The organism is Paenisporosarcina sp. P4_B8 (genome assembly GCF_056402175.1).
Window position 1 is genome coordinate 1 of record NZ_JBFUHX010000016.1, and the last position, 56948, is coordinate 56948.

The 56948-nt window shown below is 36.8% G+C and carries 69 protein-coding genes and 2 pseudogenes (1 of these 71 running past the window's edge); 16 read left to right on the forward strand and 55 right to left on the reverse strand.

Features of this window, described 5'->3' with window-relative positions; genetic code table 11:
• The 5 genes from AC1DSK_RS13835 to AC1DSK_RS13855 all read right to left on the reverse strand — a co-directional run.
• Positions 1-250 (reverse strand): hypothetical protein (locus AC1DSK_RS13835; protein WP_477598299.1); only part of this gene is annotated, 250 nt, incomplete at its 3' end.
• Between the two features lie 108 nt (positions 251-358).
• Positions 359-835 carry a hypothetical protein gene (locus AC1DSK_RS13840; protein ID WP_477598301.1) on the reverse strand — a complete coding sequence of 159 codons (477 nt, stop codon included), beginning with the start codon at positions 833-835 and terminating at the stop codon, positions 359-361.
• 208 nt (positions 836-1043) lie between these two features.
• Positions 1044-1232 (reverse strand): hypothetical protein, encoded by a 189-nt coding sequence (locus AC1DSK_RS13845; RefSeq protein ID WP_477548123.1) that lies wholly within the window; start codon positions 1230-1232, stop codon positions 1044-1046.
• A gap of 337 nt (positions 1233-1569) precedes the next feature.
• Positions 1570-2034, reverse strand: a complete 465-nt coding sequence (locus AC1DSK_RS13850) for a phage tail protein (RefSeq protein ID WP_477548124.1) — start codon at positions 2032-2034, stop codon at positions 1570-1572.
• Between the two features lie 22 nt (positions 2035-2056).
• A complete protein-coding gene (locus AC1DSK_RS13855) occupies positions 2057-2536 on the reverse strand; it encodes a GyrI-like domain-containing protein (protein ID WP_477538657.1) in 480 nt (159 codons plus the stop codon).
• Positions 2537-2646: 110 nt separating this feature from the next.
• Here AC1DSK_RS13855 and AC1DSK_RS13860 point away from each other — a divergent pair, with 110 nt between their 5' ends.
• From AC1DSK_RS13860 to AC1DSK_RS13870, 3 genes are all read left to right on the forward strand, one after another.
• Complete coding sequence (locus tag AC1DSK_RS13860; protein WP_477548125.1) at positions 2647-3609, forward strand: helix-turn-helix transcriptional regulator; 963 nt, start codon at positions 2647-2649, stop codon at positions 3607-3609.
• Between the two features lie 310 nt (positions 3610-3919).
• On the forward strand, positions 3920-4741 hold the full coding sequence (locus AC1DSK_RS13865; protein ID WP_477548126.1) for a protein-glutamine gamma-glutamyltransferase: 822 nt from the start codon (positions 3920-3922) through the stop codon (positions 4739-4741).
• A gap of 52 nt (positions 4742-4793) precedes the next feature.
• Positions 4794-5048, forward strand: a complete 255-nt coding sequence (locus AC1DSK_RS13870) for a Fic family protein (protein WP_477548185.1) — start codon at positions 4794-4796, stop codon at positions 5046-5048.
• A gap of 507 nt (positions 5049-5555) precedes the next feature.
• Here the strand turns inward: AC1DSK_RS13870 and AC1DSK_RS13875 are convergent.
• The 7 genes from AC1DSK_RS13875 to AC1DSK_RS13905 all read right to left on the reverse strand — a co-directional run bounded on the left by AC1DSK_RS13875 (position 5556) and on the right by AC1DSK_RS13905 (position 10439).
• Positions 5556-6293 carry a type II toxin-antitoxin system HicB family antitoxin gene (locus AC1DSK_RS13875; RefSeq protein ID WP_477548127.1) on the reverse strand — a complete coding sequence of 246 codons (738 nt, stop codon included), beginning with the start codon at positions 6291-6293 and terminating at the stop codon, positions 5556-5558.
• Positions 6294-6371: 78 nt separating this feature from the next.
• Positions 6372-6770, reverse strand: a complete 399-nt coding sequence (locus AC1DSK_RS13880) for a DUF5071 domain-containing protein (RefSeq protein ID WP_477548128.1) — start codon at positions 6768-6770, stop codon at positions 6372-6374.
• A 189-nt stretch (positions 6771-6959) separates the two neighbouring features.
• Positions 6960-7223, reverse strand: coding sequence for a hypothetical protein (locus tag AC1DSK_RS13885; RefSeq protein WP_477548129.1), 264 nt, complete (start codon positions 7221-7223; stop codon positions 6960-6962).
• 560 nt (positions 7224-7783) lie between these two features.
• Complete coding sequence (locus AC1DSK_RS13890) at positions 7784-8527, reverse strand: hypothetical protein (protein WP_477548130.1); 744 nt, start codon at positions 8525-8527, stop codon at positions 7784-7786.
• A gap of 81 nt (positions 8528-8608) precedes the next feature.
• Positions 8609-9310, reverse strand: a complete 702-nt coding sequence (locus AC1DSK_RS13895) for a DUF2711 family protein (protein ID WP_477548131.1) — start codon at positions 9308-9310, stop codon at positions 8609-8611.
• A gap of 595 nt (positions 9311-9905) precedes the next feature.
• On the reverse strand, positions 9906-10115 hold the full coding sequence (locus AC1DSK_RS13900) for a hypothetical protein (protein ID WP_477548132.1): 210 nt from the start codon (positions 10113-10115) through the stop codon (positions 9906-9908).
• Complete coding sequence (locus AC1DSK_RS13905; RefSeq protein WP_477548133.1) at positions 10116-10439, reverse strand: PadR family transcriptional regulator; 324 nt, start codon at positions 10437-10439, stop codon at positions 10116-10118.
• A gap of 323 nt (positions 10440-10762) precedes the next feature.
• Between AC1DSK_RS13905 and AC1DSK_RS13910 the strand changes: the two genes are divergently transcribed.
• Complete coding sequence (locus AC1DSK_RS13910) at positions 10763-11188, forward strand: ferritin-like domain-containing protein (RefSeq protein WP_477548134.1); 426 nt, start codon at positions 10763-10765, stop codon at positions 11186-11188.
• Positions 11189-11447: 259 nt separating this feature from the next.
• On the opposite strand, the gene AC1DSK_RS13915 is transcribed toward AC1DSK_RS13910, so the two are convergent.
• From AC1DSK_RS13915 to AC1DSK_RS13975, 13 genes and pseudogenes are all read right to left on the reverse strand, one after another.
• Complete coding sequence (locus tag AC1DSK_RS13915) at positions 11448-12116, reverse strand: phosphatase PAP2 family protein (RefSeq protein ID WP_477548135.1); 669 nt, start codon at positions 12114-12116, stop codon at positions 11448-11450.
• Between the two features lie 108 nt (positions 12117-12224).
• Positions 12225-13511: a sensor histidine kinase gene (locus AC1DSK_RS13920; RefSeq protein ID WP_477548136.1), complete on the reverse strand. Its 1287-nt coding sequence runs from the start codon at positions 13509-13511 to the stop codon at positions 12225-12227.
• 104 nt (positions 13512-13615) lie between these two features.
• On the reverse strand, positions 13616-14287 hold the full coding sequence (locus tag AC1DSK_RS13925; protein ID WP_108587981.1) for a response regulator transcription factor: 672 nt from the start codon (positions 14285-14287) through the stop codon (positions 13616-13618).
• A gap of 124 nt (positions 14288-14411) precedes the next feature.
• Complete coding sequence (locus AC1DSK_RS13930) at positions 14412-14552, reverse strand: hypothetical protein (RefSeq protein ID WP_477548137.1); 141 nt, start codon at positions 14550-14552, stop codon at positions 14412-14414.
• 128 nt (positions 14553-14680) lie between these two features.
• Positions 14681-15586 carry a PepSY domain-containing protein gene (locus AC1DSK_RS13935; protein ID WP_477548138.1) on the reverse strand — a complete coding sequence of 302 codons (906 nt, stop codon included), beginning with the start codon at positions 15584-15586 and terminating at the stop codon, positions 14681-14683.
• Between the two features lie 198 nt (positions 15587-15784).
• Positions 15785-16097, reverse strand: a pseudogene (locus tag AC1DSK_RS13940) (COG4705 family protein); the annotation flags it as partial.
• Positions 16098-16258: 161 nt separating this feature from the next.
• Complete coding sequence (locus AC1DSK_RS13945; RefSeq protein ID WP_477548139.1) at positions 16259-16447, reverse strand: hypothetical protein; 189 nt, start codon at positions 16445-16447, stop codon at positions 16259-16261.
• A gap of 352 nt (positions 16448-16799) precedes the next feature.
• Positions 16800-19415, reverse strand: a complete 2616-nt coding sequence (gene ppsA / locus AC1DSK_RS13950; protein ID WP_477548140.1) for a phosphoenolpyruvate synthase — start codon at positions 19413-19415, stop codon at positions 16800-16802.
• Positions 19416-19529: 114 nt separating this feature from the next.
• Positions 19530-20312, reverse strand: a complete 783-nt coding sequence (locus AC1DSK_RS13955; RefSeq protein WP_477548141.1) for a putative protein N(5)-glutamine methyltransferase — start codon at positions 20310-20312, stop codon at positions 19530-19532.
• A gap of 296 nt (positions 20313-20608) precedes the next feature.
• On the reverse strand, positions 20609-20950 hold the full coding sequence (locus tag AC1DSK_RS13960; protein WP_477548142.1) for a hypothetical protein: 342 nt from the start codon (positions 20948-20950) through the stop codon (positions 20609-20611).
• Between the two features lie 62 nt (positions 20951-21012).
• Complete coding sequence (locus tag AC1DSK_RS13965) at positions 21013-21165, reverse strand: DUF3953 domain-containing protein (RefSeq protein ID WP_477548186.1); 153 nt, start codon at positions 21163-21165, stop codon at positions 21013-21015.
• Between the two features lie 199 nt (positions 21166-21364).
• On the reverse strand, positions 21365-21790 hold the full coding sequence (locus tag AC1DSK_RS13970) for a hypothetical protein (RefSeq protein WP_477548143.1): 426 nt from the start codon (positions 21788-21790) through the stop codon (positions 21365-21367).
• A 257-nt stretch (positions 21791-22047) separates the two neighbouring features.
• Entirely contained in the window at positions 22048-22260 is a 213-nt protein-coding gene (locus AC1DSK_RS13975) for a hypothetical protein (protein WP_016427977.1), read from the reverse strand.
• Between the two features lie 1077 nt (positions 22261-23337).
• On the opposite strand from AC1DSK_RS13975, the gene AC1DSK_RS13980 reads away from it, so the two are divergent.
• On the forward strand, positions 23338-24216 hold the full coding sequence (locus AC1DSK_RS13980; protein WP_477548144.1) for a DMT family transporter: 879 nt from the start codon (positions 23338-23340) through the stop codon (positions 24214-24216).
• Positions 24217-24425: 209 nt separating this feature from the next.
• Here AC1DSK_RS13980 and AC1DSK_RS13985 read toward each other — a convergent pair whose 3' ends face one another.
• From AC1DSK_RS13985 to AC1DSK_RS14005, 5 genes are all read right to left on the reverse strand, one after another.
• Positions 24426-25130, reverse strand: a complete 705-nt coding sequence (locus tag AC1DSK_RS13985) for an MraY family glycosyltransferase (protein ID WP_477548145.1) — start codon at positions 25128-25130, stop codon at positions 24426-24428.
• A gap of 688 nt (positions 25131-25818) precedes the next feature.
• Entirely contained in the window at positions 25819-26304 is a 486-nt protein-coding gene (locus AC1DSK_RS13990; RefSeq protein WP_477548146.1) for a hypothetical protein, read from the reverse strand.
• A 163-nt stretch (positions 26305-26467) separates the two neighbouring features.
• The gene (locus AC1DSK_RS13995) at positions 26468-26632 is read right to left on the reverse strand and encodes a hypothetical protein (RefSeq protein ID WP_477548147.1); all 165 of its coding nucleotides are present in this window, start codon (positions 26630-26632) and stop codon (positions 26468-26470) included.
• A gap of 549 nt (positions 26633-27181) precedes the next feature.
• Positions 27182-28387, reverse strand: coding sequence for an MFS transporter (locus AC1DSK_RS14000; protein WP_477548148.1), 1206 nt, complete (start codon positions 28385-28387; stop codon positions 27182-27184).
• A gap of 26 nt (positions 28388-28413) precedes the next feature.
• Positions 28414-28995, reverse strand: a complete 582-nt coding sequence (locus tag AC1DSK_RS14005; protein WP_477548149.1) for a TetR/AcrR family transcriptional regulator — start codon at positions 28993-28995, stop codon at positions 28414-28416.
• Positions 28996-29472: 477 nt separating this feature from the next.
• Between AC1DSK_RS14005 and AC1DSK_RS14010 the strand changes: the two genes are divergently transcribed.
• The 3 genes from AC1DSK_RS14010 (at position 29473) to AC1DSK_RS14020 (ending at position 31443) form a co-directional block, all read left to right on the forward strand.
• The gene (locus AC1DSK_RS14010) at positions 29473-29790 is read left to right on the forward strand and encodes a diguanylate cyclase domain-containing protein (protein WP_477548150.1); all 318 of its coding nucleotides are present in this window, start codon (positions 29473-29475) and stop codon (positions 29788-29790) included.
• 39 nt (positions 29791-29829) lie between these two features.
• The gene (locus AC1DSK_RS14015; RefSeq protein WP_477548151.1) at positions 29830-30498 is read left to right on the forward strand and encodes a lysoplasmalogenase; all 669 of its coding nucleotides are present in this window, start codon (positions 29830-29832) and stop codon (positions 30496-30498) included.
• A 708-nt stretch (positions 30499-31206) separates the two neighbouring features.
• Positions 31207-31443 carry a YkuS family protein gene (locus AC1DSK_RS14020; protein WP_477531645.1) on the forward strand — a complete coding sequence of 79 codons (237 nt, stop codon included), beginning with the start codon at positions 31207-31209 and terminating at the stop codon, positions 31441-31443.
• 104 nt (positions 31444-31547) lie between these two features.
• Here AC1DSK_RS14020 and AC1DSK_RS14025 read toward each other — a convergent pair whose 3' ends face one another.
• The 3 genes from AC1DSK_RS14025 to AC1DSK_RS14035 form a co-directional block, all read right to left on the reverse strand.
• Positions 31548-31757 (reverse strand): WGxxGxxG family protein, encoded by a 210-nt coding sequence (locus tag AC1DSK_RS14025; RefSeq protein WP_477548152.1) that lies wholly within the window; start codon positions 31755-31757, stop codon positions 31548-31550.
• 225 nt (positions 31758-31982) lie between these two features.
• On the reverse strand, positions 31983-32105 hold the full coding sequence (locus tag AC1DSK_RS14030) for a hypothetical protein (RefSeq protein WP_016427985.1): 123 nt from the start codon (positions 32103-32105) through the stop codon (positions 31983-31985).
• Positions 32106-32308: 203 nt separating this feature from the next.
• Complete coding sequence (locus AC1DSK_RS14035; protein ID WP_016427986.1) at positions 32309-32893, reverse strand: phosphatidylglycerophosphatase A family protein; 585 nt, start codon at positions 32891-32893, stop codon at positions 32309-32311.
• A gap of 107 nt (positions 32894-33000) precedes the next feature.
• Here AC1DSK_RS14035 and AC1DSK_RS14040 point away from each other — a divergent pair, with 107 nt between their 5' ends.
• From AC1DSK_RS14040 to AC1DSK_RS14050, 3 genes are all read left to right on the forward strand, one after another.
• A complete protein-coding gene (locus AC1DSK_RS14040; RefSeq protein WP_477548153.1) occupies positions 33001-33723 on the forward strand; it encodes an alpha/beta hydrolase in 723 nt (240 codons plus the stop codon).
• 77 nt (positions 33724-33800) lie between these two features.
• Positions 33801-34319: a YjcG family protein gene (locus AC1DSK_RS14045; RefSeq protein WP_477548154.1), complete on the forward strand. Its 519-nt coding sequence runs from the start codon at positions 33801-33803 to the stop codon at positions 34317-34319.
• A 1-nt stretch (position 34320) separates the two neighbouring features.
• The gene (locus tag AC1DSK_RS14050; protein ID WP_477548155.1) at positions 34321-34749 is read left to right on the forward strand and encodes a GNAT family N-acetyltransferase; all 429 of its coding nucleotides are present in this window, start codon (positions 34321-34323) and stop codon (positions 34747-34749) included.
• A gap of 36 nt (positions 34750-34785) precedes the next feature.
• Here AC1DSK_RS14050 and AC1DSK_RS14055 read toward each other — a convergent pair whose 3' ends face one another.
• From AC1DSK_RS14055 to AC1DSK_RS14080, 6 genes are all read right to left on the reverse strand, one after another.
• Entirely contained in the window at positions 34786-35046 is a 261-nt protein-coding gene (locus AC1DSK_RS14055; RefSeq protein ID WP_477598304.1) for a stage VI sporulation protein F, read from the reverse strand.
• Positions 35047-35057: 11 nt separating this feature from the next.
• Positions 35058-35195: a YjcZ family sporulation protein gene (locus AC1DSK_RS14060; protein WP_477598306.1), complete on the reverse strand. Its 138-nt coding sequence runs from the start codon at positions 35193-35195 to the stop codon at positions 35058-35060.
• A gap of 66 nt (positions 35196-35261) precedes the next feature.
• Complete coding sequence (spoVAE, locus tag AC1DSK_RS14065) at positions 35262-35627, reverse strand: stage V sporulation protein AE (protein ID WP_477548156.1); 366 nt, start codon at positions 35625-35627, stop codon at positions 35262-35264.
• A gap of 9 nt (positions 35628-35636) precedes the next feature.
• Positions 35637-36641: a stage V sporulation protein AD gene (locus AC1DSK_RS14070; RefSeq protein ID WP_477548157.1), complete on the reverse strand. Its 1005-nt coding sequence runs from the start codon at positions 36639-36641 to the stop codon at positions 35637-35639.
• Complete coding sequence (spoVAC, locus tag AC1DSK_RS14075) at positions 36635-37090, reverse strand: stage V sporulation protein AC (RefSeq protein WP_016427994.1); 456 nt, start codon at positions 37088-37090, stop codon at positions 36635-36637. Before spoVAC ends, AC1DSK_RS14070 begins: the two co-directional genes overlap by 7 nt.
• Positions 37090-37497 (reverse strand): YhcN/YlaJ family sporulation lipoprotein, encoded by a 408-nt coding sequence (locus AC1DSK_RS14080; RefSeq protein ID WP_477548158.1) that lies wholly within the window; start codon positions 37495-37497, stop codon positions 37090-37092. The genes spoVAC and AC1DSK_RS14080 overlap by 1 nt, the downstream gene beginning before the upstream one ends.
• 131 nt (positions 37498-37628) lie before the next feature.
• Here AC1DSK_RS14080 and AC1DSK_RS14085 point away from each other — a divergent pair, with 131 nt between their 5' ends.
• A complete protein-coding gene (locus tag AC1DSK_RS14085; protein WP_477548159.1) occupies positions 37629-38183 on the forward strand; it encodes a CotY/CotZ family spore coat protein in 555 nt (184 codons plus the stop codon).
• A 176-nt stretch (positions 38184-38359) separates the two neighbouring features.
• On the opposite strand, the gene AC1DSK_RS14090 is transcribed toward AC1DSK_RS14085, so the two are convergent.
• The 3 genes from AC1DSK_RS14090 to mgtE form a co-directional block, all read right to left on the reverse strand.
• On the reverse strand, positions 38360-38764 hold the full coding sequence (locus tag AC1DSK_RS14090; protein WP_477548160.1) for a hypothetical protein: 405 nt from the start codon (positions 38762-38764) through the stop codon (positions 38360-38362).
• Between the two features lie 42 nt (positions 38765-38806).
• Complete coding sequence (fabI, locus tag AC1DSK_RS14095; RefSeq protein WP_016427998.1) at positions 38807-39577, reverse strand: enoyl-ACP reductase FabI; 771 nt, start codon at positions 39575-39577, stop codon at positions 38807-38809.
• Positions 39578-39759: 182 nt separating this feature from the next.
• The gene (mgtE, locus tag AC1DSK_RS14100; protein WP_477548161.1) at positions 39760-41127 is read right to left on the reverse strand and encodes a magnesium transporter; all 1368 of its coding nucleotides are present in this window, start codon (positions 41125-41127) and stop codon (positions 39760-39762) included.
• 100 nt (positions 41128-41227) lie between these two features.
• Here mgtE and prpE point away from each other — a divergent pair.
• Positions 41228-41970 (forward strand): annotated as a pseudogene (prpE, locus tag AC1DSK_RS14105) (bis(5'-nucleosyl)-tetraphosphatase PrpE).
• On the opposite strand, the gene AC1DSK_RS14110 reads toward prpE, so the two are convergent.
• Genes AC1DSK_RS14110 through AC1DSK_RS14125 form a run of 4 tightly spaced genes read right to left on the reverse strand, consistent with a single transcriptional unit; the run spans position 41967 to position 44742 of the window.
• Complete coding sequence (locus tag AC1DSK_RS14110; protein ID WP_477548162.1) at positions 41967-42839, reverse strand: RluA family pseudouridine synthase; 873 nt, start codon at positions 42837-42839, stop codon at positions 41967-41969. The pseudogene prpE and the gene AC1DSK_RS14110 sit on opposite strands and share 4 nt — an antisense overlap.
• Positions 42832-43632, reverse strand: a complete 801-nt coding sequence (locus AC1DSK_RS14115; RefSeq protein ID WP_016428002.1) for an NAD kinase — start codon at positions 43630-43632, stop codon at positions 42832-42834. Before AC1DSK_RS14115 ends, AC1DSK_RS14110 begins: the two co-directional genes overlap by 8 nt.
• Entirely contained in the window at positions 43629-44309 is a 681-nt protein-coding gene (gene yjbM, locus AC1DSK_RS14120) for a GTP diphosphokinase (RefSeq protein ID WP_477548163.1), read from the reverse strand. Before yjbM ends, AC1DSK_RS14115 begins: the two co-directional genes overlap by 4 nt.
• A gap of 46 nt (positions 44310-44355) precedes the next feature.
• The gene (locus AC1DSK_RS14125) at positions 44356-44742 is read right to left on the reverse strand and encodes a UPF0738 family protein (protein WP_477548164.1); all 387 of its coding nucleotides are present in this window, start codon (positions 44740-44742) and stop codon (positions 44356-44358) included.
• Positions 44743-44850: 108 nt separating this feature from the next.
• On the opposite strand from AC1DSK_RS14125, the gene AC1DSK_RS14130 reads away from it, so the two are divergent.
• The 3 genes from AC1DSK_RS14130 (at position 44851) to AC1DSK_RS14140 (ending at position 46787) form a co-directional block, all read left to right on the forward strand.
• Positions 44851-45423 carry a CYTH domain-containing protein gene (locus AC1DSK_RS14130; RefSeq protein ID WP_477548165.1) on the forward strand — a complete coding sequence of 191 codons (573 nt, stop codon included), beginning with the start codon at positions 44851-44853 and terminating at the stop codon, positions 45421-45423.
• Between the two features lie 156 nt (positions 45424-45579).
• On the forward strand, positions 45580-45978 hold the full coding sequence (locus AC1DSK_RS14135; RefSeq protein ID WP_477548166.1) for a globin domain-containing protein: 399 nt from the start codon (positions 45580-45582) through the stop codon (positions 45976-45978).
• Positions 45975-46787, forward strand: a complete 813-nt coding sequence (locus tag AC1DSK_RS14140) for a ClpXP adapter SpxH family protein (protein ID WP_477548167.1) — start codon at positions 45975-45977, stop codon at positions 46785-46787. The genes AC1DSK_RS14135 and AC1DSK_RS14140 overlap by 4 nt, the downstream gene beginning before the upstream one ends.
• Before the next feature lie 476 nt (positions 46788-47263).
• On the opposite strand, the gene pepF is transcribed toward AC1DSK_RS14140, so the two are convergent.
• The 9 genes from pepF to opp3C form a co-directional block, all read right to left on the reverse strand.
• The gene (pepF, locus tag AC1DSK_RS14145; RefSeq protein WP_477548168.1) at positions 47264-49081 is read right to left on the reverse strand and encodes an oligoendopeptidase F; all 1818 of its coding nucleotides are present in this window, start codon (positions 49079-49081) and stop codon (positions 47264-47266) included.
• A 64-nt stretch (positions 49082-49145) separates the two neighbouring features.
• On the reverse strand, positions 49146-50246 hold the full coding sequence (locus tag AC1DSK_RS14150; RefSeq protein ID WP_477548169.1) for a competence protein CoiA: 1101 nt from the start codon (positions 50244-50246) through the stop codon (positions 49146-49148).
• 205 nt (positions 50247-50451) lie between these two features.
• Positions 50452-51120, reverse strand: coding sequence for an adaptor protein MecA (mecA, locus tag AC1DSK_RS14155; RefSeq protein ID WP_477548170.1), 669 nt, complete (start codon positions 51118-51120; stop codon positions 50452-50454).
• A 261-nt stretch (positions 51121-51381) separates the two neighbouring features.
• Positions 51382-51777, reverse strand: a complete 396-nt coding sequence (gene spxA, locus AC1DSK_RS14160; protein WP_162920212.1) for a transcriptional regulator SpxA — start codon at positions 51775-51777, stop codon at positions 51382-51384.
• Positions 51778-52189: 412 nt separating this feature from the next.
• Entirely contained in the window at positions 52190-53395 is a 1206-nt protein-coding gene (locus tag AC1DSK_RS14165) for a putative glycoside hydrolase (RefSeq protein WP_477548171.1), read from the reverse strand.
• 234 nt (positions 53396-53629) lie between these two features.
• Positions 53630-53857, reverse strand: coding sequence for a YczI family protein (locus AC1DSK_RS14170; protein WP_477548187.1), 228 nt, complete (start codon positions 53855-53857; stop codon positions 53630-53632).
• Between the two features lie 473 nt (positions 53858-54330).
• The gene (locus AC1DSK_RS14175) at positions 54331-55272 is read right to left on the reverse strand and encodes an ABC transporter ATP-binding protein (RefSeq protein WP_016428014.1); all 942 of its coding nucleotides are present in this window, start codon (positions 55270-55272) and stop codon (positions 54331-54333) included.
• A complete protein-coding gene (locus AC1DSK_RS14180) occupies positions 55272-56327 on the reverse strand; it encodes an ABC transporter ATP-binding protein (protein ID WP_016428015.1) in 1056 nt (351 codons plus the stop codon). The genes AC1DSK_RS14175 and AC1DSK_RS14180 overlap by 1 nt, the downstream gene beginning before the upstream one ends.
• Positions 56328-56344: 17 nt before the next feature.
• Positions 56345-56948: the 3' portion of an oligopeptide ABC transporter permease gene (gene opp3C, locus AC1DSK_RS14185; protein WP_477548172.1), read on the reverse strand. The gene runs 416 nt beyond the window's last position; the window shows 604 of its 1020 coding nt (coding positions 417-1020); its start codon lies off the right edge, out of view — the gene reads right to left on this strand; its stop codon occupies positions 56345-56347.

Consider the following 56948-nt stretch of genomic DNA (forward strand, 5'->3'; position numbering starts at 1 on the left):
CCTTATAGTCCTCTCGCTTTTCCATTTCATAATTGACATTCTTTTCGTGGTTCGCTCTGTTTAATAACTTTGTAAAAGTCTTTATCGTAGAACTATCTTTAATAACTTTTCCTTCATTAAAATCATTTGTGCCTCTATCGAACTTTTGCACTTTAATGCCCTCAATATTTGAAAACCCATTAGAAAGTATTGCATAGCCACTACTGATTACGATCACTATTCCTATTAAAAGTAAAACCCATTTCTTCACCAAATCACCCCTTATAGTTTTTCTATGGTCACCGTTCTTGAACTATCCTGCTCCGTTAGTAGAATAAGAAAAAGACAGTTTAAGCAGCTCAGTGATCTTCAACTAGAGTCAAATCTCTTTTATCCTCAACAATCCTAAATAAATTGATAAAATCCCCAATAATAAAAGTGGTGAAATTATAGGTTGAGTTAAATTCCCAATAGGTAATGGTGTAATCAAAGTTAAAGCATAACTCAAAAGAAGGATTGCTAAAAATAAGCCAATATGAATTAGTAAAAAACGCTTAAACATGTTCTTATCTTTCCGATAGAAAACTAATACAATGCTAGCTACTATAATAAATAAAGCTAAGAACATTACTTCCGTAACCGATGTCCAAGTCCCTAAAAGGCTAATACTTTGAATATTTTCTTGGGTTAGGTTGATTTTCGATATCCAATAATCCGATTTATTTTGCCTATTACTTTCGAGCAAGATATAACACATATAAAATAAAAGCATTAGTGCAAGATAAAGATAAGTTATTAACTTATACTTCTTATGTAATACTTTGCCAACCTTCTGTCTCCAGCTGTGTTCCAACATACAGCCCTCTCTTCAATTACTGAACTTTTCAACATAAAAGAACTATTTCTATAAACTTCCATAAAATACCTCCTTATTAGGCTAACCTGCTCCGTTAGTTGAATAAGAAAAAGGCTTTACCCCTTATTGAAGTAAAGCCTCCGTTTGTTTAAGTACATTTCTTCACAAAAATGAACTACCTCCCTCTAAAACAATTGCCAAAAACTTACTAAATTTCACTAAACCACCACCCAATAAGAATGAGACTCGCTACCCCCCAAACTGTGGTTCCCACTATCCACCAAACTATGGATTGGGTAGTTTCACTTTTCTTACTTTCCATATTTCTTTTTATAAAAGCGAGAGCAACAAATCCGATTATAATTAAACCAACAGTTATCCAAAGTAATAAATCCACTTTCTATCCCCCTTTTTTGTGAATTACTTTCCTAAACTGCTAGGTAACTTAAGTACTTCCCTTCGCAATTTCTACTATATTTTAAACATAAATATCCAATTATCTTCGGAGAAAGTCTTCTCGTTGCTTTGGAATAAAGTTTGATTAAAAAGTAACGCGAAAACCCATATTTCACGATAAATTAAAAGAATCCACTTTAAAAAAAGATTGATCAAAATGGATTCTTTATCAGAAGATTTAAGTTTGGTTTTATAAAAAAGTTTGATCATTTTCTGTCTTTGTTGTTCCACAATCGCGCCCTTTAATAGAATAACAAGGACTTGCGCTTTTGCTTACTTTAATATTCTCCTTTAATTACAAAAAACGAGCCCCGAATTGTTCCAGCTAGTTTAGACTTCTGCCTAGCAAACTTAAACTTCTCTTCTAACTCCTTTGGTACCTCCATCCCCTCAGAAAGCTTAAAACCAACGGCCCGCTTCTTAGGGCCATCAACCGTATACATGACGTTGACCACAAGACCATCCTCATAAATGACGTAGGCAAATTTGATATTTTCCAGTTGAAAACGCGACGTTTCTAAAGGTTTTGCCGCAAACTCAATATCACGATCTTCTTTCAAAATTCGGTTCACATAATCAAGGGTCTCCTGGCTTTCGCTAGCTGGTACAACCGTAAATTCATGCTTGTATTTGTTCATAAAGTAACGGGCATCATTAGCACGTAAACCAGCAAGCGCCTCTACTACAGGTGAAGATTCTAAACCAACCGTAGACACATTTTTAAAATCAACGATATAGGACATTTCCATCTCTCCTTTTATCTTTTTATTTCCTAACAACAGGAATCCACATTTCACCAAAAACTAAGCCGTTTCGCTGCCCCATCTCAACCGTTGCATTTGGCCCACCAACATAGGCAAAATTCTTTGCTTCTGGCAAGACTTGACCGAAGGCAAGGCCAGCAAGCTTATTATTCAATTCATCAGCCGTCTTACCTTCCCCATTAACAACTAGGTATTCCCCTTTAGGAAATTGGATTACTCTGGCTTCTTCTGGTGCCGATGCCTCTGTCATTACGCCAGCATAATGCATCATCTTGTTATTCACCGCTTCGTTCACGGCAAAAACGTAGTCATTTGTGGCTATGGCTTTTAAAGTGTCAAGCCTTCCATCTTGGCTGAAGGCCTGCCAAAAGTCTGACTTTTCCTTGTTTATGCCAGCAAAGTCTGTGTAATCGCTCTTAAGCTCAGTTCCAAAACCTAAAACGGTAAAGCTGTCTTTTTCTTCTAGGGTATAATCTGCCATATTCAAAACCTTCCTCTTCTTTAAATTAATCAAATGAATTATCTTCATCATTTGATAGGTTTATGATAACCTTAAATCATGTCAAAAAATGGTACTGTTTAGGAGTCCCGATGAAAAAAGTTGAACGGATTAATATCATCATGCGGTATATCAACAACCGCGCCCACTTTACAATTTCTGAAATCATGCGAGAATTTAACATCTCTCGTTCGACAGCTATTAGAGATATCAGAGAAATTGAGGCCATGGGGATGCCACTTGTCGCTGAAGTTGGAAGGGATGGGGGTTATTTTGTCATGCACAACTCTGTCCTGCCCGCTGTTCGCTTTACCGATAATGAGGTCAGAGCTCTTTTTATTGCCTTTATGGCCACAAGAAATCAACAACTCCCCTATCTAAAGAGTCGTCAGTCTTTAGCTGAAAAATTACTAGGCCTCATCTCAGAAAACCAACAAAATGACCTTGTTCTTTTAAATCAAATCTTGCTTTTTGAAGGGACCAACCCCAATAATCCCGACCTACTTGATCTTTCAGACCTCCCACATCCCATGTTAGAAAGACTCATCCAAATCCTTCTTTTGGATAACTATTTATTGATTACCATTAAAGAAGAGAAGGTAACAAAGTCTTATCCAATTTATCTCTTGCACCTTTATCATGAAAACAGCCTTTGGCTGATTGAAGGCTTTGACTTAAAGGAAGAAAAGAAGCAGATTTTTCCTGTCGAGCATCTCACCAATATCAAACCCTACCCAACGAAAAAAAGATTAAGTAAGAAAAAGATTTTAGAAAAACTAAGTAAGCAGGAAGAAGTAATCAACCTTGTCCTTGAACTTGGTCCAAAAGCGATTGCCCAGTTCAAAAAATACCATCCTTTAAAAGTTTCAATTTCCTATACGAATCCTTACCAAACCACAGCCATTCTAAAGACTTTTATCAATGTTAATAAGCCCGAAGAATTGACCGAAATAACAAATTGGCTACTTTTCCTAGGTGGGGATATCAAGGTCAGGGAAGTGCCAGAAGAAGTCTTAGAAGTTTTACAAGAGAGATTATGCTTATACTGCCCATAAGATGTATCAATTAAGGAAACAGCGTTATTGAATGGTGAGTTTTTTGACATCGAAGCAAAGAGACGATTGTTGGAAAACCTTACTATTGTCTTTAGTTGAATAAGTAGTAAATCAATTTAGTTTTTTCACCAGTTCGGATATGAACTCCACCATTCTTCCGCTTCTTCTAAAGAATTATAAATACGAGTCCTATTAATAGGCGAACTTCCACCTATTTTTGTTTTGTTTGTGATAACTACACATTAAAACGATTCTTGAATATGCTAGGTAAGAATGTAAATTAATACTCGAACTTGGAAAGAGGTATATTATGATTCAACTATCGGGGATGCCCTTTCAACAAAGTGACATGTGGTCGTCTGGTAGTATTGAAAGTATGATCATTCAACGGATGATTAAAGATACAGTCGTTTACTCGTATCAATTCATAGGTGAATTATCGTTTGAGCTTAAGTTACGAAAAAATATCATATTAAGTGCAAGAGCCATGAATCAAAGCAATGTGCAGTTTGAAACACTTGAAAATTCCCGTTGTAATCCTCAATACTGGCATTTGACGCGTACCGGCGGATTCCTGCTGCGGCATGGAGTAAAACCATCAGACGCGATTCAAGATATCTACATGAACAGTTCACAATATGCTTTTGAATGTGCTACGGCAATGGTCATTATCTATTACCATGCGGTCCTAAACTCTATGGGAGAATCCTTATTTAATCAATTATTTCAAAACAACATCTATTTATACAGCTGGCAATATGATTCTGAACTCCAAATAAAACCGTATTTTACAGGCCATTTTTTGCCTGGAGATGTCGTATATTTTGAAAATCCGGACTTCGACCCGAAAACCCCTTACTGGAGAGGGGAGAATGCCGTTGTTTTAGGAGATGGTACGTATTTTGGTCATGGGTTAGGAATAATGACAGCTGAACAAATGATTCATGCTCTGAATCAAACCAGAATGCCAGGGGCAAATCAATCAGCCTATCTGACAAATGTAGTTGCAAGACCATCTTTTAACCATTTGGCGAAACTTTCGATGTCGCAACCAGGTTATTTGATTCATAAATACCAACATATCGTCCATCATAACGAAAGTTCGATTCCAATTGATCGATACATGTTCTAATCGTAATCGCATCGTTCCCTGAGCCATATCATGAATAAAAAATACAATAACAATTGTCACATTTCAAAAAAGTTATCTTCATGCCGAGTTTGTGAAAATCCATCCGTTCGTTGACCGAAACGGACGCACTTCCAGGTTGCTTATGAACTATGAATTGATGAAAGCTGGCTTCCCACCGGCTGTCATCAAAGCATCTGAACGTGCTCGTTATTATGATGCCTTGGATCATGCACATACGACTGGTGACGGTGAATCATTTATTCAACTGGTCAGTGATTCGGTAAGTGAAAGTTTAGTTCTTTGGTAAAGTGTTATTTAATAAAGAGACGGAAAAGGTGAGATCTTTTTCCGTCTCTTTTAATGATATTTAATAAGGACCTAATGAAAGGTCCTTTTGTTGTGTTCATATTCAAGCGTTCATCTAAAACCAACTCAACACTGTAGCAGTTAAACCACTAATTACCATAACAACTGCTAACAAAATATACCTCGAGAAATTCTTCTCCCATTTTTGTACAAAGTTCTCTTGCTTATTTTTTGCTTTATCAAATTCTTTCTTGAACTTAAATAGTTGTATTAGTAAATAAATACCTAAACAAATTGCGATTAGACCAAAAAACACTCTTAACAATCCCATAACCTTTTTTCACCATCATTTCCGCGATGAGTCCATCATATGTACAATTAATTTAAAAAAGTTGCATTTAGCATTGGCAAATTATCCTTTGTTCTCTTTTTAACTATGTTTAATTAGAATACTTAACAGAATTCCGGAAAATCTACGGTTACACTACTCAATTAAAGGTAACTGGAATTAGTTATCTACATTAGAGGTGATTTCATTTTTCATTAAAGCAGCTTCATTTTCAATAATCTCTCCATTTTTTAATTTTTTATCAATTAAGTCAATAAGAGCTTTATTAAAATTCGCTTCAGATTCTAATCGATCTTTTTCCCTCTCCAACCACTCAATAGAAGTACGACGTTTTAAAATTACATTTTCAACAAAGTGATTAAATTTCTCCTGTGCTTCGGAATGTAAATGAACAGAAAATAGGATTATATTATATGGCCACTCGTGATTTTTTTTATAAGAGGAATCAAAAAAAAGGGTTTTCTCGTCCTCTGAATAATCATCGAAGTATATATCCCACTCTCCCTGGTCATTTTTATACCCAATTGCCTCTATAACCTCATCTTCATTGTCTTCAAGGTAATAGCTAATATGCCAATGGCGCCCTTTCAAATGCTCCTTTATTTCTTCAGAATCAAGACTAGTAGCGGTTTCTATATCAATTATTTCCATCCCTTCTAGTAGGTCTTTGCTTTGAATAGGTAATGGCTTAGGAAGGTCTTCATTGTCATATAAGATTCCAGCTAAAGAAAAGGCAAGTTGCTTTTGGGCTTCTTTTATCGCTTCGAGTCTGGTTGTTCCCACTGCTAATGGATATTCCCAACCATCTTCAGGAAATAGATTTGGAAAATATATACCAAAATCCCCTTCTTCGTGTTGTTTAATACATGCTTGATAGACTAGTTTTTTGTATCCCATTCTTACAATGTCCCCTTCTCCATAAGTATTTTTCGAGTTTTAATACAATTTCTATGTGAAAATAATATATTAGTAGATTCAGATTGTATCTAAAATCTCTTTAGCGATTTCATTAAGTTCTTCGTACAGTTCACTTTCTGTAGGTGCCTCGGCAACTCTGGTTAGATACTCTTTAAATTGCATTCTAGACTCTAAAGGCAAGTAGTTGACTAAATGAATTAATATAAAATACTTCCAACTATCATCATCTGATGATGTTAATACATCTTGCACATGGGGAACAATTTCTTTTGGAAAGGTCAATAGTAGTTCCAATACGCCTCGTGCCACTGGCCAATTCATATCTTGGATCCATTCGAGAAGACCAGGCAACAAAGGTAATACTTGAGCTCTATCCATTTTTTTAATCATTTCAACTCTTTCATCATCAGTTTTATGTCGTGGCAGAATATCTTTAAAGCTTCCCAGATGTATCACTCCATTTCAATTGTCAGCATGACGCTAATATCTGTTGAGTCAACCATTATTCCAGAGCTTAATCACTGATTATATCTGCTTGAATTCTTATAGCTAAATAGTCCACCCTCTTCATAATCATTGTCCGAAGATGAGCATGCAAAGTAAAAGTAAAATGAGTTTAGTAGCTTGTTAGCCCCAGTATGAATATTAGAACTGTAAGACAATAAACAGAACGCCTATTCCAAAGCTTGAAAGATAGACCCAACTTTTTTCTTTATGCAAATAAGTTTCTAATCCTTCGATAATGAAACTCACTCCTACTAAAATGAATGATAGACGAACATAAAAGCTTTCAAAATTATTGATGATCCCCATTAACAGAACAAATCCGATTAGCATTACCATCAGGACATTAATGAATATAAAAGGTTTTGTGCTTTTATATTTTCTTTTCTCAAAAAACAATCCCATTTAAAAATACATCCTTAAAATTTTTTCAATCTATATCTCCAAGCTATCCCTTTGATAGATTAGAGATAGTATTAAACTCAATATTATCAGAATGGACCATTGCCATCTCTGGTAATAATATTCAGGTGTTAACCAAGGCTATTGTTTTAGCTAAAACAATACCCGAAGAGTAAAATGACGAATAATGTTCACTCCCCTTCCTAGGGTCATTTTCCATAAGTGAAGAAACAGGCAAGAGGTTCAAAGTTGAACCGAAATGTATATTTGCTTTGAGAGTAAAGGAAATTCAATAGGTTTTTGTCGAAACATTTTGGTTTAGATAGTGGTCAACAAGTCTTCGCAAACCCATATTTCACGACAGACAAAAAGAAGCAATTTTGAAAAAAGATTGATCAAAATGGCTTCTTAATTTGTTATTAGTTATTTCGTTTTTTATAAAAAAGTTTGAGCATTTTTTAGTGGTCCTTATTCAACTAAAGCACACGTTAGTTGAATAAGAACTTCAACTAAAACGACCTTTTGTTAATAAAATACCTGAAGTTGAATTGACGGGCTTTAAGCTAATAGTTGTATCTAAAAGTATAGTATTTTCTACTCCCGTCTCTCTTCATAATGGTAGTTTTATAATCCACATCACTACTATTTTTTTCTTCTAAAAGAGAGTCCATTGTTTGTTCGCTGATATTGTAGTGCCTTTTATTAAGAAAGCCTACACTTCTAATTGTTGGATGTTGTATTATTGGCGATAAATCGCCATCAATTACATTTGTATCAACGAATCGAAAATCAATTAACTTAGGGAAATGATTTAAAAAAGATAAATTTTCAAGATTGCCGCAAGAATTTAGGCGAAGAACACGAAGGTTTTTAAGAGAAAATAACTCTTCGGAAGGTACAAATTTCTTTGAATGATTGATATCCAAATGTTCTATGGTATCAGCTATTTTTGATAAACCGCAATCTTCTTCTAATTTTGTGCAATAATGTAGCTCTAAACGTTTTATTTTAGTTAGATTTTCTATACCAACAAAACTCTGTATATTAGACCAATTTAGTTCTAAGTAGAGTAGATTTTTAGGAATTTCAACAAAATTGCCTAACTTACTTTTTTTATAATGCCGTAAGATTAGATATTCAATGTCATTGAGTGTCATTTCCTTTAATTTCTCTTCTTTTAAATTTAGGTCCAGTAATAGATTTTCTGGAATATCATCAAACCAAATGGTATTATTCTTCCAGTTATCCATAATAACGCCCCTTATATTCAACACTATTTCTTTTATATTAACATTTTTCTTACTCAACTAACCTGCCCCGTTAGTTCAATAAGAAAAGAGCTGCTTAAGCAGTCCGATCTTCAACTAAAGCACCCGTTAGTTCAATAACTAATTATGGACACTCCAATAAATTTCCGTGTTTTCACTACAGTAAAACCCTTCCAAATTACACGATTTAACTATTCTATTTACGGTGCCTTTATCTGAACATAACATTGAAAAGTGACTATCCCAGTGTGTAGTTATCAAGATTTTATTATCGTTGGTAAATAGGTTTATATGTTCGTTTCGAAATGCATTATTATCGGCAATTAAGTCATCTATATACTCCAATTTTCTTTCAGTACTAAATTCGTCTCCGCACCATATCCATTCGTGACCTTCTCTTATTATTTGCTGAAGTATAACGTTCATTAAAAACTCAGGAAAGAATCCCTCAGTTGGAGGAACAATTCTTTTTTCCACACAAACCGATTCAATTACCTTTGCAACATCTTTATTTGCGAATTTTGGTTTTAAACCTGATATTAGCGTTCTTAGTCCTATGTCTAGTCGCCGGAAACTATCAATGCCAGTTATTTTCAAAATCTGTTCCCAAGTGATCGCTTCACAATTTTCTATAATGTCATTTTTAGTTGGGTATGTACTTGGTTTAAATAATTGATATTCTAGTGTTTTTGGTTTTATAAATGGATGAAAAAAAATAAATATTTCTTCGAATACACCATCGTAATATTCTTTAATAGGCTTATCTGATGGGGGACAAACTGCGTATCTATGTGGTTCTGGTAATATTCTTGTCTTTGTCATTAAAATACACCCTTTACTTCTTTAGTTTCTTATTGAACTAACCTGCCCCGTTAGCTCAATAAGGAGCGTACTAATAACTGGGAAGGTTAATTAGAGAGGAAAAAGATCAACTCGCGTCTTTAACCGAGCCTTTCGGAAGTGAGTTTATGAAGCATGCATGCTGGGTTGAAATAACCCCCGCATTAGGAGGTAATCGCACCCTGATTTTTTTGTATTAGAAACACATATTTTACTAGCGTTTTTATAATTATCTAGAGAATGTGATGCTCAGATACGCGACAATTAATATTAGCTATTTACTTCCTTTATCTCATAACTTTTGCCTTTCTTAATCGATCACTAATTAATAAGTTCAACATAAAGAAAATGAAAATAAGAACAAACGATGCAGCAGCGATAATCAATATTGTTTCGTCCTTTAAATTTGAAAAACGGTAAAAATAATCAGGTATGAACAATAACGTTGGTATCCAAATGGCTGACAAAGTCTTACCCCAAAAGGCTAACAAGATAAAAACTGCCACACAAATTACTATAATGCCCACGGTTGCTATAGGGCTAGCTTTGTAGAAAGGTTCTACTAGAAAGGTACTTCCTAACAAAAGAAGGATGAATAATGCAGTAATATATAAGCTTCAGGAGTACCCTCGATTATTTCATCTATACTCTTTCCACGCTTTTCAGATTCAATTAAATGATCACGCAACTCTTCTGTTACTTCTTTCACTTCATTTTTATTTTTTCCTGAAGTGAGTAAGTACATTCGAAGGTTATCAATGAAATTCACACTTTTTGTTGTTAGCATTTATTCCACTCCTTTGTTTATGTCATTATCAAATAAAGCATGCACTGCCTGAGAAAGTTCTTTCCACCTTGCTTGGTAATTAGCTAGTTCATCTAGCCCTGCTTCGGTGATTGTATAGTATTTTCGGTTCGGTCCATTTGGTGAAGCTTTCATTACTGATGTGACCAAATTTTCTTTCTGCATCCTCATTAAAACAGGATAAATACTCCCTTCACTGACCATATTGAAACCAAAATCTTCTAATTTCTCGATCATTTCATATCCATACGTCTCTCCGCGTTTGATAATCGCCAACAAACAACCTTCCAAGATTCCTTTCAACATTTGGGTGGACGTAGCCAATAAACTCACTGCCTTTCATTAAATGATGCAAAGAAAATAAGTAACTTGTAATACACAATAGCTAACAAAAAGTAATAATTCAACTGCTTTGCATTACAAGATAGCAGTTTATTGCTTCTTGGTGGATTAACGCATTCGTTCTGCCGCGAAAGGTAGCCAAATGTTCAACTAAAGCACCCGTTAGTTGAATACGAACCTATTCTTCTATTTCACATTTTGTTCGTATTGTGTCTAGTTTTTTCAATAACATCGGACAAGATTCCCTTTCTTACATACTTGAATACACTATCAATGGAGGTGAAAAAATGAATCAGAACTCCATGCAGCATTCTTCTAATAGAGAAATCATCAACGATCTTTCGAAAGCTATTAACGGAGAATATCAAGCTATCTATTGCTATGAAATATTAGCTAATCAAGCTCACATCCCTGAGATTAAAAATAGAATACTCGAAATCCGAAATGATGAAATCAGACACTATCAAAACTTTGCTCAGATTTATATTTCATTAACCGGGAATCAACCAACACCTCAAATCACTAAACAATGCTCCCGAGATTATAAAAGTGGAGTATTAGCTGCATTTATCGACGAACAAGAAACTGTAGATCTTTATCATGAGATTGCTAGAAAATACAATAATGAACTTATAAGAAATGCATTTACTCAGGCTTCTGCTGATGAGCAGAACCATGCCGTTTGGTTTTTGTATTTCATGAATCATCATTAATTTAATTTTAGCCGGCTTTCAGGTCGGTTTTTTTGCGTCAACTTTTGTTCGTAAAGCACTTTATGAAACAAAGAAAAACGGACGAAATACGATACATATCAACTAATTATATTAAACATGCAAAAGACCTTCTCGGGACACTTTGAGAAGGTCTTTTTGGTTGGGAATTTTCAGGTTAAGCGTTGTAAGAAAGGCAACATCCGAGTTTTCGAAAAGTGAAGTCTTATGAAAAACGTACGACATAGATAAAAGACATTGCTTATTTTTCAACTTTGAGATTATGTTTTCGTTCATATAGCCTTTCTTTGTAAAACTGATATAGCCAAATGCTAATTATTAACCAAAAACCTCCAACAAAATATCCACCAATCACATCACTCGGATAATGAACGCCTAAATAAACTCGACTAATACCAATTACTAAAATCATCAGAACGCTTAAAATTACTACAATAGTTCGTCCCCATTTGGTGGGAATATGTCGCCATAGAATAAATGAGAGGATACCATAGATAGCTATTGCATTCGTGGAATGCCCACTAGGAAAACTATACCCCGTAATTTCAATGAGTCGATGCAGGTCTGGACGTGCTCTATGAAAAATAAGTTTTAACGTGATAAAAAGGATATTCGCGCCTACAACCACGCCTAAAAATAAAAGTAATTCTGATCTGAGTTTAAACACAAAATAGAAAATTAACATGATTACAACCGCCAACACTATGATGGCTGTAATAGACCCAAGGAAAGTGAAAAACCTCATGATTGTCGTCAAAAAAGGGGTCTCTAATCCTTGAATTGAGTTGATAACTATATCATCAAATTTAATCACTTTTTGACCATGAACCAAAATAGCCATTACCCCAAAACCGATAAAGGAAAATAAGCCGATGATTAAAAAGATCGAAAGTTTAATTTTTTTATCCATGCATGAAACACATCATTTCGAAATAATAGTAAAAAATATCCAACTACACTCTTCAATATGGAAGAATTTTTTTGGTATTTTCCGAGAATAAAATCATTACAATTTGAATCATTTTGGATTGGGAAAAGTAAGTGTAACCGATGTTCCTTTTCCTACCTCACTTTCAATTCTCATACTTCCCATGTATGTATCCATGATTTTTTGAGCAATGGAAAGTCCAATCCCGTAACCACCTTTTTTACGATTTCGTGATTTTTCAACGCGATAAAATCGGTTCGTGACAAATGGGATTTCTTCTTTAGATATTCCTATTCCAAAATCTTGCACAATTATCTCAGTTTCGAGATCTTTTGACTGATAGTGAATTACAAGCTTACTTTTGAAGTCAGAGTATTTAATCGCATTATCGATTAATATGGTAACGACTTGTTCTAAATGGCTTTCTGTCATCGCAATCGGTGCTTTATCTGCTAAGAATAGATTAAAATCAACATCAGGATGAGTCAGTCTAAAATCATTTATTACTTTTTCAATCACAAGTTTCGGCTCAATTTGTGTAATGTTTGAATCATTCGTTGTTTCAGAATCAAGCCTTGAAAGGTCTAACAATTCTTTGACTAACTTATTCATTCTTTCAACTTCTCGTAATGAGGAAGTTAATGATTTATTGAGAACTTCAGTATTATTCTTCCCCCACCGATCCAACATCATAAGGTTTCCCTGTAATACAGATAGTGGTGTTCTCAGTTCGTGAGAAGCATCCTCCACAAATTGTCTCTGTTGATTGAAAGACTCTTCTAATTGGTCCATTAGCTCATTAAAATGGACTGCAAGTTGGGCAATTTCATCTTGATTTTGATGAACCATTACCCTCTCTTCCAATCCATATTTCTTTATCCTCGTTAAGGTATATGAAATATCCTGAATGGGTTTTAAAAATTGTTTTGACAGGAATAACGCACCTAATAAACTTAAAAAAATGGCGCCAATGCCTGTTAAAAACATCATCATTCCAAATTGTTCTAACAAATCATCAAAAATTTCTAGATTTTTCACGATTTCGATTGTCCCAACAAAATTCGTTCCTACTAGAGGTTTTCTGAAAACGAGGAGCCTATCATCACCAATCTTTTGTAATTCAATCTGTTCATTTTGAACAGTTTTTTCGGTTACGAATAATTCCTCCTCTTGACTTACTGCAACAACGCTTCTTCCATATCGATCATATATTCGTATCGTTTCTGATTTTTCATTGATAGATTCTAAAAAAGATTCACTCTCTTTAATCGTACTTATCGATAAGTTTTGATTATCTTGCTCCGAGAAATACTCTTGAGTAGCATCCATCTTTCTCTCAATCGATTGCTCTTCGTATCGAACCATCCAACTATTCATTACGAAGTACTGCAATAAATTATAAGATAGAAATAAACCCATCATTAAGAGAGTCGACCATAAAACAAGTTTCCATTTGAGTTTTAACTTCGTCTTGAACTTCATTATTTCATCACATACCCTACCCCGCGAACGGATTGGATGTAGTTTTCATCTTCGATACTAATTTTGTTACGTAAGTACCTAACATATACATCAACCACATTCGTTTCAATAAATGTCTCATATCCCCAAATTTTTTCTAAAATGATTTCACGTGTTAAAACTCGATTGACATTTTGCATAAACATCAAGAGAAGTTCATACTCCCTTTTTGTCAATGTAACCTCTTTGCTTCTATTCTTTACAGTTCGAGAGATGGTGTCGACTTCAATCTCCTTGAACTTTAAATGTTTGGCGATGCTTTCTTCATGCTTCTCCTGCCTCCGAAAAATCACACGCATTCTGGCCAAGAGTTCTTCAATAGAAAAAGGCTTTGAAACGTAATCATCTGCACCCACATCTAAACCCATGACTCGGTCCATAACGCTATCTCTGGCAGTTAACATAATGACCGGTGTATCTTTTACCACTCTTAACCTACGGCATATTTCAATTCCATTTAAATGTGGAAGCATTAGGTCGAGTAAAATTAAATCAAACTCTTGATTCATCGCTGCGTCTAGGCCTTCTCTCCCATCATCGACAACTTTGACATCAAAACCTTCATGTTTGAGTTCTAACTCTAAAAATTCAGAGATACTTTCTTCGTCTTCAATTAACAATATTTTCTTCAATATGAACCCTCCAAGAAATCAGGTTATGTCTATGATCGAACAACAGTGAGCCATACAATTTTGTTCGATATCAATCTATTTCACTTAACACTTAACTTCGCCATTTGAAGGCTTAAATAACCAATTAACTTGCAAATGGTCGTGGTCTCATCTGCCCATTTATTCCTAAAAGACCATAAACATCATCTTTTTTATATGCTAATTTAAGTGGTTCATCGCAACTAACCGGTTTCGTGCTCATTTGTACATCCTTTTGTTTAATCACAACGCCCCTCTTATTTCTAATTCGTACCTGAATAAATTAAAATCAATAATAACAATTGGCAAGAAAAAAGGAATAGATGAAATAAACTCATCTATTCCTTTGAACTATTTATCGATTTATTTTTGATGTTAGTCATTCTCGACTTCATCATCATTATCTTCTTCTTCGTCAGCAACTTTAATGATTTTGCCTGAAGACGCATCTACTTTGACACCCTTGATAATCCCTGCAGACTTTTTAACTTCAACGTCATACACAACGACGCCATCTTCGTCTTCTAGTTCAGAATCTTTTACTGTACCGGGAACTTCTTTTAAAGCAATGGCTTCTGCTTCTTTACTTGATAATGAAGCGCTCTTTTGAAGATCTTGGATGTTGTCATCATTTTCTTCTCCGTCTTCTTCATCATCGCCTTCATCGTTATTTTCATTTTCAACTTTGAAAATATCACCATTTTCAGCATTTACTTTGACATCTTTCACTCCTGAAGTTGTCTGAACTTCAAAACCATACACAACGACGCCATCTTCGTCTTCTAGTTCAGAATCTTTTACTGTACCTGGAACTTCTTTTAAAGCAATGGCTTCTGCTTCTTTACTTGATAATGAAGCTCTTTTTTGAAGATTTTTGATGTTGTCATCATTTTCTTCACCGTCTCCTTCATCATCGCCTTCATCGTTGTCATCATTTTCAACTTTGAAAATGTCACCATTTTTTGCATTTACTTTGACTTCTTTTACATCACCTGAAGTTGTTTGCACTTCAAATCCATAAACAAGGACACCATCTTCTTCTTCCAGTTCAGACTCTTTCACTGTTCCGGGAACTTCTTTTAAAGCAATGGCTTCTGCTTCTTTACTAGAAATTTTTGCGATTTTTTGCAATTGTGCACTGTTCTCTTTATCTTGATGTTCTTCTTGATTGGTGTTACTTGTATTGTTTTTGGCAAACGCAGGCATCATATGGCTTGTACCTACGACTGCTCCTCCCACTAAAGTGAAAGCCAATGCTGGAATGATTAATTTCTTTCTCATAACAGAATTCCTCCTAAAATGTAGTGTGAAACGATCTTACAATCCTTATTGTGACAGACGTGTATGAAAAGACAGCTGACTTTTTTTAAGAAATTAGTGAATGTTAAGTGAGATAATTCTCATTTTTATTTCCCTGCTGAATTATCTAAGATTAACAAAGATGTTACGTTTCATTCATATTCTTAACTTCAGCACGTTCTACCCCTCAGTTAAGACTTTATCTGGATCGTCTCTTCTCGTTACGGTCAGATAGATGACTAAGCTCAGATGAAAATTACACTGGTCCACACAGTACCCAGTCAAGGCCCCCCTCTTGGTGAGACTGTGACAAATAATCCCCTAGAGGTCGAGTCAAGATGTAAGCAATACAGAATGCCAACACTGCATTAAGCTTGAAGCGATAGTAGGCAATGGTCACTACCCCGATCAGTGCAGCAAACATAAGTGCTGAAATCCAGTAACCCAAATTAAGACCCTCTGCTACCAGATCACCGGCTGCAGTACCTAACGCGACGATCCAAGCTTAGGCGCTGAACTTTTTAATAAATCAAATGAGCTGCGTCTACTTTAGTATTGTCTTTTTTGGACTGTCTGAGATTTTAATTTTCATGGGATTGCAATAAGTTCAACAAAAAAAGCGTTAATCCTTCTTGGATCAACGCATGCGTTACTTTAAGAAACATCAATTTTCCTAAGTTCCATAATCCCGCCGATGAGACCAATAAACCCACCAACTGTAAATGTTATAGGAACAAATAATTCATTTGAATTTGGGAACTCAACTATTAAACGATACAATCCAAAAACGAATAATATAATGCAACCTACTAAACCTATAATCACTCTTACATACTTATTCATTGCAGACACCTCCTGATGTAGCTTTAAATAAAGTTTGATTAAAAATATCGTGTTAACCCGTATTCTACGGTAAATAAAAAGAATCCATTTTGAAAAAAGATTGATCAAAATGGATTCTATCTAGCAGATTTAAGATTGGTTTTTATAAAAATTTTCTACCTGTGTTGCTCTACAATTGCGCCATTTAACAGAAGACTCGATTTCAAGATAATCTGAACAGACATTAATATCGATCTTCAGTTACTGCCCCCTTTTATGTCCTAGTGACAGGGTTCTTAACACCGCAAAGCACCATGATGTCAATGATTCTCCTAATTCGAATGCTCTTCTTTTATGATTTAAATGTAATGAATTATAGTATTTCTAAATAACCTTCTGTTCCATTTACTCGAATACGTTGCCCATCTTTTATCAGATTGGTAGCATTTTCCACACCAACAATTGCTGGTAAGCCATATTCACGTGCGATAACTGCTCCATGGGTCATCAGTCCACCAACTTCGGTCACTAGGCCTTTTATGGATACAAACAATGGTGTCCAGCTAGGGTCAGTAAAGGAGGTGACTAATATATCTCCATCTTCTAGATCAGCATCTTCCATGTTTAAGATGACACGTGCTCGTCCCTCTATAACTCCGGAAGAAACAGGTAGACCTACAATAGCTTCGGCTGGGAGATTTTCTCGTTTGTACTCACCTACAATGATTTCACCATCAGACTTAATAACACGTGGTGGAGTTAGTTTTTCATATAATTTGTACTCGTCTTTTCGTTCGCTGATGATCTGGTAATCTAGTTTATTTGTGCGTACGACTTCGTGAAGTTCTTCAATAGTAAGATGGTATATATCTTCTTTTTCATGAATAACGATGGCTTGTACGAGTTGTTCGGCTTCTTTCAGTAAAGCCTGCTTATAAACGAAGTAGCGATTAACCATGCCGTATTTTGGATATTCCCGATAACCGATGAAATTCCGGATTAGGTCGATCATTCGTTTTGTTTCTTTGGCTTTTTGTTCACCATCCGGTAATTGCTTCAATCGATCTAATAACTCTTGTTCTTTATTCAAAGCTTCCTGTCGCCCTTGCTCAAATTTCCGATTGCTAGCATTAGGCTCAAAGTTTTTGATGTTATTGAGAATCATGGGGACAAGTGTAGTTGGTTTTTCGCTCCAACGAGTTTTAGTAATATCGATTTCTCCGGTACATCGCATTCCGTATTTGCTGAGATAATCATAGATAGCGTCTTGGGTTTCCTGTCCACCATCAAACTTAACCAGTTCATCCAAAAAGGTATCATCTTTTACATGTTGTAAATAATCAATTACTTCTGGATAAGGACGAATCACATCTGCGACATCCAATAGCGCCAGGCCCATTTCTGAAGTAATGTTGTTTGGTACAGATTGAGAAAGCGTATCTGCTACGTTTTTTTCACCTAACCACTTGTTCATATTTGCATTAATCCATGATGAAGCATCCATAGCAGCCATAATCACACCCAAACTTTGTGGGTCAAATAAAATCTTCTTTAATTGCTGGATATCTTCTAGAATAAAATCAAATAAATCTGATCCTGATTTCGTTTGGATGATTTGTTTTAACTCTTCTATCGATGTTTGACTACTCTTAATCAAATCAGAAACAATTGTCGGATCGTTTTCGATTTGTGCTTGAAAACCCGCAGACGACATACCTTTATTGCTTTTACTTGGACTCAGTTCTTTTTTATCATTTGGTAACGATTTTATAAAATCTCCTCGCTCTATTATGGTAATAAGTGCATCTTTTATGAGCGGATCGGATTGTCCCAGGGTATCTAATAAAGTTTCTCTGCTAACAGGTGAAGCTAGATTATGTGTGATATCAACAAACAACCTTCCACCAGCTTTAAACCTTGGTCCAAAAGATGTTAACTTGAATATAGACATTCCCAATGGTTTCAAGGGGGCGGTCATCATTTGTTGATGACCGACAGATACGTAAACGTGATTTTCTTGATCATTTGCTTCAGGGATCGGGTATAAAGTAGTGATTGGCCGACTCTGGACAATATAAAATGTATCATCAACCAGACACCATTCGATATCTTGTGGGCAACCAAAATAAGCTTCAATCTGTCTTCCTATTCGTGCTAGTTGTAAAATTTGTTGTTCAGTAAGTGTTTGAGTCTTTTGCTGATCGGGATCGATCTGCTGGGTCTCTGTTCCGCCTTCTTTTAGTCCATAGATAGCCAATTTTTTGGTTGCTATCATCTTATCGATGATTTTATCTTCTTGCACCTTATAGCAATCCGCAGATACCAAGCCAGAGACAAGTGCCTCACCCAGCCCAAAACTGGCATCGATTGATAGCAACTTCCGATTGGAAGTAACGGGATCTGCAGTAAATAAAATTCCAGAAGCCTGTGGGAATACCATCTGTTGGACAACAACGGATAAATACACTTGGTTGTGGTCAAAACCGTTTTGCATGCGGTAAACCACTGCACGATCAGTAAAAAGGGAAGCCCAGCATTTTCGGATGTGCGACAAAATGGCTTCTTTACCGGTGATATTTAAATAGGTGTCATGCTGGCCGGCAAAAGAGGCATATGGCAAATCTTCAGCCGTGGCACTGGAACGCACGGCATAAGCTTGCTCATAGCCAAAAGTTAAGAGATATCGATCGATGTCTACTTCGATCTCCTTCTCGATTTCGATTCCCTCAATCAGCTCACGAATCTTCTTGCTAATCTCACTAATTCTTTCCCGTTCGTCCACTTTTAGAACGGCCAATTGATCCAGTAGTTGATGAAGCTTCTCATTTTTTCCAATGACTCTTTTATATGCCTCTGTGGTAACACAAAATCCCTTTGGTACAAGTATCCCTTCAATCCTCGAACATTCTCCCAAATTCATCCCTTTGCCGCCGACCACCGTTTGTTTCGTTTTATCGATCTCACGAAACTCTAGTACATATCGTTTCATTTCTTTCCCTCCCGTTTATCGCTCAATACCAAGACGAATCATATGACAAAAATTGTTCATCTGATCAACTAATTACGCTGTCCACTCGTTCTTGCTCCTGGCGAAGTTCCATGTTCATAGGTTGGGCCTGGTTCCAATGACGACTGTAGCGTCAAGTTCGTCGTAATATGCCACCTGTGTAATTAGCCCGTTTTGAGCAAAAATCTCAACGGTCAACAGTACCTGTCGCTGGCTAGTCTCAACCACCAGATGACCGCCCAGTGCAAGCCAGAGTGTTGCCTCAGCAGCCACTCGCCGCTGGACGTCAAGCCCGTCCGCACCCCCGTCGAGTGCCAACCGCGCCTCATGTATGCGGGCCTCCTGGGGTAACAGCACGATCGCTTCGGTAGGGACGTAGGGTGCGTTTGCGACCAGGACGTTGACACGGCCCCGTAATGTGGGTGGCAGCGGCTCATAGAGGTCTCCTTCATACACGTACCCCCCGACGGAAGTTACGTTTCGGCGGGCGCACCGCACCGCGTCTGGATCAATGTCGGCGGCGTACAACTTGATTCCTTCCATAGCTATGGCCAGCGCTAAGCCCACCGCGCCTGTGCCGCAGCACAGGTCAACTACAATGGCGCCTTGTGTTACGAGAGCTGTTGCTTTGCGGACTAAAAACTCAGTGCGACGGCGGGGTACGAAGACTCCCGGATCCACCGCTATCCGGATACCGCAGAACTCAGCCCACCCTAAGACGTATTCAAGGGGCAAGCCGTTTATTCGTTGTTCCACCATGGTGGCAAATTCGGCCGGCGTCCGTGCCTCAGAGAAAAATAACCGTGCCTCATCTTCTGCGAATACACAACCGGCTGTCCGAAGCCTGGTTATTATACTTATTTTTGTTTCGTCTTCCATATAAAAATTAATTTGCTCTTCTATTAATATCACCTAATCTTGATAATTTTTAGTATTATTTGTAATTCGTTAAAAATAGAAGAAATCCTTCTGAAACTAACCAAGCTTTTCATAATACCACTCTACTTTTTCGATTAGTATGTTAGAAGCAAGTTATTGTTATTCATGGTCTTTTTGCTCTGATGTAGATCTTTGAGGTGAGAACTTCATTTCTTCCATAAGAAAAAGCCACCTGTAAAGGCGGCAGCAAGTTTCAACTAAAGTTCCCGTTAGTTGAAGTAGAAATACTAAATAGTTTACTTCCCACAAAAGTCATCAATGCTTGAGTGAATATAATATCCAGACACAATGGATTTCCCACCGGTGAACAAGTCGAAAGATTCTTTCATTCCATCAATGTTTTCAAGGGTAGCTCGATGTTCGAAATCGAATTCCATTTCTTCTGTACTCTCTCTTCTTGAACCGTTAATTTCCCTAATTACTTTATTAATGGTTTTTTGCTCATCAATCTCAATCGTTTTACCACTTGTACATTCAATTGTGAGTTTAATCATTTCATCTTCTATTAAGGGTTCGCTGTAATGACTACAAGCAGCCAAGAGACAGAGACAAAAACAAAAGAGTAATCCTTTTTTCATTAATTCACCTCATACAATTTGTTGATTCTGATTTACATTTCTTATTGAACTATCCTGCCTCGTTAGTTCAATAAGAAACCCTGTATGGAAACAAAGAAAATAAATAAAGAAACAATAATGCACATATACCCTTCAAATCTCTTTCTGTCTTTCTGAAGTTCGGATAATCCTGATACCAACATAAACGCACCTAAGAACAACATCATAAATGGCATCAACTCAAAGTTTCTACTTATTAAACTATAACTGGATAAAGCAATAACAATTATTCCTAATATAATTCTTATTATTTTCACCAATATTATCCTCCCAAAAATTATTTTATCTTATCATATAAAGTATTCATTTGGGTGGAATGAAGAGAACGCTTATTCAACTAATCTACCCCGTTAGTTGAACAACAAACTGTAATATTTATTTAACAGAATTAGCCATTTTTAAAAAATCGTTAAGTGTATAGTTTTTCTTCTCTCCCTTGTGAGGAGGTATCATTAAACCGATGTCCACATTCTCTTCACTATCGTGCCACGAAATTACTTTAGCATCTCCTTGATCATCCCATTGAGCGTCTATTCCATTACTTAACTTCACTGTTTCCTGAGCGGCAAACGTATCGAATGCTTCGGTGAAAAGGTTGGATACATGTAGTACATCTTTCTCACCAATAAATACAATATCGATTAACATAGGTCCTTCACCTCTTATATTGGTCGGCAAGGGAGTTATCTGTACACTTTCAACTTTAAACGGAATAGTGGTATATGTGGGTATTTTTATTTTATTTAAGATATCTTCGGGGATTTCCTCTTGGTTTGTCTCCAGTTCCGGATTACGAGTCATTAACTCCTTCCAGTTACTTTCCTTTGATTCTTCTTCTGTTTTTGAACATCCAATTAACAAAGTGACGAGTATTAAACAACTAAAAAACATAACTAACTTATTTTTAATAGAAACATCCTTTCATTTAAATATTAGAGTACATCCTTATTGGACTAACCTGCCCCGTTAGTTGAAGAAGAAAAGGGCTGACAATCAGCCCGATGATCATTAACTAATACACCCGTTAGTCGAATAAGAAATGAGGAATTATTCAAACATTATTTTTTACACTCAAAAGAATATTCACTTGTGAAATTATTATGGATTTCTAATATGACTTCTCCACCAATTTCATAGCAGCGAGTACTAGCTAAATTTATTTCTGAAGTATTGAAATAACTAGATGAAATCGTTAAAAAAGCGAATCCAAATAAAGCTAAAACTAAAATCAATAACCCACCTGTAAAATGCCTATTTTTAAATACAGTCATTTTCAGAACACCCCTTATTTAAATTAAACAAAACTTTCCATTTACTTAATACGTTTGAAACGTAAGTTACAATTTCAAGAAAATTTCCATATGAAATTAACAAAAGTCCATTTCTGCTTATTGAAGTACCTGCCCCTTTAGTTTAAAAAGAAAAATGCTTTACTCCTTCTTGAAGTAAAGCATACGTTACTTTAACAAACCCTATCTTGTAAAAAGCCAAATTAAAACAAGAACAATAGCGATTATAGCCCAAATAATCGTTTGTCTTTTTTTTTTCATTTACAAAACCTCCCCTTGAAAGTTTTATACCTTTTTCCACTAAGCTGCCCTGTTAGTTGTACAAGAAAATAGGCGTCAACTCAACTCTGCGTTCAGAATTAAAACACCTTATCAAATTTGAATTAAGATTTTTTACACTATCGGTAAATTAGTATAACTACACCTAAAAGTATTAGACCTAATGGCAAAAGAATAAAACTTGAACCAAGTAATGCAGAAAAAATTTCTAATAGCACACTATATTTCGAACTTGATGTCTCAAATTCACTCATATTTGCAGATTCACTTTGGTACCAAACCATAAAAAGGACAATCCCAATTCCAACAATAATTAACGAAACTCCAATTAAAAATATCATTATTTTCTCCCGCTTTGTTTCTTTATTTATAAAATTATTCTCCCTTATTGAATACGCCTCATTAAGCTTATCTTCCCCGTTGTTCAATATGAACAGAGTTGCTTACCAACCCGATTATCTTTAACTAACGCATCCGTTAGTTGAATAAGAGATTATTCTTTAATTTAGATTGTTTCTAAAACTTCTTTTGCGATTTCATCATATTCTTCTGCGAGTTTATTTTGTGTGGGTGTTTCGGCCAAATACTTAATTTTCTCTGCTATAATAATACACATATATTTGAAGTTAGATTTGAACAGAGGTGAATCAATATGTATTGGACTCCATTATTTGAAAACGATGTACCAGTAGTACTCTTCTGCTCTTAATGGAGTGAAGGTGACTACATCTCTCCGTTAGGTGCATTTTCTACCTAAACAAAAGACGGAGGGTACAAAAAATGAAAAACAACACCTTATTAGGTTCATTATATTTAGTTTTAGCATCCAGTATTTGGGGCGGTATGTACGTTGTTGTTAAAGTTGTGGTATCTGTCATACCTCCACTCGAACTTGTGTGGATGCGATATTTAGTTGCAATTGTTGCACTTCTCGTTATCGGCTTCTTAACACGACAAAACTGGCGAATTGAGAAACGTTATTTCTTATTAATCGTAGCTATTGGGGTCATTGGTAATGCGATTTCAATTGTTGCTCAGGAAACTGGTACAATGCTATCCACAGCACAAATGGGAGCCATTATAACTTCTTCAACACCAGCATTTATGGTTATTTTTGCTCGCTTAATCCTTAAAGAACGTTTGACTTTAAAAAAGGGAATATCCGTTTGTTTAGCAACAATTGGAGTACTACTCATTGTTGGGATTGGTAATATGAGTATGTCCAGTACACTTGGTGGTATTTGGCTTCTTATTGCTGCTTTAACATGGGCCCTCATGTCTGTCCTTGTAAAAAAGTTGCCGAGTGATTATTCACAAATTGTGGTAACGACCTATTCTATATTGGTTGCCCTAATTGTATTGACCCCTTTCGTTTTGCCGCGGTTACACGAAATTAATATCTCTGAATTGACTCACCCGACTATTTGGGGAGGACTTTTGTATTTGGGTGTTATCTCAACAGCAGTTGGATTTTTACTTTGGAATCGTGGATTGCAAATGCTTAACGCCTCAAATGGCGGGTTATTTTTCTTCTTTCAGCCCGTGGTTGGAACATTACTTGGATGGCTTATTTTAGGCGAGAACATTGGTGTAACGTTTTGGATAGGATCTATCCTAATTCTCACTGGTGTTTTATTCGTTATTAACGAGAAAAATTAGTATTACAAAACCCCTTCAAGCTTATTTGAAGGGGTTTTGCATGTTAGAAACTAATCTTCCTTATTGAACTAACCTGCCCAGTTAGTTCAATAAGAAAAAACGCAAAAAATGCTTTACTCTTTCTTGAAGTAAAGCATCAGTTTGTTGAAGATGGGCTTTAGTTTTTTGATGATAAAGCCCCCTTAAGATTTGGTAATCGAAATTATTTTCTATATAAAGCGATATCTACGAGACAATTGCGTGATAACCAAAATGACCGTTAACCCAACAACAAGATACCATAATATATAATAAGGAACTACAAACATTAATACGCTAAATAGAATAGCCATTAAAGAGCTAATTGTAATTGATTGTACAGACGTAAATTTATTTTGAATTAAATAATATAGAGCGAATGGTAGTGCTAACGTAAATATAGGAATATAAACTGTTTTAAGGGCTAGTGAAAGTACTGCAATTATAAAACCTATTAATGTAGTAAGTGTTCTACCTACAAATACTTTACCCGAATAATAGCCGTAAAGCAGAATCAACATAATCGTTAAACTGGCACAAATCCCCGTTATTGAAACAAATGAATATCCCATGATGAAAGCCAATATAGAAAGACAAATTAATGAAACACATGGTAACAGTAATATTAAATGATTTTGCACTTTTTCCATATTCATTACATTTGTAAAACCTACAATAAATAATAAAGAAAATGGAATCGTCAAATATCCTAATTCGATCTGATTACCATAAATTAGATTAAAATAACTAACATCAAGTTTACCAACCATTAATATTACAAGTGAAGCACTAATCTGACCAAGCAACTCCCAAGTTCTTGATAATTTAAAAATTTGCGTAAGTTTAGTTATAATGACAATTAAAACGATACCAATAAATAAAGATAAATATAACAAACCTTCCCCCCCAAAAATAAATCTTTAATACTGCTCCAGAGTTGAATATTCGGATACCGATAATATCTTAATTCAATTATACAGTATATGGGAAAAATAACCCGAATAATATGGTTATGCCACTTTAACTAACCTGCCCCGTTAGTTGAATGAAAAAGGCTTCACTCCTTATTGAAGTAAAGCACACGTTAGTTAATAAATCATTACTCTTTATCTTGATTAAAATTAAAGGAGTACCATCTTGTTCAACTAACCTGCTGCGTTAGTTGAAGTAGAAAAAGGCTCTACTCCTTATTGAAGTAAAGCCCCCGTTACTTTAATATCACTTTCCAAGATTTTTAGGATTCTCAACATATAAGCCTAACACATACCCACAATTCGAGCAGTAAAATGAGGATATTGGTGATGATTGACTTCTTGGATTGTTGTAGGAATACATATGAACTACTGCATTCCCTGACCGAATAATACCCTTTTCAATTTGACTGTTATTACATTTAGGACACTCTTTTTCTTCCATCTTTAAATCTCTCCATTCCAAAAAAATAGTAACCTTTTTGTTCTTCTATATTATTTACGAATTACCAATAATTTAGTTTCCTTTCCTTATTCAACTATCCTGCCCCGTTAGTTAGGCTTCACTCCTTATTGAAGTAAAGCATCCGTTAGTTGAACAAGAATGCAGTAGCTATTTTAACTTTTTCATCGAAACCGATTTATCTGGGAAGTGTAATAGTATATTTCCTCCTGATGACAAAATGACTTCAAATGATAATGTTGATTCGTTAATTGGTAATAATTCTTCATACAACCAGTCATCTATTTCACGATTGTAAATAGGTTTATCATTATCATAATTCAAGTGTTGAAATTGAAAGAACGAGACATTGTCAAAACTCAATATCCAAACATCGTCACTGGAAACAGTGAAGTGAATGTTTGAGTGAAGGAGACTTTTATGTTCAATTTCAATTTTTATAAATCTATAATCGTGAAACCCCCAAGAGTTAAAACGATTAAAAATATCTTGAGGTAATCTATCAGATAATGTATTGAATACCTCTTTGTATTTTTTTGCATTTTCCATCCATTGATTATCTAATTTATCCATTTCTTCATCATTCGTGCCATCCATATTTTGAGCTAAATGCAATTCATATAATAAAAATTTCATTTTTACAGTCCCTTTCTTTTCAGTGTTTCTTCAACTAACCTGCACCGTTAGTTAAAGAAGAAAAAGGCCTTACTCCTTATTGAAGTAAAGCACCCGTGAGTTGAAGAAGACTTATTTTAGAGTTGACACAAACTGTGACATGAAAAATGACGGGTTTCCCCGTCTAATTTAGCTTATCTAGTTTGTCAGAAATAGAACGTAGTATTTTGTTCTTTTCCTGCTGTATTTTTAAGAATTTAATCATAAACCAAATCACAAATACAACTGGGGCTATGTAAAACAAGATAGTTATGATTGGTAAAAAAGCCAAAACTGAATCCAAGCTCATTTATAAGCCTCCTCTATTTTTGGTAATTATATCATAATTAGGAATGTGTTTACGATTTATCAGGTAGTGAACAAAAAGGCTTCACTCCTTCTTGAAGTAAAGCACCCGTGAGTTGAAGAAGACTGATTAATTTAACGGTCTATATATATCTATATATTTCCCAGTGTAAGCATTCATAATAACAGTTGGTTCAGTACCGTTACATTAGCCACACATTAGTTCAACAACTCATGCAAATATAAACACCCCACCCTTTATATTAAAAATAGATTGATTGTTTATAAAAAGTTTGATCAAAATCCTGTATTAATTTATACAGGATTTGTTATTTAAAAAATTGGATTTAAGCAATAGGCTTTTTAATTAAAGTAGAATGGAAATTTAAAAACCTAAACCCCTTGATCAATATGAACAAGGAGTTTAGGTTCAAAGATTAGAGTATAGCTTTTCGAGTCAGAGAGTTTTCTAGCTCCAGAAGGAAAGCTACTTTGAATGATCATCGCAGGAACAATCTTGGTCTTTTATTGTTCCGAAGGCCTTCGTGCTTTTCTAATTAATTGCTAAGCTTTCTGCCAATTCGTTTTCTTTCCACATGACTGTAATACATAGGCCAATGACCATAATGACAGCTGCGAATAGATAAGGATAGTGGATGTTTACGTCAAATAGTATTCCGCCCATGGCTGGCCCGACGATATTACCTAAGCTCGTATAGGTTGAATTCATACCTGCTACAAATCCTTGCTCGTTCCCGCCAGCTTTTGATAAAAATGTCGTCACTGCCGGACGAAGCAAGTCAAATGCGAGGAAGATGAAGCTAGTTACCACCAGTACTGCCAAAAAGCTAGAGACCAAGGTAGACGCCACCGCCAATATTGCACCTATAATCAAACATAATTGGATCAGTTTCTTTTCACCGAGTTTATCTACCATTTTTCCAAACATAAATACTTGCACAACAACTCCAAAGATTGAGCTTATTGTAATAATAGCTGCAAGGTCTTTAGGCGTGAAGCCGAATTTATGATTAGAAAATAGGCTAAAAACAGTTTCATATGCTGATAAACCGAAAGCGAGTACAAATACAATGATAAATGCAATAAAGTAAAGCGGATGAAGTGATCTTTTTAAATCGCCAATAAAGTTTGTTTGCTTTGTATTTGCAGAAATTTCCGAAAGCTGTTCCTTTGTTAGAGGCTCTTTTAAAATAAACATTGATGAAATACATGCTAAAAAAGCAATTGCTGCCGCAAAGAAGAAGGGCAAGCGAACACCATATTCTGCAATAAATCCACCGATACCAGGTCCTATAATAAAGCCAGTACTTATGGCAGCAGAAATATAGCCCATTGCTTTTGCCCGCTCCTGAACTGATGTAATATCTGCAACATATGCAGTAACACCCGGCATAATAAAGGCGGCACTAATTCCCCCTAGAAACCTTGATAAATAAAGAACCGATACGTTCGTGCCTACACCAAAGATAAGTTCTGAAACACCAAAAAGGAATAAGCCGAATATGATGATTTTCTTTCTGCCGTAACGGTCAACCCACCGACCTGCGAATGGTGACAGAAGCAGTTGCGCTACCGCAAATACGGCAACAAGATAGCCCATCGTACTTCCTGATAAATGCATGATATTCATAAATGACGGCATAACGGGGATGATGAGTCCAATTCCTAGAAATGCAATGAATATATTGCTTAAAAGAATAATTAATACCGTCTTTTGTTTTTTAATTGGTTTTTTCATATTTTAACACCTTTTTTCTGTATGACTCATTGATGTGAAATACCTCTCCAAAATACTGTCCAAGAGGCTGCTAATTTGTCCTTCAGCCGTTTCTCATTATTGCCGTATACAAGCTCCAGCAAAATGGAATCGACTACTCCTAAGAAAGCATAGGTAGGCGTTATTGCCACATCTCCGAAGATTAATTTTGCATTGATCCAATCCTGAAATTTTCTTTCCAGTATTATCTGTACCTTTTCCTCGATATCTATGACTTCCTGTTCTATTGCTTTTTCAAGATGGGCTGGCGGAAAAAAAGACATACGCAGCCAAAACTTTAACTGCTCATTTTTTTGGAAAAGATCGATGACCAATTGTAGAAATCCGTATAAATCTTTTTCAGGGTTTTTTGAATCAACTTGACTAAAATATTGTAGTTTTGAAGATAGCTCCGTCTCTTTTGCATCCCGTAAAACTTGCAGAAAAAGATCATCCTTTCCTTTAAAATGGGCATAAATGGATTGCTTTTTCATGCCGACTTCTTCAGCTATTAGAGAAAGGGATGCTCCTTCATAACCATGAATTGTGAAATATTTTAGAGCTGCTTTCTTAATTTCATTGCTTTTCAATAATATCACCTCGAATTTAACGAACGTTCGTTAGTTATATTAGCAAACTAAATAAATATAAGCAAGCGGATTAGTTTATAGAAAGGTTTTACAGCACGGTAATGCAGAAAAATCTTCCATAATCGGCCGCGATTGTGGAACAACACAAGTAGAAAATAATCAAACTTTTTTCAAAAACTGACCACTTTTATATTTGGAATTGACTCCTTACACTACATCTCCTTTTACAATATTTTGACAGGTGTTTGTGCTGACAAAGTTGAGTTATTGATAACGAAAATATTTACAGGTTTAAAGAAGTATAATTAATAAATTTCTATTATTTTCAAATTCATGAGATATAATATTGAAAAAAAGACTGTAGCGACTTTCCAGTTGAACTCTCTCTTGCCGCTTGGTTAGAGGAAGGAAACACATATTTATTACGGAAAGAAAAAGAGCTGAGAAAAAATCAACTAAATTGTTTATCGTGACCCTTTGACAGGGTTGGCGAATCGTCATTTATTAAATGATCGCCCCACTCAAGCACTTAATCTGGCAAATGAAAATAAGCATACCATTGGTATCATATTTATCGAATTGGACCTTTTTAAGTACATAAATGACACGTTAGGACATACCGTAGGTGATTATTTATTAATTGAGGTTGCCCAGCGAATTCAAGCCTGCGTGGTTAAAGAGGATACAGTGACACTACGCTCATCATGTCTAGGTGGAATTCGAAACTCAGATAGGATGCATATTATAAAAGAGGAAATCGTAGATTATTTGAAGAATACATTACTGAATACTTGATAGAATTGCTAGTTAATTAATTTACACTTGGAGGTAGTCATGACACTTAAAAAATACTGGTTGCCAGTGCTCATTCTATTCATGAGCGTTCTCTACATTTTCATAATTCCTAAAGATCCACTTACTGTAAAGCTCTTGTTTAAATTAATTCCAATGTGGCTGATTATTTACTATGCCTATTTGCAAGCGCCTGCTAAGAAATTGCTTACACATTGGCTACTGTTAATCGGTCTATTTTTTTGTATGCTCGGAGACGGCTTACTCGTCTACTGGTTTGTCTTTGGATTATCCGCTTTTCTGATAGGACACCTGTTTTATTTTGCGGGATTTTTGTCTAGATGGAACTTTTCAAAAATCCGTTTTTCAACCATCGTACCGATTGCGATTTACGGTTACTTCTTCGGTAAAGAAATCATCAGTGCTCTAACTCTTGATGGCAACGATACATTAGTATTACCCGTCGTGTTTTATATCATCGTCATTTCTTTGATGGCATGGTCTGCAATCATGACAGGCAACAAATTGGCGATTGTTGGAAGTATTTTGTTTGTCATTTCCGATTCCATTTTGTCCTGGAATATGTTTGTTTCCGATATTCCGTATTCAGGAATCCTTATTATGACGACTTATTACAGCGCACAATTTTTGATTGCTAATAGCATACGTTCCATTGTATCTGAAACTAAACGACCGTCTGCTTTCTCTTAAATAATTTTCTAGTTATTATAACATTCTCCATTTATCACTATGATCCTTTAAGTTATCATTAAAGTCTTAATTGCATCTTCCGCTTCTAAATACTTTTAACACAATGTCATCTAAAAGATTATTGTTAATCAAGTGAAAAAAGTATCCTAGAAAAATTGCCAAATAAAAGCCCATCCACAATAACTGTGGTTGGGCTATTTCAATTCTTCAAAAAGTCCTACTACATCAACTTCATTATATTGTTAATTATGCTACCAATTAAGAGGAAAAAAGAACAGAATAAACTGCTTAAAATGACGAAAGTGCAAAAAGTCCTTAAAAAAGTAAGAAAAGCGTCCAGGCAATTGCCTAGACGCTTCTTTGGTTTGACTGACAACCTGGTTAAGTTCCGCAGTCAATATAGTTTATGCAATACCATCCTGTTTATGTACAGAATTGCTTATCAAACCATTGTTAAACTTTCTCTCAAGTTTATATCTCATTAACTTTTTTTTGATGGCTTTTTTGCTTTAGGATATAAAGTGTCCATAAGCTAAAGTCACCTGCACACTTAAATATCATTTGAGGGCAAGTTATTAACTGCCATTTGACATCTGCAATATTGTTTAGAGGTTATCTTTTTATTCTTCTATGTCTTCTACGGTTATTGGAGCAACTTTGGGGAAGATTAATGATGTTGTTTTATTTTTATGAAAGGAGGTTTAAGAAATGGCAAAGATTGCTGTTGAAAAACCCTATGAAGACGTTAAAAAGGCTTTAGAAGAAAAAGGTCACACAGTGAAGATGTTCAGCACTGATGAGAATGTTTCAGGTTACGATATGGGTGTCGTAAGGACCATTAATGAAGGTCATAATGACGAATTTGAATTTCCGGTTGTAGCTATGTCAGGAATGTCTATTGATAACGTAGTACAAGCGGTAGAACATCGGCTAGGTCAGATGTAATCGGAATTAATCGAATCAAAAAAGAAGCTCAATTTACTTGAGCTTCTTTCTTTAATTCCTTTGTACGACAAATTAAAAAACCCACTAAAATGAGTGGGAACAAGCTATTTCACATGGCGATCGCGGTGATCATCTTTTCTTTTTAAGCCCATTAATCCAAACAAGCCTAACAATCCAAGCCAACCCCATTCCATATCATCAACGTCGTCTTCCACGGCATCCTTATTTATCGTGATAGGTGTAGCATAAGTAGTTGTTTCTGCAAATGAAAAAGCAATCATAAAAGCAAGGAAAAGTGCTACAAGTTTTTTCATTAATATTCCTCCTCTGAGTAAGTAGAATTAATCATTGCCTTAATCAAAACCGATTATTCACAATCACATTTACTCAGGAATTGAGGTGAAAGATTGGATAAAAAAAGAAAAAAGATGTCAGCTCATTTACTTCAAGGTTTCGAATAATACTCTTGCGAAAAAATGTTTTTAACGTATGAACGAAAAAGCGTCATCTCATTTGAGAAGACGCTTCCCTACTTTTCTCTAAGCTTTCCAAACTCCACGTTCCCACTTCTCAATAAATTGCTCAAACGTAAGACCATATCGTTCTCTAATTTTATGATACACAAAATATTGTCCCAAGCTTTCGATGAGTCGCTCTTCCATTTAAACTCCTCCTGCTGTATTGATGGATTCATTTATTCTATTCATCAATAGCTTGTCCATAGACATGAAATCATATTCAAGTTTTTATAAGGATAAGTGTGATTCAACATATGTTTATCAGAACAAAAAAACGTTGAAGACGAAAATTCCTTCAACGTTTTTCTATAACTCTAGCTTAAAAAGATGGTACTACTTTTTTCTTATTAGGTCGTTGTTCCTTCAATATTTGTTTCTGGAGCTGTCTCTTCTGGTTTAATATCGGCAAATGTCTCATTATGCTCTTCTAAGTCCCGTGTACGGTGTGCAATTCTTGACGATGCACATGCAGCGATACTGGCAACAAGATCGTCCAAAAATGTGTGTATGCCTTCACCTATTTTTGTATCCAGTTTTTTGATAATCCCAATTTTATTCTTATCTAGATGACCGAATGTGGTTACCGCTATACTTCCATACGTAAAAACGGAACCTAATGCAATCGTTTCATCTACTCCAAATAACCCTTCATCCGCTTCAACAATCTGTTGCAATGGCGTAGAGAGCATTTTCTTCTCTGCCAATTCATCAAGCTCAATGCCAACCAAAATGGCATGTTGCATTTCTCTTTTTTTAAGAACACTTTCGACCGATTCTATGCAATGTTCCAATGTAAGGCCTACATTGTATGCAACTTGCATTTCGTATACAATTTTCGCTATTTCTTCAATTGATACACCTCGGCGCTGCAAAGCCTCTTTTGTAGCTTCGAATACTTGCTTAGAGTGTACGCGCAAACCATTTCTATCCATTGTGCCATCTCCATTTCTTCCAATTCTTGTTGTCATTATTCATAATTATACCTTCCACCTTCAGTATGGTACAATTTCTGTAGCAAGATTTAGAGGAGGTTAAACCGTTGTCTAAAGGTACAATCCAAGACGTAACGCTATTTAGTGACGCCTTACAAGAAGATATGCAACTGCTGATTTATATACCAGCAAATTATTCACCACTTTATAAATATACAGTTTTAATTGCGTCTGACGGAAAAGATTACTTCCAATTGGGAAGAATTTCCCGTGTTGCGGACGAATTACTCGAAAACAAAGAAATTGAAAATATGATCATTGTCGGTGTCCCATATAAAAACGTGGAAGATCGCCGTCGCAAATACCATCCATCAGGAGATCAGCATGATGCATACTTGCGTTTTCTTGCACATGAACTTGTTCCTTATTTGGATTTAACTTACCCTACATATCAGATTGGAATGGGACGAGCCCTAATCGGCGACTCATTGGCAGCAACTGCTTCCCTTCTTGCCGCTATCAAATACCCCAATATATTTGGGAAAGTCCTTTTACACTCCCCGATGGTCAATGAAGATGTATTGGAAAAAATTAAAAATGTCCGGACACCGCATTCGTTCTCGGTTTATCATGTCATTGGAACTGGCGAAGATGCAGTAAAGCTAACCAATGGAGAGATTGAAAACTTCCTTGAACCGAACAGGGTTTTAAATTCATTGATGCAAGACAAAGGATTTTCGTTGTTCTATGACGAATTTGAAGGAGAGCATACTTGGAAACATTGGCAACCGGATTTGAAACGTGCGATTAAAATGAATTTCGGACATTGATCGTCAAATGAAGCCTTATCCAGAAAATTTGCTATACTATAAGTATGTACTTATTAAACTAAAAGGAGGTTTTTAGGATGAAATATGGAGTCGTTGCATTCCCATCTAAAAAACTACAAGACTTGGCAAACTCATACCGCAAACGTTATGATCCACATTATGCACTCATCACCCCTCACATGACGGTCAAGGGCGTATTCGAAGCTAGTGACACTGAGATTGAACAACTTTCTACAAGAATCAGCAACGTTGTCAAACGTCACAAACCCTTCAAAATACACACAACTAAAGTGAGTTCCTTTTCACCGGTTACGAATGCAATTTATTTCAAAGTGGAACCGAGTGAAGAATTGCTTAATTTACATGAAGATTTGCATTCTGAAGAAGTGGGTGGCAAAGCTGAATATGCCTTTGTCCCTCATATTACCATCGCACAAAAAATGTCATCCGGTGAACATGACGATATTTATGGCCAATTGAAAATGATTGGTGTCGATCACGAGGAAACTATCGATCGCTTGCATTTGCTGTATCAACTTGAAGATGGCTCTTGGACGGTTTATGAAACATTCCGTTTGACTGGAGCTGAAAATTGATTTGATTACTGCCAAACGAGTGGAAATACCAAAAGAGCTGGATGATGCATTTTTTGTTCGTCAAAAAGTATTCGTGGATGAACAGGATGTCCCAGTACATTTAGAGATGGATGAATATGATCAGTCTGCTGTTCATTTCGTGACGTATGACGATGAAATGCCTATAGGTGCGGGCCGAATTCGAGAACCTGAACCAGGGATCGCAAAAGTTGAACGTGTCTGTATCTTGCCTCAATATCGTGGCAAGCATTTAGGAAATTTGATGATGGAAACGATGGAAAGTTATGCGAGAGACGCTGGTTTAACGACAGTTAAACTAAATGCGCAGTCTTATGCCGTTCCTTTTTATGAAAAACTCTCTTATCAAATTACCTCGCCTGAATTTATGGATGCAGGTATACCCCATCGTGCCATGGAAAAAAATCTATAATAAAAAGCACTTGTTCATCTGAACAAGTGCTTTTATTTATTMGTTTTTTTGGTTCATCATGTTTGCTATCTCATTAAGATTTAGCTTGTTTCCTTTTTGAACAACTGATTGAACAATTTGGTCCTCGAAATCGCTTGAAATCTGCTTTCCAGCAATTTTAGATACTCTTCGAACGATTTTTTTCACTTGGCGTTCATCTGAAAAATCAGCGTGCTGGATGGCATTCGCCAATGTAAAAACTTCATCCATCGATACACCAGTTTTTTGCTCAATCTTCTTAAAAAATGAGTCTTGCATTTGTTCCCCTCCTATCTGATGAAACTACTCCCTACGATGATTAATAGGATGAATAGTACAAMTATGAGGATAAATGTTGACCCTTGATAAGGAGCACGAGCTGGATACATTTTTGGATAACCACCGCAAGGACTATAACCCTCACACATACGATTCCCTCCCTTACCACTCGAACTAGAATATGCGAACGAGTTTAAAGGAAGAGGGCTTTTTCCTCAGGACACTTTACCTTTGGACTTGAAAATGATTGCTGCAACCACACCGAATATAATGGCTGCACTGATACCTGAACTTGTCACTTCGAACATACCGGTTAATACGCCTATAAAACCATGTTTTTCTGCCTCCGCCATAGCTCCATGAGTAAGTGAATTACCAAAAGAAGTAATGGGAATAGTTGCTCCTGCTCCTGCAAAATCGATGAAAGGCTCATATAAGCCAAACCCATCTAGAACAGAACCAATGACTACCAATAAACTTAATGTATGCGCTGGCGTTAATTTCGCCACATCAAAAAGTAGTTGTCCCACTACACAAATAAGTCCACCAATGATAAATGCTATAATGATTGAAACGATCATATTGTCACCTCATTCCATCGACAATTCAACAGCATGGGCAATACATGGGATCGTTTCACCCTGTTGAAATGAAAGTGGGGATAATAAAGCACCAGTGGCTACCAGCAGTATTTTCTTATATTGTTTCGCGAATAATTCAGCATAAATTGGTCCTAGAAAGACCGTTGCAGAACAACCAGCTCCGCTGGCTCCAGATAAAAATTTATCGTCATTTCCGTAAAATTCCGCTCCTGCATCACGATATTTATCAACAAGATAAGAAGAAACTCCACTTGTTTTGATAAGTTCCTGTAAAATGGCAAAGCCATTCTTCCCAAGATCCCCAGTCATGACAAAATCATAAGAAGTTCCTTTATTTTGAGCTAAATGTCGCTGAATTGTATCAAAGGCTGCCGGTGCCATAGCACTCCCCATATCAAGTGGATCCGTACATTCACAATCCATAACTTGACCAATTGTGGCAGACTGCACGAATGGTTTACCAACTTGATTGTGGGAAAGAACTCCGTAACCTGCTCCAGTTACAGTCCATTGGCCTGTAGGAGGCTTTTGTGCACCGTATTCAATTGGATACCTAAACTGTCTCTCAACAGCGTTATGCTGGCTAGCTGCACCAAATAAGATCCGATCCATTTGTTTGGTTTCAAGAAAGAAACTTGCTGTAATTAGAGAAGAAATGCTTGTTGCACAAGCAGAAAACATACCCATAAACGGAGTAGCAAGTTGGCGTGCCGCAAAATTGGTTGGTGTCATTTGATTGATCAAATCTCCTCCAAGGAACAAATCGATATCAGGGAGTTGAAATCCACCTTTCATGATTGCCAAATTACAAGTATCCTCTATTAACTGGGAATGACCTTTTTCGTTTGAGCCTTGTCCAAGACGTTCATCATCGTAGACATGGTCGAAATGAGGATGGAAGGGACTTTCTTTTTCTAGAGGACCAACAGCAACTGCCGTTGAAACGATACTTGGCTTTGAAGCAAACTGATACGTCCGCGAATTACTTACCAAGAGATCACCCCCATCTTAACTAGTATGGTTTTGATGAGTGCTACGACAAAGGCAGAGAAAGTACCATAGACGATTACTGGACCTGCCAGTTTAAACATATTGACGCCTACTCCTAAAATAAAACCTTCCGATTTATGTTCAATTGCTGCAGAGATTACGGCATTACCAAAACCTGTTACAGGAACAGCCGAACCTGCACCACCAAACTGGCCAATTTTTTTATAAATACCGAACCCTGTTAATAACATGGAAATAAAAACCATCGTGGCTACAGTTGGATTGCTCGCAGTTCGCTCAGTAAATGAAAAATAGGCCATGTAGAAAAATGAAATGACTTGTCCGACAGCACAAATGATACCGCCAGTCAGAAATGCTTTCAGACAGTTCTTTAAAACGGGTCGCTTCGGTGCCATCTCGTCCACTGTTTGTTGATATGAATTGGGATCCATTACGTTTTCTCCTTTGCCAATGCTCGAAGTTTATCTAAATCTTTTTTCAAAGCATCCTCTGTCGGTTTCTTTTCAATAATTTTCTTCAGTTCCCAAGTGATTTTCAAATCAGGAGATACAAATACATCATGATCAGGAAAAACCGATTTCACTTCTTTTTCAATTGATTTTGCAATTTTTTCTTTGCTGAATTTCGACAATGGTTCTACTTGCAAGGACACAACCAACTGATGATCAAAGAACACGGCAGCAGCCTCGCTTATTTTCTCATTGTCCTGGAAGATTTCCTTGAGTGATTCAATTTCTTCCTGATCATCATCAACATGATAAATGGATACTTGCGGTTGGTCATTTGAACAACCCACCAATAGCAATAATATACAGATCAACAATCCGAATTTTTTCATTTTCAATTCACCTTTTATCCTAGTATGATGTTTTTCCAAAAATTTATGTATAAATTGGTTACGCGCCCTGACCATCGAACACAATCTACATATTGTATAAAGACTCTTAAAGAGAGTGAGGTGAAAACAAAATGGGATGTGGACGTAACTTGGAATCATCATCATCATCATCATCGTCATCGTCATCGTCATCTTCTGGACATTTCAAGAAGAAAGATCAATGTATCTGTGATGTAGTTCGTGCAATCAAAGACATTCAAGATCAAGCAACGGACATGGACTGTCCGGTATGTCCAACGAATTGCTTCTTGGAGCCACTTGGTGGATTAGTAAGTCCATCTCGTCACCAAGCTGATACTCGCGTATTCATGCTTTTGACGGACGATGGTACACCGTTCAAAGCTTTCTTCCGCGATAATGATCGTAAAGACTGTGATTGCTTCTCTGTATTCTTCCGTGTAGAAGAAATATTCGATGGTTGCTGTGCAACACTTCGTGTACTAGAACCTTTGGATCATCATCATAAAGAAGTAGATCTTTTAAACGACAATGGCGACAAATTGGATTTAAGAAAAATTTGTAAAGTTCGAGATTTCAGACTTTCTAACAGCTGTATTACCGTTGACTTGAATTGCTTCTGTGGCATTGAATGTGTAGCAGACGTATTTCTAGGTGTTTGTGACTAATAAATAAACACGTCAAGCGTGCAGTGTCTAATTAGCTCGACTTCCTTTCAAAAGGAAGTTGGGCTTAGTTTTTGTCTGTCAACAGAATATGTAAAATGACAAAAATAATTCAGCTAGTTCCAGATAAAAAGAAAAAACATCCACTATGTTAAAATGGATGTTTTCTTCACTACTATTCACACTCGAATCGGGAGAATTTTTCCTCCCCACCAAATCTCTTTAATTTCGTTAATTTCAAATGCCATAATCTCATCTTCATCAGATTTAATTTGGACACTATCTTGATAAAGCACATCCACGATTCCGCGAATTTTTTCACCATCTTGTAATTGAAAAATTAGTGGTTTATACACAAACTTTGCAAAATCTGACGTCAAAAAGCGCAATCTTTGCCACATCAATGGATCGGTTTCAATTACGGTTTCGACTTTGGCTTCAACATCGGCTTCGACTTTGGATTCGAGGGCTTTAACAACAGGCTCCGGGAAGATTGAAGTACTTTCTTCTTGCCAACGAGACACCTTACGAACATGCCTATAGACCGGCGGACCTTGGACAAAAAGGAGCGGATCATTTTCCAATGGAATATACACACCCTTTTTGAATTAGCTTATGCTGCAGGTTTACAATATGTGAAAACCGCTGTCACAATGAATGGTTTCACCTGTAATCCCGCGTGATAATTGACTAAATAAGAATAGTGCCGTATCCCCTACTTCTTCAGGTGTAGTATTACGACGAAGCGGTGCACGTTCTTCGATCTCTTTCAACACACTGTTAAAATCACTTACACCTTTAGCAGACAACGTACGGATTGGGCCAGCTGAAATGGCATTGACACGGATGTTATATTTCCCAAGATCTGCTGCCAAGTAACGTACTGACATATCAAGCGATGCTTTGGCAACACCCATGATATTGTAATTCGGTACCACTTTTTCTCCGCCTAAATAAGTTAAAGTGACAATACTTCCGCCTTCTGTCATTAATGGCTTAACAGCTTTCGCTACTACCGTTAATGAGAAAGCACTTATATTATGTGCAAGCAAAAACCCTTCACGTGAAGTATCTGAGAAGTTCCCCGCTAACTCTTCTGTTTTAGCAAATGCGATACAATGGGCTAAACCATCTACTTTTCCTACCGCTTGTCCAATTGTTGCGAAGCATTTCTCCACATCTTCGTCATTTGTTACATCACATGGAAGAACAATTTCATGTTTCCCTTCCAATGTTGCCACTAAATCACGCACGGGTTTCTCGAATCGTTCCCCCGCATACGTGAAAATGATATTCGCTCCCGCTTTATCCAACGACTGTGCGATTCCCCAAGCGATACTGCGTTTATTTGCTACACCCATGATGACAAACGTTTTCCCCTGCAATGACAAAGACATATAAAAATCCCCCTAATTAATATTCTTTATTAATACCTGGTACTAATAATACATCACAAAAAAAGAAAGTGCAAAAAGAATATCACACTAGTAAATAGTTAGTGGGTTTGTGAAGGCGCTTTTCATATAACAAAAAACCAGAACCTCAAATCAATGGGGTTCTGGTTTTCATTAAGCTAAAGTTATGTGAGAAACATGCTAGCCAATCCTAAATAGATTAAGATGCTGATAATGTCGTTGAGTGTCGTAATAAATGGTCCAGACGCCACAGCAGGGTCGATATTCATCCGGTGAATGAGTAACGGAATGAAAGATCCCGACAAGGTAGCAACAAAAATGGAGCCCAAAATTGCTGCCCCGACTAACAGTCCAAGCAATAAATCGTGTTGACTGAAAAACACAATGCCCACGCCAAATACCGCACAAACAATACCGGTGATTAGGCCTGTACCCGCCTCACGCATCAACAATTTCAATTTGCTTTGTTCGGCGATATCGCCTGTTGCAATACCCCGAACGGCTACAGCAAGTGCTTGGGTCCCACTATTGCCTGCCATTCCTGCAATTAACGGAATAAAAACAGCTAAAATGGCAACCTGGTCTAGTGTTTCTTCAAAAATACCCATCAAGTTTGCAGTGAGCATCCCCAAAAACAATAAAATAATGAGCCATGGCAACCTTTTTTTTGCTGCTGTTAATGGTCCTTTATCAAATGTATCCATCTCTGATACGGCTGCCAATTTCGAGTAATCATCATTCGCTTCTTCTTCGAGTACATCTAAAATATCATCAACTGTGATGATTCCAAGTAAATGATTTTGAAAATCTACTACAGGCACTGCCAGGAAATCATAGTCCTTTATCATTCTTGCTACTTCTTCCTGATCGTCACTGACTGACACACTTACTACACGTTCATTTCGAATCGTACGTATAAGAGTGTCTTCTTCGGCAATAATTAAATCACGTAATGAAACAACTCCCGTCAGCTGGTGATCATCGTTGACGACGAAAAGGTAGTAAATGGTCTCAGCTTCAGGGGCAGCGTTTCGCAAGATGGTCATCGCAGAGCGACATGTCGAATTTTCGGGAATTGCTACATATTCGGTCGTCATAATGGATCCGGCCGTATATTCTTCATAATGGAGCAAGTCTTTGATTTCCTTAGCCGACTCATCATCCATGATAGTCAAATAGCTGGCTACTTGATCTTTGCCCAGCTCATTTAGGACGTCTACAGCATTATCGGCATACATTTCGGATAACATATCCGCCGCATACGTATTGTCCATTTCTTTTAGAAAAGGTTCATATTCATCGTCATCGAGTTCAATCGACTGGAAAATTACTGCCATTTCTTTCGGAGAGAGATACTGATAGATAATTTGCCTGCTGTCAGGTCCCACCTTTTCAAAAAATTGTGCCTGATCATATGGATGAAGCGCTAAAAATTCATCTCTGAATTCATCTACTTGTTGGTCAGTCAGAAATGCTAGCAGTTGTTCAGCATCGAATTGGTTTTCTTCGTTATGTTTACGCTCCTCTGTCATGTATGCCCCCTCCTTTCTTTGCCCGTTACAATTCTACATTCCCCATTGTATGGGGTAAACTGAAGTTATAGCAAACTATTTTTATAATGAGGTGAACGAATTGTTGTACGATATCGTTGGAGATATCCATGGATGTTACGAAGAACTGACTGCATTGATTGAAAAATTAGGCTATCAACCGACTGAAGAGGGATTCGTTCATCCACAGGGACGCAAACTTGCCTTTGTCGGAGATGCAGCGGATAGAGGACCGCAAACCTTGGCAGTCCTGAACTTATTGTTTGATTTGCAGGATGCCACGCAGTTAATTTATTCCCCGGGAAATCATTGCAACAAACTTTATCGCTATTTTAAAGATCATAAAGTTCAAATTACTCATGGTCTGGAGACGACCGTTGCAGAATTTAAGCAATTATCTCCAAATAAACAAAAATCATTCAGAAAGCGATATATTGCTTTTTATGAAGCCCTTTCTTTCTACCAGCAGCTTGACGATAATCAACTGATTATCGCTCATGCTGGAATACGCGAAGATATGATCGGTAAACCGATACAAAAAAATATTATTGTTTTTGTCTTATACGGTGATATTTCCGGTAAACAACATGCTGATGGTCGTCCAATACGGGGAGATTGGGCCAAACATTATAAAGGTCCTGCATTTGTTGTATACGGTCATACACCTACCAAAGAAGCACGCTTCAAAAACCGAACGGTGAATATCGACACCGGCTGTGTGTTCGGCGGGAAATTATCTGCCCTTAGATATCCTGAGATGGAAGTGGTTTCAGTACTTCCCTCCAGCCATATGTAGAAGAAAAATTTCACGACTATGAAAACTAATGGAGTAATTTACTCATATCGTCTGGCAATGGACTCGTAATGGTTAAAATTTCTCCGGTTAAAGGATGTTTAATATCTACAGATGCACAATGGAGTGCCTGTCGTGTAATTAAGTCCAGTTTCCCCCCGTATAGATCATCTCCCATGATCGGATGACCAATATGAGCCAAATGTACACGAATTTGATGAGTTCTTCCCGTGTGCAATAGACATTTCACGTGCGAAAAATGTGAATCGTATCGAATGATACTGACATCGGTATGAGCAAATAGACCATCATTCCGTACTTCTCTCTCAATAATACTGCTTCCTTTACGTCCAATTGGTTCGATGATTTCTTGTGTCTGTTTCTCGACTCTGCCGTGAACAATGGCTTCATATGTCTTATTCATGACATGTCCTTGATTCATGATGTGATGGATGTGTCGATTTTTAACTAAACAGACTAAGCCAGATGTATCACGGTCTAGTCGAGTCAAAATATGGACTGTCGAAGGAATCGACATTTCTTCATAATAGTGAGCTACATAATTGGCTAACGTGTTTGATGGATGTTCCCTGGAAGGAATGGTGCTTTGACCAGGTGGTTTATTGACAATCAAGAGGACATCATCTTCGTAAATGATTTCCAGTGGACCTTCTTGGCGAATCAGCCCTGCACTCACTTCTTCATAAGGAAAAAGAACGGTCACTACATCCCCAACTGAAAGTGGATGTCTGACCGTTTTTTCTTGTCCGTTTACTAGTAAGGAACCGCCATCAAATTTAATTGATGTTAAAGTGCGTTTGGAAATCCCCCATTTACCTAGGGCTTCACGAAGTAATATAGGCTCCGTTGCGTTAAATACTAAATGAAATTGTTTATACATCGCTGTCGATAAATGAATCGTGTACACGTTTCCAGAAAGGAAATGGACGGAATCGAGCAAATCGCACTTTTTCTTTTGCTACACGATATTGGATGGATTTTACGTCTTTATGGAGCAGTTGCAAATGATCAATCGTCACCATGAAATCAACGGCCTTCACTGGTTTCAAAACGCATGTATGATGTGATGGTAAAACCAGAGGAGCGCCGACTGTACGGAAGACCCGATTGTTGATGGACGCCATTTCCGTCAACTGCATCGCTTCCAAAGATGGGTGAATAATTGCTCCACCAAGCGCCTTATTGTAGGCGGTACTTCCTGAAGGTGTCGACATACATAACCCATCGCCACGGAAACGTTCGAAATGGCTGTCATTCAGTTCGACATCCATCACCAATGTCACATCAGGAGATTTGATTGTGCTTTCATTTAAAGCCAAATAAACACTTTCTTCATCCGTATTACGATAATTAATGGTCGCTTCGAGCAAAGGATATTGAATCACTTCGAATTCTTTTTTGGCAATGGAAATCACCAACTTCTCGATTTCAGCTGGTTTCCAATCTGCATAAAATCCTAAATGACCTGTATGAATTCCAACAAAGGCTACTTTCGACAGTTGTTCACTATAGCGATGAAACGCGTGCAACAATGTCCCATCTCCACCGATTGAAATCACGATATCGGGTGACTCTTCATCCCACACCAGTCCAAAATCCGACAAGTAGGTTTTGGCATTGGCCATCAATTCGTTTGAGTGTGCATCATTCCTTGATTGAATGGCAAATTTCATAAATGCTTGGACCTACCTTCCCCAGAGTTAGATGGGAAATTCGCATTTCCACTCTCTTTATATTCACTGAAATATTTTTGTGCTTCCTGGATTTCATCACGGATTAGTGACATCTCTTCATCTAAACGAAATGCTGCTTCAGCTGCACTTTGCAACCGGTTTTTTATTTCTTCGGGAAATAATCCCTTATATTTGTAGTTTAACGAATGTTCAATGGATGCCCAAAAATTCATTGCCAACGTGCGGATTTGAATTTCCACCAGGATATGTATTTTCCCATGAATGGTTTGGACGGGATATTCAACAATCATGTGATATGAACGGTAGCCACTTGGTTTCTCATGTGAGATATAATCACGTTCTTCAACCACTTTGATATCGTGACGATTACGCAGTAACTCTACCACTGTCTCTATGTCATCAACGAATTGACACATGATACGCAACCCTGCAATATCTTGCAGTTCATTAACTAGTATGGCAGAGGGCTCGAAAGCAATTCCTTTTTCAAGTGTTTTATCATAGATACTTGCAAGAGGTTTCACACGGCCAGTAACAAACTCAATCGGTGAGTTTGTATTTGCTATTTCATATTGCGTCCGCATACCCTTTAATTTTATTTTCAATTCATCTACTGCTTGCTTATAAGGCTCTAAAAAACGCTTCCATTGCCCCATGACCAGTCCCCCTTGCCAATGCTATCATCGTGAATTTCTAATGAATTCAATTTGTAGCCAGTTGTTCTTTAAAAGCTTCTTCTACTGCATTTGCAAATTCTTCACCGTAATTGTGATTTCCTTCGATATTGAAGATCAGCATATTTAATTCTTCTCTGAAATTATCAAGCACAATATCCGTCTTTCCCCAAACTAACACAGGGTCCTTGTCTGCACCAAGTGTCACTGCCAGTAATGGCCACACTGTTTTGGGAAATAGAACATATGTATACCCATCGGAGTCATCCATTAAATAGACGAATGCATTCTCATCTGAATCAGTGATTAACTGACCAGCCGCTTTTACTTCCTGATTGGTTGGATCTTCTTGCAATAAAAAACGGATATCGTTTTCATTTTGTACACCGCTTTTGACAATATAAGTTTTACGCAATGTTTGTTCTTCCTTTCAATCTTTACTACCCCATATTTTATCATAGGTTCCCATATGTTGCAGTTTGCAATTTTTTCAGCATAATAAGAAGGAAGGTGGTGAATCACGATGTCCATTCAAAAAGAAATAGAATTTAAAAATCTGTTGGAAAAAGAAGAGTTTCATAATTTATGCCGTGAATTTGGCGTATCTGAGCATGACTTTCGCATTCAGACAAACACATACTTCGACACGAAGGATTATCAGTTACGTGATGCTTACATGGGATTTCGTTTACGAGTCATTGGACAGCGCACTGAATTAACCTTAAAAGCACCTGGTGAAAATAAACATACCATGATTGAAACTACTCGCTTGTTAAGTGCAACAGAAAGAGATGAAATTTTGCAAAACGGCTTTATTATGCCCCAATCTTACAGTGAATTCCAGTCTTTACCCGAGGTTCTATTTGCATTTGGATCTCTTCATACACATCGTGTAGAAATTCCGTATCAAGATGGCTTGCTCGTATTGGATCGCTCAGACTATTTGGGGAAGACAGATTATGAAGTTGAATTTGAAGTGAATGATTATTTAAGTGGACAACATAGCTTTAATGAAATACTTTCAACTTATAAAATTCCAATTCGTAAAACACCAAAAAAAATTGCCCGGTTCATGAAAGCGGCTCAGCATAAATAAACTGTATGAATAGTAAAACAGCTTGGACATTTATAAACTTGCATTCGTTGATACGAAAATAAAATTGTATGTAAGAATTAACAAAATCGATTTGTTTGAGAAATATACGTGAGGTTGATAGAATGGGAATACAGCGCAAGCAAAGGAGTTTATAAAATGACCCGAAAACCTATTATTCCTTATGAGGAAATTGGTCCGGATAAATTGTCGCAACTTGTTGATGCATTTTACGAGAGAGTCGCGGCACACCCAAAGCTTAAGCCTATATTTCCAGATGACTTGACGGAAACCGCTCGTAAACAAAAACAATTTTTGACACAATATTTAGGTGGACCTAATATTTATTCACAAGAACACGGACACCCGATGTTACGTGCCAGACATATGTCTTTCCCTATCACACCAGACAGAGCACAAGCTTGGCTTGAGTGTATGCATAATGCAATGGATGAGGTCGAGTTAGAAGGAAAAATCCGTGACGACTTTTATCATCGCCTTGTACTAACGGCTCATCATATGACGAACCGGCCAGATCAAGAGGAGGAAATCGAGTGAATAACTTGCAGATTCCGCCCGAAGCGATAGTTTCTACGAGTTCAACAAAGCCAATTGAGCTTTACGCATTTATTGACCCACTCTGCTCTTCATGCTTTGATTTACAACCGATTTTGCGAAAATTACAAGTCGAATATGAACAATATTTTACGTTACGTGTAGTACTTAGTACGAAGCTTTCTACTCTTAATTCATTTTGTGCAAATGATTCGGTAGATGCCGATGATTTTACACATCCAGCACTTCCCTCTGTTGCCATTAAAGCTGCGGAGCTACAAGGTAAACGAGCCGGAGTCCGATATCTTCAAAAACTTCAAGAACAGTTTTTCTTGGATACAAAAAACGTTGCTTCTTTTACAAGCCTCATAGCAATTGCGGAAGAAGCACAGTTGGATGTAGAAGAATTCAAGTCAGATATTCAGTCAAAAGAAGCCACCCGCGCCTTTCAATGCGATCTCCATATCAGTCGGGAAATGGAAGTCAGTGAATCGCCTAGCATGGTATTTTTCAATGAACATATTGAGGATGAAGGACTGAAAGTGTGTGGTGTGTATTCTTACGAAGTATACGAGAAAATTCTGGCTGAGATGTTGGATATGGAACTAAGTCCCCAAGAACCACCCACACTTGATGAACTTTTTATACGCTATCATACCTTATCTACTAAAGAAATCGCTTCCATTTACGGCGTGACAAACTACGCAGCGGAGCGAGAATTAAAAAAACGAACACTACTACAGCAACTTGAACGCATTCCATTGGCAGATACAAATCAATGGAGACTCAAATCTTATATGCATAAAGCATGAAACCTCCCTTTAAATAGGGCATACGCTTTATAAAAACGATCCGAAGACAAAAGTGAACTGCACCCCACTTGTTAGACACAACTAACAAGTGGGGTGCAGTTTTTATGAAGAGATATCTATTAAACATGGTTTGGCTCATGCGGAACAGGTTGCTAGCTCAAATGTAAGATAAACAACAGTATAGTTTCAGAAAAAAATAAAGAACCGTCCTTCCATTTATGGAGTGACGGTTCTTTTCACAAAGGGGATGGGAGAAATGTTCACGTTCAAACAAAGGGGTGTATGTTTGTGTGTGATTTATTTCACATTTAAACGATATCATGACATAACGAGTAAATCAATCCTTCACAATCTTTTTCACAAAATCGTCATAAGGTAAGCGCTTCCAGCAAAACGCGATTCTATTTATACCATTTGAATGATATACCGATATAACTAAAACACCTCCATCTATTTCAGATGGAGGTGGAAAATGATTATTTTAATAACAGACTTTCAAGTTCAGCTAGCTTCTCTTCAAACACTTTACACGCTTCTTCAATCGGTGCAGCGGATGTCATATCAACTCCTGCTTTTTTCAGCACTTCAATCGGCGTATCTGAGCATCCCGCTTTCAGGAATTGGTTAATATAACGATCTACTGCTGGTTGGCCTTCAGAAAGAATTTGATTGCTCAAAGCTACTGCAGCACTGTAACCAGTCGAATATTGATAAACATAATAATTGTAATAGAAATGTGGGATACGAGCCCATTCCAGACCGATTTCTTCATCAACAACCAAGTCGTCACCAAAGTATTTTTTATTCAAATCATAATAAACTTCAGTCAACTTATCTGCTGTCAATGCTTCCCCGTCTTGGTTCATTTTATGAATCAAATGCTCAAACTCAGCGAACATCGTTTGACGGAATACAGTACCACGGAACCCTTCCAACCAATAGTTCAGCAAGTAAATTCGTTTTTGCTCGTCTTCAATTGTGTTTAACATATATTCGTTCAATAATGCTTCATTACACGTTGATGCAACTTCAGCTACAAATATAGAATAGTCCCCATAAATAAATGGTTGATTTGCACGTGAATAATAGCTGTGAAGGCTATGGCCGAACTCATGGGAAAGTGTGAATAAATTATTTACATTATCCTGCCAGTTCATTAGTACGTAAGGATTTGTTCCATATGCACCAGAAGAATATGCACCTGAACGTTTTCCTTTATTCTCTACAACATCCACCCAACGATTTTCCAATCCTTGTTTGGCAATCGATACATACTCTTCACCAAGTGGCGCAAAGCTCTTAAGCATAATTTCTTTTGCTTCTTCATAAGGAATTTCCATCTTTGCTTCTTTAACTAATGGTGTGTAAAGATCCCACATATGCAATTCGTCGACACCTAATACTTTCTTGCGTAAAGAGACGTAACGTTGCAATAAGTGCAAGTTCTTGTTTACGGTATTAACCAAGTTATCATACACTTGCTCAGGAATATGATTTTCAGACATTGCAGCGTGACGTGCAGAAGTATAATTACGAACTCGAGCATTCACGTTATCGCGTTTAACATTCCCAGCTAATGTTGAAGCGAATGTGTTTCGGAACTTTCCGTAAGTACCATACATGGCACGGAAAGCATCTTCACGCACTCGACGATCAGAGCTCTCAAGTAAGCGGCTGTATCGACCGTGGGTCAATTCCAGATTTTCCCCATTTTCATCTTTAATCGTAGGGAATTCTAAATCGGCATTGTTCAACATTCCAAATGTTTCAGATGAAGCATTTGCCACTTCCGCGAATTGAGCCAATAACGCTTCTTGTGCTGCAGGAAGAACATGTGGACGCATTTCATTAATTTCTTTTAATACTTGTTTATATAATTTCAAACCTTCATGTTCTTCTACATAATCTTTGACTTTCGTTTCATCCAACGCCAATAGTTCTGGTGTCATGAAAGATAAACCTGTTGATACTTTTACAAGCAACGTCTTAATACGGCTGTCCATTGCTTGGTAGTGGCTATTTGTTGTATCCTGATCGTAACGCATGTGAGAATAAGTGTATAAGCGATAGATACGCTCCAACACTTCATCTTTATACGTAAAAGCATTGAAAAGAGCTTCTGCCCCGTTCTCAAAGGTTCCTTTAAATGATTCTGCTTTTTCTGCGAGCCCACTTACTTCTTTGTATTCACTTTCCCATGCTTCATCGCTAGAGAAAATGTCTTCAAGTTTCCATGTCAAATCTGTTGGTACTTCACTGCGTGATAAAATTTTGTTTTTTGTTTCTGTCGTCATTTCCGTTCCCCCTTGAGTCGATTTGATAGAAAAATCGAATAACTTCTATATTTTCTCAATTTTCCTAACGTTTTGCAACTATTAACCTATGAAAAAAAAGTTGTTTTAAATATGTTTCTTGCATGATTTGTTGTGACACTAATTTAGATAGATCGAAATTTATTTGCTGAAGCAATTGGCAATATTGCATGACTACATCTTTCGCTATTTTAAAGTCTATTACTCTACAGTGTTCGGCAAGAAATGCTTCTATCCAACCTTCGCTGATATTATCTAAATCTATTTGCTTTTGGGATAGCGCGCATATTAGCGCTAACTGCCATTCTGTAGAATGGTTTTGGAAGACTTGCGATCCAGGGAGTGGAAAGCCGATATATAACGGTAAATCTTTCGGTAGAATGTGTTGAACATAACAATTGTTTAAAAACTTATCTCTTGTACCAAATTTACTGGAATAAATTCGATTGGATAAAAACTTTGAGCGTTTATGCTGATAAATACTCCAATACTGATTTGCTTCGGTCTGTGTAAGTGGTTTTATGTATGCAAAAGGAAAAGTTTGCAACATATTTGGCAAAGTACAAAACTTGGCAATAAATGATGACCCGCTAATATGTAAAAGATGACTAATATAAACAAATTGAGAACTGGTCGGATCATAGGTGATTAACGTGGGCTTGGATGAAGAATCTATTGTGATAAACGACTGCTCAAACTTGGATAATTTGATGAAAGTTACGCCAGTTGCATTGACATTAATATTAGCAGGGGTGCGAAGTAACCAAACGGATGGAATTTTCACTTGATTATATCCAAGATTTCTTTTATAGACATCGTCTATGGGTATAACACTGCACTGAAATTCTACAGCAAATAAATTTCTGCCTTTTTGCACCAATAAATCAGGACGTTGTGAAATTTTCGGAATGAATGCTTCGACCTCTACTTGAAAACCTACTCGTGTAAAGAATTCAGCAAGCTGCTGTTTTCCAATTAAATGTGTTGGGGATTCTCTTTCTGAAAATGAAGTAAAACAATCGCTTAGAACGATATGGGCGAAATGGGGAGTGACGACTTTGCCAATTTTTAAGCGAAGGGGGTTTCCGCATTGGGGGCATGTAAATTGGCTTGTACTTCGCATTAGTTCCAACTGACTTTTTGTCATGTGTCTTTCCAGTGTGAAATTTTTCTCGTTATTTATTTGTGCCGTTAGAATACACAACACCTCCTTTTTAATATTTTACGAATATTCCGACATAAAGGCAATTAAAAAATTGTCACGCACCTCTTTAGCACAATGACAGCAACGCAAAAAAGAATATATATTTTGAACCAAGACATAAAAAAATCCTCCCCGTTAAGGGAGGCGATTAACTGAAATATTTATTGATTTGCTCAAATACCTCATCGGCCATTATTTCTTTGCCATACTCTTTCATACGATGAACCGTCACGGTTGAACCGGACGTATATTCAGAAAGTATGCTGACCATATTTTCAATTTCCTCGTCATTCATTAACTCAGCATCTGCTTTAACGTATAAGTAGTAACGATCTTTATAAGCGAATAAAGACGTTGATACATACGAAGGCAAATCAATGCGCTTAGCTAATGGAATCAAATCTTCAAAGTCATTCACAAAAAATGTGAATTCACTTTGAGGTTCATTTGAATCAGTAAAAAGTCCACCATATTCATCATAAGATTGTTCGTCTGATGAACTTTCAGACATATTAGAAAAGTATTGACCCTTGTCATCCATTTCAAATGGAGAGTCTACTTTCTTCCCATCACGATTAATTTGTGCCCGAGTTACTGTTACTTCAAGTCCTTTATCCATTGCATGAACTTGAATCCACAATGGACCTTCGACTTCAAAGTCTGATTCATCATTAATTTCATCCATCATTTCCCAAAAGAGTTCTTCGCTTTTATCTCGATTAAACCAAATTTCGTCTCGGCTGAAGCCTCTTTTTTCAATGTCGATGTATGAAATGTAGAATTTGACTGTGTTTTCATTAATGCGTTCGATATCCATTTTACACATCTCCCTTCGATCGCTTTAAAGGGATTCCCCTTTTTCCAGCAACACTTCAAGCCGCTTACCGATACAGTGTCTGTTTCTATTGTATGACGGTCCAGAGAAAATGAAAAGGATATGCTCCTACTCTGGAAAATACAATTTATTAGCATTGTAGTAGAGCGAGAAGAGATTGGCAAGCTGAAAAATGCAAAATGACTGACGTTTCTTCTCAATTAAAATTAAAAGAAGAATCAATCAGTCATTTTTCATCCGAATTTAGTTAACCATGCGTTGTGCTTCAAGCAATTGATAAGCCCGGACTTTACGAGGTAAAAAACGACGAATTTCATCTTCGTTATAACCTACTTGCAGACGCTTTTCATCTAGAATAATTGGACGGCGTAACAGCCCAGGATGTTCTTGAATTAATTCATACAAACGTTGAAGTGGTAAGCTTTCAACATCAACATTTAATTTTTGGAATATTTTAGAACGAGTGGAAATGATCTCATCAGTACCATCTTCCGTCATTCGAAGAATTTCTTTAATTTCGCTAATACTTAGCGGTTCCGAAAAGATGTTACGCTCAGTATATGGAATGTCATGCTCTTCTAACCATGCTTTCGCTTTTCGACATGATGTACAGCTAGGAGAAGTAAACAATGTAACCATCATAGGAACACTTCCTTTCAAATGTGTAAACAAGTTCAAGTAAATTGTAACAACTTTTAATTTAGAATTACTTTAATATAGGTTAACAAAATTTATTATACACCATTTTCAAGATTTTTAATATAGAATATGAAGAAAAAGTCAAGTAATTTAATGTGGCGTCACATTTTAGTAATAATATGTAGGAAGCACGCACTCTAACTCAATTTCTATGCTATACATTTAAAATATACCCGCATCTAACCTGTTTTAAACAATAAGATTTGTTTGGATTTTCAATTCTCAATTAGAGAATGAAAATGACAAAATGTTTTTTCTCTTCATTAAATAATACGTTTAAAACACCCAAAAGGTTTCATATTTAGAAAAAAAAAAAAAATTCTCTTCCATTCGAAAGAGAATTTTTTCTGTGTTATGGTGTGTAATCCACACCTGGCGAATAACGATTGCCCGCATTCCATAATAAGTATTCTTTTATACCAGCTTCACTTAACGCACGTATTTGCGCTTCCACTTCTGCAGCACCGTATTTCTTGTAATTCCCTGCTCCTAAGTAGGAAGCTGTGAAATCCTGTAACCATGGACGTGAAATTGGCGGACTTTCAAGTTTGCCCAGTGTGGCATTTTCAGCTTTTGCATATTCTTGGACGAGTCGATACGGTTCTAAATCTGGCTTAGCGATGCCAAAATAAGACGTCCAGTGACTTGGGTAGATCATTGACGAAATCACATCAACATTTTCGGAAATTTTTCCGAAATTTTGTCCGATTCCTGGTGCTTCAGGTAAAGTTGCGGCATACCCGAAGATATCCACAGATACTTTTACATCATAAGGTTTTAATTTCTCACGTGCATACGCTACAAAATCGGTCACTGCATGAACACGTTGTTGTACATTGTCATCTTTAGAAGTTGCATAGTCACCTTTTCCATATTTAAGTGAATCAGAACGCGTTTCAAATCCTTCAGGGAAACGTACATAATCAAATTGGACTTCCTGGAAGCCCATTTTTGCAGCTTCTATTGCAATGGCAACGTTATGATCCCAAACTTCTTTCATGAAAGGGTTTACAAATGATTCTCCGCGACCGTTTTTCCAGACTGTTGAACCTTCCACAAAGGAAAGCTCTGGTTTGGCATTAGCAAGATTGGAATCTTTGAAAACCACTACACGTGCGATTGGGTATACTTGTTTTTCCTCTAAAACTTTTAACATCGCTTTTGGATCTTTAATATATGGGTTTCCGATATTTAAAGGTTTTAATGGTGAGTCGTCGGCAGGAACATATGTTAAATCGCCAAAATCATCTTTAATATCAATAACCATGGCATTTAGTTCAGTGGAATCCATTAACTTCAATAACTCTTTAAAGCGTGCTCCTCCTGCTGAATGACCGGTTACATAGACACCACGAATGGCATCAGGATAAGTGAAATTCATACCTGAATCAAATCGAAACAATGTAGAAGCAGTAATCATTTCTTCTTCAACCGCAGTAAAGCCATATGTACGTTCAGTAAAGTCCTTGACGATTACTTCTTTCGCTGCATAGCCTGAAGTAGGCATTAATAATGCTGCAACTAAAGCACTTGTTGCTATGTATTTTCTTACTGTCATAATTTGTACTTCCTTTCTATTCTCTACCATTTTAGCAAGTATACATATGCATTTAAAGATTAATTTGTCATATAAAAAAGAAAGCCTATGTTAACTTTCTCGGTTGTTTTTAAAAAATAGGCTCTGTTTAACTTGATTGTTGTTTTGTATCAAATTAAGAAGCGTATTCGATATTTCTAGTCGAATACACTTCTTGTTTCTTTCGTATGGAGAATAATACTTACATTAAACTCCCTAATGCAATATAAAACTTTGGATAGATACGAATAGCGAAAATGCAAATACGACTATCAATAACCATCCTGTCAGCTTTCTATTTTGTTGAAATTCTTGTATTCCCGTCACCAACATTGTTAAACCTAAAAATAAAATCAAATATGCTTGAAATTCAAAATTTCTTGTAATTAATCCATAACCAGCTAATGCTAGTGTAATAATTGAAAATAGAATCCGTAAAATCATTAACAAAGTTTATCTACCTCCTTAAACTAAACTCAGCCTATTTTCTTAACTAAGGCAATTTTTTTCTTTCATTATAAAATATAATTCTACAAATATTCCCAAAAAATTTGTTATGCTGTCCTTTTTCTTAATGGAATCGTTTCGTTCGTTTCGTTTATTGGGCTACCGCAAATGTGACGAACTAACAAGCCTCCTTTGGCCAACAGGATGTTGGTCACAAAGGTGTTGCCACAAAACTGCATTTTTCGACGAGTAACCGCAGGAGCAGCCTTTCTTTGCGACGAGTAACCGCAGGAGCAGCACTTTCGAAGAATGAGCAACAAGTATGTGGTTTTCATACTTGTTGGCTCATTCGGAACATGCGGCTAGGGCAAATGTACGATAAACAAACTTATCTTTTAATAGAGCCAAAAGAAAAAGCCATTCCTTATGAAGGAATGGCACATTTCATTTTTCCCATGTATCAAAGTTCATTATACGCGAGCTGCAGAAGTTAACTTTAATGATTCAAATTCACGTTCTGAACAGAATACAAAATGTCCAGGTGTTACTTCACGCATCGCAATTTCTTCCCCATCTTGATAGTTATGAGATGTAGGATCATACGATTTACGTACGCGTGTACGCTCATAGTTTGGATCTGGAAGTGGAATTGCGGATAATAAAGATTGTGTATAAGGATGTAATGGGTTATTGTACAATTCTTCGGCAGGAGCCAATTCAACCAATTTCCCGAAATACATCACACCAATACGATCGGAAATGTATTTTACCATCGACAAGTCATGTGCGATAAATAAATATGTCAATCCTTTTTCTTCTTGTAGTTCTTTTAATAAGTTAACTACTTGTGCTTGAATCGATACGTCTAGCGCAGAGATTGGCTCATCAGCGATGATGAATTCAGGATCTACTGCAAGAGCGCGAGCGATACCAAGACGTTGGCGTTGTCCACCCGAGAATTCATGTGGATAACGGTTTGCATGTTCTTTATTAAGACCAACAGTCTCTAAAAGTTCATGGACACGATCTTTACGCTCTTTTGAATTTTTTGTTAAGCCATGAATATCTAAACCTTCTGCAATAATATCCAATACTTTCATACGTGGATTGAGCGACGCATACGGATCTTGGAAAATCATTTGCATTTTACGGTTAAATATTTTTAAATCCGACTTTGATTTTTTCCCATGAACATTAATTCCATCGAAAATCACTTCGCCGTCTGTTGCATTATATAAGCGGATAATTGAACGGCCAGTTGTTGATTTCCCACAACCTGACTCTCCTACTAATCCAAGTGTTTCACCTTTGTAAATATCGAAGCTAATGTCATCTACTGCACGCACTTCATTAGCTTTGCCTTCATTGAAATATTGTTTTAAGTTTCTAATTTCTAGCAATTTTTCAGCCATCAGCGCGCAACTCCTTCATAGTATCGACTTCCCGGGAATTTCTTCATACGTTCCACAATGGCAGCTGGCGGCTCGACTTGAGGTGCCTCCGGATGTAGTAACCAAGTCGCAGCATAATGTGTATCGCTCACTTGGAATACTGGCGGAGCCTGTTCTAAATCGATTGCAAGTGCATAGTCACTACGAAGTGCAAATGCATCTCCTTTTGGTGGATCCAATAAATCAGGAGGTGTCCCTGGAATTGCGTATAATTTTTCATCTGCTGTATCCAGAGAAGGCATTGAGCTTAATAATCCCCATGTATAAGGATGTTGGGGGTTATAGAAAATCTCATCCACTGTACCCATTTCGACAATTCGTCCACCATACATAACCGCAACTCGGTCTGCAACGTTTGCTACAACACCCAAGTCATGCGTAATGAAAATGATAGATGTATCAATTTTCTTCTGTAAATCTTTCATTAATTCAAGAATTTGAGCTTGAATCGTAACGTCCAATGCTGTTGTTGGTTCATCCGCAATCAGAATCTGAGGATTACAAGCAAGAGCAATCGCGATAACGATACGTTGTCGTTGACCACCAGAGAATTGGTGTGGATATTGTTTAATACGTAATTCAGGTTTAGGCATCCCTACCATACGCAATAAATCAATCGCAATTTTTTTCGCTTCTGTTTTCCCTACTTTTTGGTGCTTTAACAATGGTTCAGTAATTTGACGACCAATTGTCATTGTAGGGTTAAGTGAAGTCATCGGATCTTGGAAGATCATTGAGATATCTTTACCACGAATTTTTTGCATTTCTTTATCTGAGAGCTTTGTTAGATCTTTGCCGTTGAACAAAATTTGTCCGCTTTTGAATTCTGAACTAGATTCTGGTAAAAGACGCATAATCGCTTTTGTTGTTACTGACTTCCCTGAACCCGATTCACCAACAATCGCTAGCGTTTCCCCTTTTTGCAAATCGAAGTTTACACCACGAATGGCTTTTACTTCCCCTGCAAAAGTGTGGAAGGAAAGCTGAAGGTCTTTTACTTCTAAGATTTTTTCCATTGTCGCTTCCCTCCTTCTTAATCTTTCATTTTCGGATCAAGTGCATCACGTAATCCATCTCCGAGTAAGTTAAATGCCACCATCAATAAACTCAAGACAATTGATGGGAACATCAAAATATGCGGTTGGAATTTGATTAGTTTATAACCATCGTTAATCAATGTTCCAAGTGATGCAGCTGGTGGTTGTAACCCAAGACCGATAAAGCTCAAGAAAGCCTCGAAGAAGATTGCACCTGGAATTGTGAACATTGTGTTGATAATAATAATTCCTAGAATGTTAGGAAGTAAGTGTTTAGAAATGATGCGGTTGTTGCTAGCTCCTAAAGTACGTGAAGCCAATACGAATTCCTGGTTTTTATATTTAAGAACTTGTCCACGTACAACACGTGACATCCCAATCCATCCAGTAATTGTAATGGCGATAATAATGGCCATGATACCTGGATCCATGACGAGAATCATTAAGATAACCACGACAAGGTTTGGAATTCCGTATAAGATTTCAACGATACGTTGCATGATATCATCAACGCGTCCGCCATAATATGCAGAAATACCTCCATAAAGAACGCCGATGACCATATCTATTAAAGCTGCAATGAATGCAATGAATAATGAG

Excerpts from the sequence above, each read along its gene's own strand:
- AC1DSK_RS13885 (WP_477548129.1), bottom strand. The coding sequence starts at position 7,223 with ATGGGATTGTTTTTTGAGAAAAGAAAATATAAAAGCACAAAACCTTTT.
- mecA (WP_477548170.1), bottom strand. The coding sequence starts at position 51,120 with ATGGATATCGAACGCATTAATGAAAACACAGTCAAATTCTACATTTCA.
- AC1DSK_RS14150 (WP_477548169.1), bottom strand. The coding sequence starts at position 50,246 with ATGACAAAAAGTCAGTTGGAACTAATGCGAAGTACAAGCCAATTTACA.
- AC1DSK_RS13945 (WP_477548139.1), bottom strand. The coding sequence starts at position 16,447 with ATGAATAAGTATGTAAGAGTGATTATAGGTTTAGTAGGTTGCATTATA.
- AC1DSK_RS14025 (WP_477548152.1), bottom strand. The coding sequence starts at position 31,757 with ATGAAAAAACTTGTAGCACTTTTCCTTGCTTTTATGATTGCTTTTTCA.
- fabI (WP_016427998.1), bottom strand. The coding sequence starts at position 39,577 with ATGTCTTTGTCATTGCAGGGGAAAACGTTTGTCATCATGGGTGTAGCA.
- AC1DSK_RS13990 (WP_477548146.1), bottom strand. The coding sequence starts at position 26,304 with ATGAAATTTTTATTATATGAATTGCATTTAGCTCAAAATATGGATGGC.
- AC1DSK_RS13840 (WP_477598301.1), bottom strand. The coding sequence starts at position 835 with ATGTTGGAACACAGCTGGAGACAGAAGGTTGGCAAAGTATTACATAAG.
- AC1DSK_RS13860 (WP_477548125.1), top strand. The coding sequence starts at position 2,647 with ATGAAAAAAGTTGAACGGATTAATATCATCATGCGGTATATCAACAAC.
- AC1DSK_RS13920 (WP_477548136.1), bottom strand. The coding sequence starts at position 13,511 with ATGAATAGTTGGATGGTTCGATACGAAGAGCAATCGATTGAGAGAAAG.
- AC1DSK_RS14170 (WP_477548187.1), bottom strand. The coding sequence starts at position 53,857 with ATGATTTTACGGATTCTATTTTCAATTATTACACTAGCATTAGCTGGT.
- spxA (WP_162920212.1), bottom strand. The coding sequence starts at position 51,777 with ATGGTTACATTGTTTACTTCTCCTAGCTGTACATCATGTCGAAAAGCG.
- spoVAC (WP_016427994.1), bottom strand. The coding sequence starts at position 37,090 with ATGGATCCCAATTCATATCAACAAACAGTGGACGAGATGGCACCGAAG.
- AC1DSK_RS14175 (WP_016428014.1), bottom strand. The coding sequence starts at position 55,272 with ATGGCTGAAAAATTGCTAGAAATTAGAAACTTAAAACAATATTTCAAT.
- AC1DSK_RS13955 (WP_477548141.1), bottom strand. The coding sequence starts at position 20,312 with ATGGAAGACGAAACAAAAATAAGTATAATAACCAGGCTTCGGACAGCC.
- AC1DSK_RS13895 (WP_477548131.1), bottom strand. The coding sequence starts at position 9,310 with ATGACAAAGACAAGAATATTACCAGAACCACATAGATACGCAGTTTGT.
- AC1DSK_RS14020 (WP_477531645.1), top strand. The coding sequence starts at position 31,207 with ATGGCAAAGATTGCTGTTGAAAAACCCTATGAAGACGTTAAAAAGGCT.
- AC1DSK_RS14080 (WP_477548158.1), bottom strand. The coding sequence starts at position 37,497 with ATGAAAAAATTCGGATTGTTGATCTGTATATTATTGCTATTGGTGGGT.
- yjbM (WP_477548163.1), bottom strand. The coding sequence starts at position 44,309 with ATGGGGCAATGGAAGCGTTTTTTAGAGCCTTATAAGCAAGCAGTAGAT.
- AC1DSK_RS14165 (WP_477548171.1), bottom strand. The coding sequence starts at position 53,395 with ATGACAGTAAGAAAATACATAGCAACAAGTGCTTTAGTTGCAGCATTA.
- spoVAE (WP_477548156.1), bottom strand. The coding sequence starts at position 35,627 with ATGATCGTTTCAATCATTATAGCATTTATCATTGGTGGACTTATTTGT.
- AC1DSK_RS14000 (WP_477548148.1), bottom strand. The coding sequence starts at position 28,387 with ATGAAAAAACCAATTAAAAAACAAAAGACGGTATTAATTATTCTTTTA.
- AC1DSK_RS14110 (WP_477548162.1), bottom strand. The coding sequence starts at position 42,839 with ATGTATAAACAATTTCATTTAGTATTTAACGCAACGGAGCCTATATTA.
- pepF (WP_477548168.1), bottom strand. The coding sequence starts at position 49,081 with ATGACGACAGAAACAAAAAACAAAATTTTATCACGCAGTGAAGTACCA.
- AC1DSK_RS14085 (WP_477548159.1), top strand. The coding sequence starts at position 37,629 with ATGGGATGTGGACGTAACTTGGAATCATCATCATCATCATCATCGTCA.
- AC1DSK_RS13910 (WP_477548134.1), top strand. The coding sequence starts at position 10,763 with ATGAATCAGAACTCCATGCAGCATTCTTCTAATAGAGAAATCATCAAC.
- AC1DSK_RS13960 (WP_477548142.1), bottom strand. The coding sequence starts at position 20,950 with ATGAAAAAAGGATTACTCTTTTGTTTTTGTCTCTGTCTCTTGGCTGCT.
- AC1DSK_RS13855 (WP_477538657.1), bottom strand. The coding sequence starts at position 2,536 with ATGGCAGATTATACCCTAGAAGAAAAAGACAGCTTTACCGTTTTAGGT.
- AC1DSK_RS14135 (WP_477548166.1), top strand. The coding sequence starts at position 45,580 with ATGACCCGAAAACCTATTATTCCTTATGAGGAAATTGGTCCGGATAAA.
- AC1DSK_RS13915 (WP_477548135.1), bottom strand. The coding sequence starts at position 12,116 with ATGGATAAAAAAATTAAACTTTCGATCTTTTTAATCATCGGCTTATTT.
- AC1DSK_RS13995 (WP_477548147.1), bottom strand. The coding sequence starts at position 26,632 with ATGAGCTTGGATTCAGTTTTGGCTTTTTTACCAATCATAACTATCTTG.
- AC1DSK_RS13900 (WP_477548132.1), bottom strand. The coding sequence starts at position 10,115 with ATGCTAACAACAAAAAGTGTGAATTTCATTGATAACCTTCGAATGTAC.
- AC1DSK_RS13965 (WP_477548186.1), bottom strand. The coding sequence starts at position 21,165 with ATGCCATTTATGATGTTGTTCTTAGGTGCGTTTATGTTGGTATCAGGA.
- ppsA (WP_477548140.1), bottom strand. The coding sequence starts at position 19,415 with ATGAAACGATATGTACTAGAGTTTCGTGAGATCGATAAAACGAAACAA.
- AC1DSK_RS13980 (WP_477548144.1), top strand. The coding sequence starts at position 23,338 with ATGAAAAACAACACCTTATTAGGTTCATTATATTTAGTTTTAGCATCC.
- AC1DSK_RS14045 (WP_477548154.1), top strand. The coding sequence starts at position 33,801 with ATGAAATATGGAGTCGTTGCATTCCCATCTAAAAAACTACAAGACTTG.
- AC1DSK_RS13970 (WP_477548143.1), bottom strand. The coding sequence starts at position 21,790 with ATGACTCGTAATCCGGAACTGGAGACAAACCAAGAGGAAATCCCCGAA.
- AC1DSK_RS14030 (WP_016427985.1), bottom strand. The coding sequence starts at position 32,105 with ATGGAAGAGCGACTCATCGAAAGCTTGGGACAATATTTTGTGTATCAT.
- AC1DSK_RS14115 (WP_016428002.1), bottom strand. The coding sequence starts at position 43,632 with ATGAAATTTGCCATTCAATCAAGGAATGATGCACACTCAAACGAATTG.
- AC1DSK_RS13905 (WP_477548133.1), bottom strand. The coding sequence starts at position 10,439 with ATGTTGAAAGGAATCTTGGAAGGTTGTTTGTTGGCGATTATCAAACGC.
- AC1DSK_RS14130 (WP_477548165.1), top strand. The coding sequence starts at position 44,851 with ATGTCCATTCAAAAAGAAATAGAATTTAAAAATCTGTTGGAAAAAGAA.
- mgtE (WP_477548161.1), bottom strand. The coding sequence starts at position 41,127 with ATGACAGAGGAGCGTAAACATAACGAAGAAAACCAATTCGATGCTGAA.
- AC1DSK_RS13975 (WP_016427977.1), bottom strand. The coding sequence starts at position 22,260 with ATGACTGTATTTAAAAATAGGCATTTTACAGGTGGGTTATTGATTTTA.
- AC1DSK_RS14180 (WP_016428015.1), bottom strand. The coding sequence starts at position 56,327 with ATGGAAAAAATCTTAGAAGTAAAAGACCTTCAGCTTTCCTTCCACACT.
- AC1DSK_RS13935 (WP_477548138.1), bottom strand. The coding sequence starts at position 15,586 with ATGAGAAAGAAATTAATCATTCCAGCATTGGCTTTCACTTTAGTGGGA.
- AC1DSK_RS14035 (WP_016427986.1), bottom strand. The coding sequence starts at position 32,893 with ATGGATAGAAATGGTTTGCGCGTACACTCTAAGCAAGTATTCGAAGCT.
- AC1DSK_RS13865 (WP_477548126.1), top strand. The coding sequence starts at position 3,920 with ATGATTCAACTATCGGGGATGCCCTTTCAACAAAGTGACATGTGGTCG.
- AC1DSK_RS13850 (WP_477548124.1), bottom strand. The coding sequence starts at position 2,034 with ATGTCCTATATCGTTGATTTTAAAAATGTGTCTACGGTTGGTTTAGAA.
- AC1DSK_RS14015 (WP_477548151.1), top strand. The coding sequence starts at position 29,830 with ATGACACTTAAAAAATACTGGTTGCCAGTGCTCATTCTATTCATGAGC.
- AC1DSK_RS13875 (WP_477548127.1), bottom strand. The coding sequence starts at position 6,293 with ATGGGATACAAAAAACTAGTCTATCAAGCATGTATTAAACAACACGAA.